At 70.7% G+C, this 57,671-nt stretch carries 50 protein-coding genes (1 of these 50 cut by a window edge); 21 read left to right on the top strand and 29 right to left on the bottom strand.

Features of this window, described 5'->3' with window-relative positions:
- Nucleotides 1-1,432, bottom strand: the 5' portion of a protein-coding gene (locus tag BCD49_RS10200; RefSeq protein ID WP_071041423.1) for a thiolase C-terminal domain-containing protein. 281 nt of this gene lie to the left of the window's left edge; only the first 1,432 of its 1,713 coding nucleotides appear in the window; it begins with the start codon at nt 1,430-1,432; its stop codon lies off the left edge, out of view.
- 66 nt (nt 1,433-1,498) lie between these two features.
- Between BCD49_RS10200 and BCD49_RS10195 the strand changes: the two genes are divergently transcribed.
- The 3 genes from BCD49_RS10195 to BCD49_RS10185 are packed head-to-tail and all read left to right on the top strand — an operon-like array spanning nt 1,499 to nt 4,642.
- Nucleotides 1,499-2,839, top strand: coding sequence for an acyl-CoA dehydrogenase family protein (locus tag BCD49_RS10195; protein WP_071041422.1), 1,341 nt, complete (start codon nt 1,499-1,501; stop codon nt 2,837-2,839).
- A gap of 53 nt (nt 2,840-2,892) precedes the next feature.
- Nucleotides 2,893-3,879 (top strand): phosphotransferase family protein, encoded by a 987-nt coding sequence (locus BCD49_RS10190; RefSeq protein WP_198536182.1) that lies wholly within the window; start codon nt 2,893-2,895, stop codon nt 3,877-3,879.
- Between the two features lie 58 nt (nt 3,880-3,937).
- The gene (locus BCD49_RS10185) at nt 3,938-4,642 is read left to right on the top strand and encodes a GntR family transcriptional regulator (RefSeq protein WP_007509839.1); all 705 of its coding nucleotides are present in this window, start codon (nt 3,938-3,940) and stop codon (nt 4,640-4,642) included.
- A gap of 44 nt (nt 4,643-4,686) precedes the next feature.
- Here BCD49_RS10185 and BCD49_RS10180 read toward each other — a convergent pair whose 3' ends face one another.
- A complete protein-coding gene (locus tag BCD49_RS10180) occupies nt 4,687-6,210 on the bottom strand; it encodes a class I adenylate-forming enzyme family protein (protein ID WP_071041421.1) in 1,524 nt (507 codons plus the stop codon).
- Between the two features lie 575 nt (nt 6,211-6,785).
- Between BCD49_RS10180 and BCD49_RS10175 the strand changes: the two genes are divergently transcribed.
- Entirely contained in the window at nt 6,786-7,004 is a 219-nt protein-coding gene (locus tag BCD49_RS10175) for a hypothetical protein (RefSeq protein ID WP_007509845.1), read from the top strand.
- Nucleotides 7,005-7,045: 41 nt separating this feature from the next.
- Nucleotides 7,046-7,426 carry a PIN domain-containing protein gene (locus BCD49_RS10170; protein WP_157845277.1) on the top strand — a complete coding sequence of 127 codons (381 nt, stop codon included), beginning with the start codon at nt 7,046-7,048 and terminating at the stop codon, nt 7,424-7,426.
- A 111-nt stretch (nt 7,427-7,537) separates the two neighbouring features.
- Here BCD49_RS10170 and BCD49_RS10165 read toward each other — a convergent pair whose 3' ends face one another.
- The 3 genes from BCD49_RS10165 to BCD49_RS10155 all read right to left on the bottom strand — a co-directional run bounded on the left by BCD49_RS10165 (nt 7,538) and on the right by BCD49_RS10155 (nt 11,610).
- Nucleotides 7,538-8,725, bottom strand: coding sequence for a cytochrome P450 (locus BCD49_RS10165; RefSeq protein ID WP_007509850.1), 1,188 nt, complete (start codon nt 8,723-8,725; stop codon nt 7,538-7,540).
- 484 nt (nt 8,726-9,209) lie between these two features.
- Nucleotides 9,210-10,319: a phosphotransferase family protein gene (locus BCD49_RS10160; protein WP_007509852.1), complete on the bottom strand. Its 1,110-nt coding sequence runs from the start codon at nt 10,317-10,319 to the stop codon at nt 9,210-9,212.
- Entirely contained in the window at nt 10,312-11,610 is a 1,299-nt protein-coding gene (locus BCD49_RS10155; RefSeq protein ID WP_007509854.1) for an acyl-CoA dehydrogenase family protein, read from the bottom strand. Before BCD49_RS10155 ends, BCD49_RS10160 begins: the two co-directional genes overlap by 8 nt.
- Before the next feature lie 173 nt (nt 11,611-11,783).
- Here BCD49_RS10155 and BCD49_RS10150 point away from each other — a divergent pair, with 173 nt between their 5' ends.
- A complete protein-coding gene (locus BCD49_RS10150) occupies nt 11,784-13,190 on the top strand; it encodes an aldehyde dehydrogenase family protein (protein ID WP_007509856.1) in 1,407 nt (468 codons plus the stop codon).
- Nucleotides 13,191-13,515: 325 nt separating this feature from the next.
- On the opposite strand, the gene BCD49_RS10145 is transcribed toward BCD49_RS10150, so the two are convergent.
- The 6 genes from BCD49_RS10145 to BCD49_RS10120 form a co-directional block, all read right to left on the bottom strand.
- Nucleotides 13,516-14,937, bottom strand: a complete 1,422-nt coding sequence (locus BCD49_RS10145; RefSeq protein WP_007509857.1) for a carboxylesterase/lipase family protein — start codon at nt 14,935-14,937, stop codon at nt 13,516-13,518.
- A 166-nt stretch (nt 14,938-15,103) separates the two neighbouring features.
- Complete coding sequence (locus tag BCD49_RS10140) at nt 15,104-15,859, bottom strand: SDR family NAD(P)-dependent oxidoreductase (RefSeq protein WP_007509863.1); 756 nt, start codon at nt 15,857-15,859, stop codon at nt 15,104-15,106.
- 127 nt (nt 15,860-15,986) lie between these two features.
- On the bottom strand, nt 15,987-16,823 hold the full coding sequence (locus tag BCD49_RS10135; RefSeq protein WP_007509865.1) for a TauD/TfdA dioxygenase family protein: 837 nt from the start codon (nt 16,821-16,823) through the stop codon (nt 15,987-15,989).
- 22 nt (nt 16,824-16,845) lie between these two features.
- Nucleotides 16,846-17,187, bottom strand: coding sequence for a hypothetical protein (locus tag BCD49_RS10130; RefSeq protein ID WP_007509867.1), 342 nt, complete (start codon nt 17,185-17,187; stop codon nt 16,846-16,848).
- A 14-nt stretch (nt 17,188-17,201) separates the two neighbouring features.
- Nucleotides 17,202-18,497: an aromatic ring-hydroxylating oxygenase subunit alpha gene (locus BCD49_RS10125; protein WP_071041420.1), complete on the bottom strand. Its 1,296-nt coding sequence runs from the start codon at nt 18,495-18,497 to the stop codon at nt 17,202-17,204.
- A gap of 176 nt (nt 18,498-18,673) precedes the next feature.
- Nucleotides 18,674-19,864 carry a CaiB/BaiF CoA transferase family protein gene (locus tag BCD49_RS10120; RefSeq protein ID WP_071041419.1) on the bottom strand — a complete coding sequence of 397 codons (1,191 nt, stop codon included), beginning with the start codon at nt 19,862-19,864 and terminating at the stop codon, nt 18,674-18,676.
- Nucleotides 19,865-20,176: 312 nt separating this feature from the next.
- Here BCD49_RS10120 and BCD49_RS10115 point away from each other — a divergent pair, with 312 nt between their 5' ends.
- From BCD49_RS10115 to BCD49_RS10095, 5 genes are all read left to right on the top strand, one after another.
- Complete coding sequence (locus BCD49_RS10115; protein WP_027141084.1) at nt 20,177-21,145, top strand: TIGR03621 family F420-dependent LLM class oxidoreductase; 969 nt, start codon at nt 20,177-20,179, stop codon at nt 21,143-21,145.
- Between the two features lie 58 nt (nt 21,146-21,203).
- Entirely contained in the window at nt 21,204-22,124 is a 921-nt protein-coding gene (locus tag BCD49_RS10110) for an HpcH/HpaI aldolase/citrate lyase family protein (protein ID WP_007509876.1), read from the top strand.
- Nucleotides 22,125-22,284: 160 nt separating this feature from the next.
- Complete coding sequence (locus BCD49_RS10105; protein WP_007509878.1) at nt 22,285-23,736, top strand: aldehyde dehydrogenase; 1,452 nt, start codon at nt 22,285-22,287, stop codon at nt 23,734-23,736.
- A gap of 237 nt (nt 23,737-23,973) precedes the next feature.
- Nucleotides 23,974-25,269, top strand: a complete 1,296-nt coding sequence (locus tag BCD49_RS10100) for a cytochrome P450 (protein WP_071041418.1) — start codon at nt 23,974-23,976, stop codon at nt 25,267-25,269.
- Complete coding sequence (locus BCD49_RS10095) at nt 25,266-25,457, top strand: ferredoxin (protein WP_007509882.1); 192 nt, start codon at nt 25,266-25,268, stop codon at nt 25,455-25,457. Before BCD49_RS10100 ends, BCD49_RS10095 begins: the two co-directional genes overlap by 4 nt.
- A 173-nt stretch (nt 25,458-25,630) precedes the next feature.
- Here BCD49_RS10095 and BCD49_RS10090 read toward each other — a convergent pair whose 3' ends face one another.
- From BCD49_RS10090 to BCD49_RS10080, 3 genes are all read right to left on the bottom strand, one after another.
- Nucleotides 25,631-25,921: a DUF1330 domain-containing protein gene (locus tag BCD49_RS10090; protein ID WP_007509884.1), complete on the bottom strand. Its 291-nt coding sequence runs from the start codon at nt 25,919-25,921 to the stop codon at nt 25,631-25,633.
- Nucleotides 25,922-26,025: 104 nt separating this feature from the next.
- Entirely contained in the window at nt 26,026-26,931 is a 906-nt protein-coding gene (locus tag BCD49_RS10085; RefSeq protein ID WP_007509886.1) for an LLM class F420-dependent oxidoreductase, read from the bottom strand.
- Nucleotides 26,932-26,940: 9 nt separating this feature from the next.
- Nucleotides 26,941-28,155 (bottom strand): cytochrome P450, encoded by a 1,215-nt coding sequence (locus tag BCD49_RS10080; protein WP_071041417.1) that lies wholly within the window; start codon nt 28,153-28,155, stop codon nt 26,941-26,943.
- Between the two features lie 294 nt (nt 28,156-28,449).
- On the opposite strand from BCD49_RS10080, the gene BCD49_RS10075 reads away from it, so the two are divergent.
- Both BCD49_RS10075 and BCD49_RS10065 read left to right on the top strand, forming a co-directional pair.
- Nucleotides 28,450-30,936, top strand: coding sequence for a CoA transferase (locus BCD49_RS10075; protein WP_007509890.1), 2,487 nt, complete (start codon nt 28,450-28,452; stop codon nt 30,934-30,936).
- A gap of 262 nt (nt 30,937-31,198) precedes the next feature.
- A complete protein-coding gene (locus BCD49_RS10065) occupies nt 31,199-32,584 on the top strand; it encodes a TetR/AcrR family transcriptional regulator (protein ID WP_007509892.1) in 1,386 nt (461 codons plus the stop codon).
- A gap of 246 nt (nt 32,585-32,830) precedes the next feature.
- On the opposite strand, the gene BCD49_RS10060 is transcribed toward BCD49_RS10065, so the two are convergent.
- Both BCD49_RS10060 and BCD49_RS10055 read right to left on the bottom strand, forming a co-directional pair.
- Nucleotides 32,831-34,039, bottom strand: coding sequence for an amidohydrolase family protein (locus tag BCD49_RS10060; RefSeq protein WP_071041416.1), 1,209 nt, complete (start codon nt 34,037-34,039; stop codon nt 32,831-32,833).
- Nucleotides 34,040-34,207: 168 nt separating this feature from the next.
- Nucleotides 34,208-34,741 (bottom strand): nuclear transport factor 2 family protein, encoded by a 534-nt coding sequence (locus tag BCD49_RS10055; RefSeq protein ID WP_007509896.1) that lies wholly within the window; start codon nt 34,739-34,741, stop codon nt 34,208-34,210.
- A 147-nt stretch (nt 34,742-34,888) separates the two neighbouring features.
- Here BCD49_RS10055 and BCD49_RS10050 point away from each other — a divergent pair, with 147 nt between their 5' ends.
- The gene (locus BCD49_RS10050) at nt 34,889-35,776 is read left to right on the top strand and encodes an LLM class F420-dependent oxidoreductase (protein ID WP_007509898.1); all 888 of its coding nucleotides are present in this window, start codon (nt 34,889-34,891) and stop codon (nt 35,774-35,776) included.
- Nucleotides 35,777-35,942: 166 nt separating this feature from the next.
- Here BCD49_RS10050 and BCD49_RS10045 read toward each other — a convergent pair whose 3' ends face one another.
- The gene (locus BCD49_RS10045) at nt 35,943-36,974 is read right to left on the bottom strand and encodes an SDR family NAD(P)-dependent oxidoreductase (protein WP_027141088.1); all 1,032 of its coding nucleotides are present in this window, start codon (nt 36,972-36,974) and stop codon (nt 35,943-35,945) included.
- A gap of 101 nt (nt 36,975-37,075) precedes the next feature.
- Between BCD49_RS10045 and BCD49_RS10040 the strand changes: the two genes are divergently transcribed.
- Nucleotides 37,076-37,468 carry a nuclear transport factor 2 family protein gene (locus BCD49_RS10040; RefSeq protein WP_007509901.1) on the top strand — a complete coding sequence of 131 codons (393 nt, stop codon included), beginning with the start codon at nt 37,076-37,078 and terminating at the stop codon, nt 37,466-37,468.
- Nucleotides 37,469-37,548: 80 nt separating this feature from the next.
- Here the strand turns inward: BCD49_RS10040 and BCD49_RS10035 are convergent, their stop codons facing one another.
- The gene (locus tag BCD49_RS10035; RefSeq protein WP_027141089.1) at nt 37,549-39,132 is read right to left on the bottom strand and encodes a flavin-containing monooxygenase; all 1,584 of its coding nucleotides are present in this window, start codon (nt 39,130-39,132) and stop codon (nt 37,549-37,551) included.
- A 347-nt stretch (nt 39,133-39,479) separates the two neighbouring features.
- On the opposite strand from BCD49_RS10035, the gene BCD49_RS10030 reads away from it, so the two are divergent.
- The 3 genes from BCD49_RS10030 to BCD49_RS10020 all read left to right on the top strand — a co-directional run bounded on the left by BCD49_RS10030 (nt 39,480) and on the right by BCD49_RS10020 (nt 42,848).
- The gene (locus BCD49_RS10030; protein ID WP_007509905.1) at nt 39,480-41,006 is read left to right on the top strand and encodes an acyl-CoA synthetase; all 1,527 of its coding nucleotides are present in this window, start codon (nt 39,480-39,482) and stop codon (nt 41,004-41,006) included.
- 148 nt (nt 41,007-41,154) lie between these two features.
- Nucleotides 41,155-41,655: a DinB family protein gene (locus tag BCD49_RS10025; protein WP_007509907.1), complete on the top strand. Its 501-nt coding sequence runs from the start codon at nt 41,155-41,157 to the stop codon at nt 41,653-41,655.
- 410 nt (nt 41,656-42,065) lie between these two features.
- A complete protein-coding gene (locus BCD49_RS10020; protein ID WP_131803431.1) occupies nt 42,066-42,848 on the top strand; it encodes a hypothetical protein in 783 nt (260 codons plus the stop codon).
- A gap of 953 nt (nt 42,849-43,801) precedes the next feature.
- Here the strand turns inward: BCD49_RS10020 and BCD49_RS10015 are convergent.
- The 3 genes from BCD49_RS10015 to BCD49_RS40500 form a co-directional block, all read right to left on the bottom strand.
- Entirely contained in the window at nt 43,802-44,404 is a 603-nt protein-coding gene (locus BCD49_RS10015) for a DUF3885 domain-containing protein (protein WP_007509911.1), read from the bottom strand.
- Nucleotides 44,404-44,967, bottom strand: a complete 564-nt coding sequence (locus BCD49_RS10010; RefSeq protein ID WP_007509913.1) for a hypothetical protein — start codon at nt 44,965-44,967, stop codon at nt 44,404-44,406. The genes BCD49_RS10015 and BCD49_RS10010 overlap by 1 nt, the downstream gene beginning before the upstream one ends.
- Nucleotides 44,968-45,080: 113 nt before the next feature.
- Nucleotides 45,081-45,341: a tetratricopeptide repeat protein gene (locus BCD49_RS40500; RefSeq protein ID WP_232794202.1), complete on the bottom strand. Its 261-nt coding sequence runs from the start codon at nt 45,339-45,341 to the stop codon at nt 45,081-45,083.
- A 105-nt stretch (nt 45,342-45,446) separates the two neighbouring features.
- On the opposite strand from BCD49_RS40500, the gene BCD49_RS10005 reads away from it, so the two are divergent.
- Complete coding sequence (locus tag BCD49_RS10005) at nt 45,447-46,070, top strand: SigE family RNA polymerase sigma factor (protein ID WP_007509914.1); 624 nt, start codon at nt 45,447-45,449, stop codon at nt 46,068-46,070.
- Nucleotides 46,067-47,230: a hypothetical protein gene (locus BCD49_RS10000; RefSeq protein WP_007509916.1), complete on the top strand. Its 1,164-nt coding sequence runs from the start codon at nt 46,067-46,069 to the stop codon at nt 47,228-47,230. Before BCD49_RS10005 ends, BCD49_RS10000 begins: the two co-directional genes overlap by 4 nt.
- Here BCD49_RS10000 and BCD49_RS09995 read toward each other — a convergent pair.
- Nucleotides 47,205-48,593: an HNH endonuclease signature motif containing protein gene (locus tag BCD49_RS09995; protein ID WP_232794332.1), complete on the bottom strand. Its 1,389-nt coding sequence runs from the start codon at nt 48,591-48,593 to the stop codon at nt 47,205-47,207. The two genes, BCD49_RS10000 and BCD49_RS09995, sit on opposite strands and share 26 nt — an antisense overlap.
- 897 nt (nt 48,594-49,490) lie before the next feature.
- The gene (locus tag BCD49_RS09990) at nt 49,491-50,540 is read right to left on the bottom strand and encodes a cyclase family protein (protein WP_007509919.1); all 1,050 of its coding nucleotides are present in this window, start codon (nt 50,538-50,540) and stop codon (nt 49,491-49,493) included.
- 251 nt (nt 50,541-50,791) lie between these two features.
- On the opposite strand from BCD49_RS09990, the gene BCD49_RS09985 reads away from it, so the two are divergent.
- Nucleotides 50,792-51,505 (top strand): TetR/AcrR family transcriptional regulator, encoded by a 714-nt coding sequence (locus BCD49_RS09985; RefSeq protein WP_007509921.1) that lies wholly within the window; start codon nt 50,792-50,794, stop codon nt 51,503-51,505.
- A 48-nt stretch (nt 51,506-51,553) separates the two neighbouring features.
- On the opposite strand, the gene BCD49_RS09980 is transcribed toward BCD49_RS09985, so the two are convergent.
- The 6 genes from BCD49_RS09980 to BCD49_RS09955 all read right to left on the bottom strand — a co-directional run bounded on the left by BCD49_RS09980 (nt 51,554) and on the right by BCD49_RS09955 (nt 57,597).
- Complete coding sequence (locus BCD49_RS09980) at nt 51,554-52,327, bottom strand: SDR family NAD(P)-dependent oxidoreductase (protein ID WP_007509923.1); 774 nt, start codon at nt 52,325-52,327, stop codon at nt 51,554-51,556.
- A gap of 13 nt (nt 52,328-52,340) precedes the next feature.
- Entirely contained in the window at nt 52,341-53,120 is a 780-nt protein-coding gene (locus tag BCD49_RS09975; protein WP_071041443.1) for an SDR family NAD(P)-dependent oxidoreductase, read from the bottom strand.
- Nucleotides 53,117-53,974, bottom strand: a complete 858-nt coding sequence (locus BCD49_RS09970; RefSeq protein ID WP_083401369.1) for an enoyl-CoA hydratase-related protein — start codon at nt 53,972-53,974, stop codon at nt 53,117-53,119. The genes BCD49_RS09975 and BCD49_RS09970 overlap by 4 nt, the downstream gene beginning before the upstream one ends.
- Nucleotides 53,967-54,161, bottom strand: coding sequence for a ferredoxin (locus BCD49_RS09965; protein ID WP_007509929.1), 195 nt, complete (start codon nt 54,159-54,161; stop codon nt 53,967-53,969). The genes BCD49_RS09970 and BCD49_RS09965 overlap by 8 nt, the downstream gene beginning before the upstream one ends.
- Before the next feature lie 39 nt (nt 54,162-54,200).
- Complete coding sequence (locus BCD49_RS09960; RefSeq protein ID WP_071041415.1) at nt 54,201-55,487, bottom strand: cytochrome P450; 1,287 nt, start codon at nt 55,485-55,487, stop codon at nt 54,201-54,203.
- A gap of 157 nt (nt 55,488-55,644) precedes the next feature.
- The gene (locus tag BCD49_RS09955) at nt 55,645-57,597 is read right to left on the bottom strand and encodes a dehydrogenase E1 component subunit alpha/beta (protein ID WP_106410556.1); all 1,953 of its coding nucleotides are present in this window, start codon (nt 57,595-57,597) and stop codon (nt 55,645-55,647) included.
- Between the last annotated feature and the right edge of the window lie 74 nt (nt 57,598-57,671).

The following is a 57,671-nucleotide window of genomic DNA, read 5'->3' as shown; positions in this document are numbered from 1 at the left end:
AGTTGAAGGTGAACCCGTCGTACAGCTCGGCCACCTGGACGTCGGCCGGCCGCAGCGACGTTCGGGACCACAGGTGCGCGGACGGCCCGAGGGTCTGCGGCTCGTGGCTGGTCGTGCTCTGGTGCCACAGGAAGCGCTCGGTGATCTGGGTGCCGACCGCCTCGACCAGGACGGGCGGCTTGGGGCGGTCCTGGGCCGTCTCCACCGCGGAGACGATGACGGCGAGGCTCGCGTCCATCGGCACGTCACAGTCGTAGAGCCCGAACGGAGTCGTGATCATCCGGGCGCTCAGGTAGTCGTCCATCGTCATGGGCTCGCGGTAGACGGCGTCGGGATTGAGCGCCGCGTTCGCCCGCTGGTTGATCGCGATCCAGCCCAGCGCCTCGCGCGTCGCGCCGTAKCGGTGGAAGTAGTTCGAGGCGATCATCGCGAGGTTGAGGGCGACCGAACCGACCCCGTAGGGGGCGACGTACCCCTGCGGTCCCGCGACCCGACCGGTCCTGCCGATGCCGTACGGGCTGCCGCCTCCGGGGTTGGCCGCCCGCTGCTGGGCGGCGTAGGTGGCCTGCCACACCGTCCGGAAGCACAGCACGTGGCGGGCCAGGCCACTCGCGACGGCGAGCATCGCGGCGACGACGGCGCCGCCGGGGCCGAAGGTCTCCGAGCCGCCGTTGTACCAGGTCGGCCGGATGYCGAGGGCGTCCGCGACCACCATCACGCCGCCCTCGGTGAAACCGCCAATCAGCTCGCCGCCCGGATAGGTCGACAGCCCGTCGATGTCGGACAGCTCGAGACCCGCGTCGGCGACGGCGGCCTTGGCCGCCGCGACCGCGAGCGTGAGCGGCGGCAGCATGAGCCGCCGGCCGACCGGGGACATGCCGATCCCCGTGATCGCCACCCGGTCCTCGAACTTGTCGGCCCGCGCCATCGGCCGCACGTACCGGGCGTGCTCACCCGGCGCGATCGGGTCGTCCGGGAGGTCTCCGAACGCCTCGCCATCACCATCGCCGGGCCGGACCGGCGCGAACACCGGTAGCCACACGTCCTCGGCGGGCTCGAACCGGACGCGCACGCGCTGCCCCACCGCCGCCCCGCCCGGCGGCACGTCCACCAGGTTCGTGACCAGCCGGGCCCTGGGGTCGTCGTCGAGGGCGACCGAGCCGACGACGAACGGCGGCGGGAAGGCCGGCTCCCACGGCTGGTGGTTGACGGTGACGCCGACCACGGTGCCGAGCCCGCTCACCTCGGCGGCGCCGAGGCGCTCGGAGTGGCAGTAGCAGCAGACCGGCTGGGGCGGGTGCACCAGCGACGCGCAGTCCTGGCACCGCTGGATCCGCAGGACGCCGTCACGGCCCGCGGTCCAGTAGAAGCCGTTGAGATCGTCGAGGGCCGGGAATGGCCGGGCGGGCGGAGGGCTCGCGTCGGACGTCATGGCCAGATAATATATTTGCTACTTGCTACTTGAGAAAGTGGCTGGGCCATCCTCGGGAGGTACGCAGTGTGGGATTTCGAGACCGAGCCCGAGTTCCAGGAGAAGCTGGACTGGGCGGAGCAGTTCGTGYGCGAGGAGGTCGAGCCCCTCGACGCGCTGTGGCGGCACAAGGTGTTCGAGCGTCCGGTCGACCCGACGCTGGCCCGCATCGTCGGACCGCTCAAGCAGCAGGTACGTGACCATGGGCTCTGGGCCTGCCACCTTGGCCCCGAGCTCGGTGGCCCGGGCTACGGACAGGTGAAGCTCGCTCTCCTGAACGAGCTCATCGGGCGCGCCGCCTGGGGCCCGGTCATCTTCGGCACCGCCGCGCCCGACACCGGCAACGCCGAGATCCTCGCCCACTACGGCACCGACGAGCAGAAGCGCCTCTACCTGCAGCCGCTGCTGGACGGCGACATCGTCTCGTGCTTCGCCATGACCGAGCCCCAGGGCGGCTCCGACCCGAGGGTCTTCACCACCACCGCCGTCCGCGAGGGCGACGAATGGGTGATCAACGGTCTGAAGTTCATGGCCTCGCACGCCAAGTGGGCCGCGTTCTACATCGTCATGACCGTGACGAACCACGACGTCGACATCCACCGCGGCGCGTCGATGTTCATCGTGCCGGCCGACACGCCTGGCATCGAGATCGAGCGCAACATGGCGCTGTTCGGCCACGAGCCGGTCGGTGAGGGCACGCACGGCCTGGTCCGCTTCACCGACGTCCGGGTGCCGGCCGAGAACATCCTCGGCGGCGAGGGGCAGGCCTTCGCCATCAGCCAGACCCGGCTCGGCGGCGGGCGCATCCACCACGCGATGCGCACCGTGAGCCAGGCCCGCCGGGCGCTGGACATGATGGTCGAGCGGGCGCTGAGCCGCGAGACCCGCGGCAGCGTGCTCGCCAAGAAGCAGTCGGTGCAGAACTACATCGCCGACTCCTACGCCGAGCTCATGCAGTTCCGCCTCTTCGTGCTGTACGTGGCCTGGCGGATCGACAAGCTCAAGGACTACCAGGCCGTGCGGCACGACATCGCCGCGGTGAAGGTGCTCACCCCGCAGGTGATGCACAACATCACCCAGCGGTCGCTGCAGGTGCACGGCGCCCTGGGGACGACGAGCGACCTGCCGCTGAACGAGTGGTTCTCCGGGTCGATGATCCTGGGCCTCGCCGACGGGCCCAGCGAGGTGCACCGGCTGACGGTCGCCCGCAAGGTGCTGAGCGAGGGCAAGGCCACCGACGGCCTGTGGCCGACGCAGTGGCTGCCGCTGCGGCAGGAGGCGGCCCGCAAGAAGTTCGCAGAGTTCCTCGAGCCAGCCGAGTTCCTCGAGCCAGCGGAGCTCCTCGAGCCGCAGGACGCGGGCGCGTGAGTGCGGTCGTGAGCAGCGCGTCGACCATCGACGTCGACGCGCTGGGAAGCTGGATGGACTCGCGCGACCTGCCGGGACGGGGCCTGCCGGTCGAGGCTCGGCTGCTGTCCGGCGGGCGGCAGAACGAGATCTTCGAGATCCGGCGGGGCGACTTCGCCGCGGCGCTGCGCAAGCCGCCCGCGGCGGCGCCGGCCGAACGTGACGCCGGGATCCTGCGGGAGTGGCGCCTCATCGAGGCGCTCACCGGGACCGACGTGCCGGTCGCCGACGCCATCGCCGCCTGCGACGACCCGAGCGTGATCGGCCGCCCCTTCTACCTGATGGACGTGGTCGACGGCTGGTCGGTGATGAACACGCCGGGCTGGTGGGCGCCGCCGTTCGACACCGACCTCGCCGCCCGCGGCGAGCTGGCGCACGAGCTGATCAACGGCATCGTGCTGATGGGCGCGGTCGACTGGAAGGCCCGCGGCCTCGGCGACCTCGGGCGGCCGGACGGCTACCACGACCGGCAGGTCGAGCGCTGGACCCGCTTCTACCAGCGGATCCGGGCCCGCGAGGTCCCGGGGCTCGACGAGGCGACGGCGTGGCTCGCCAACCACCGGCCGCTCGACTTCGTGCCGGGCATCATGCACGGCGACTACCAGTTCCCGAACGTCATGTTCCGCCACGGCGCACCCGGGCGGCTCGCGGCGATCCTCGACTGGGAGATGGGCACGGTCGGCGACCCGAAGCTGGACGTCGCCTGGGCGCTGCACAGCTGGCCCGAGGACCCCACCGGACCGTCGGACAACGAGTACCTCGTCGGCATGCCGTCCCGGTCCGCGCTCCTCGCCTTCTACGCCGAACGCTCGGGCCGGCAGGTCGATGACTTCGACTACTACCTGGTACTGGCAAAATGGAAACTCGCGATCGTGCTGGAGCAGGGCTACCAGCGCGCGAACGGCGATCCGAAGCTCGAGGACTTCGGTGGGTACGTGGTCAAGTACATGCGGGAGGCGGCGGAGATCGCCGAGTCCAGCGACTACCCAGCGGTGTCGTGACGGAGGTGGGGACGGTGCCCGTCACATCTGCCGCGTCGGCTGATCGCGGAAGCGGCCTGTGAGCACACGCGACGTCGACCCGAGTGCGATCCGCAGGTTCGCCTCGGGTCGGCGGGCCTACGGCAACCTCAAGGACGAGGCGGCCGACTTCATCCGGGACGCGATCGTCTCCGGCGCGTTGCCGCCGCGCAGCAAGGTCGATCAGGACGAGATCGCGGACACTCTCGGGATCAGCCGCGCCCCGGTCCGCGAGGCCCTCATCGAGCTGGCGCAGAAGGGCTTCGTCGACGCCGTGCCCCGCCGCGGCGCGTTCGTCGCCGACGTCACCGTCGAGGACATCGAGGACCACTACGAGGTGGTGGCGCTGGTCTCGGGGATGACGGCGAAGCGAGCGGTCAAGAGGTTGACGCCGGTGGAGCTCGCCGAGCTCCGCCGGCTGCACCAGCAGATCGCCACGACCGACGACGTGACCCAGGTGCAGGCACTCAACCGCCGGTTCTTCCACGTGATCGCGAATGCCGGGAGATCGCCGCGCCTCGACACGATCCTGCGGTTCCTCGGCGGCGCGCTGCAGGGCAGCTTCTACTTCGACGCGCCCGGGTGGGTGGGCAACGAGGCGACCTACCGGGAGCAGATGCTCGGCGCGATCGAGGCGGGCGACGTGGTGGCGACGGCGCGGATCAGCGAGGAACACGTGCGTTCCTGCGCCGCCGTCACCACCAGCCACCTGCGCACCCGCGGCTACTGGCCCGACACCACGTAGGTCTCCGGCGGCCGCCGGGCCAGCCGCGGGCGACGCGGGCGACGCTACTGCTCGCCGGGGCCGGGATTCTCTCTGAGCTCGGCGAGGGCGCTTCGGTTGATCTTGCCAGTGTCGGCGCGGCCCAGGTCGTCGGCGAGCTCGAAGGTCCTGGGGACCTTGTAGCCCGCGAGATGGCTCTTGCAGTGAGAGCGGAGCGCGTCCGCGAGGCCGTCCCGGCCGGCCTCTGGCCGTGGTTGGACGATGGCGTGCACCCGCCGGCCCCATTCGGCGTCGCGCAGGCCGATCACCACGGCGTCCTCGACGTCCGGGTGCCGCAGCAGGGCGGCCTCGACCTCGGAGACGTAGACGTTGGCCCCGCCGGTGACGACCATGTCGGTTCGGCGGTCGGCGATGTAGAGATAGCCGTCCTCGTCCACCCTGCCGAGGTCCCCGATCGAGACGTAGCCTCCCGGCCGGGTACGCGGCGCCGCGTGGCCGATGTACCGGACGTCCCGCGTTCCCTGGACCGGACGGAAGTAGAGCTCGCCCACCTCCCCCGCCGGCAGTTCCGCTCCGTCCTCGTCGACGACCAGGACCTCGGTTCCCGCCGGGCGCCCGACACTGCCCGGATGCCGCAGCCACTCGTCGCCGCGAATCTGCGCGCTGCAGACTCCCTCCGAGGATCCGTAGCCCATGATGAAGCGTTCCGGGCCGACGATGTCGATCCATTCCCGAACCACCCACTCCGGGCAGGCGCCCGCGCCCTGGATGACTMGGCCGAGACTGGAGAGATCCCTTTCGCGGATGCCCGGGCTACGCAACAACCGGGTCAACATGGTCGGCACGAATGCCGCCATGACGACTCTTTCCTTCTCGATGAGATCCAGTACCTGTTCCACGTCGAACCGGGATACCAGAACGTTCCGGTAACCGTCCACGAGGGTGTGGTGCAGCATGGCGAAGCCCTGCGTGTGGTAAAGCGGCGAGCAGACCAGGTTCACGGGATGACGAGTGCCGGCGGTGTCCCCGAAAAGGGCGGGGCCGACCGCTCGCGCGCCTGAGGGCACGATCGTCGACGTCGAGGAGGCGATCAGTTTCGGCGCCCCGGTCGACCCACCCGACGCTATGAGCCACGCCGGGCTCGACACGACCGACGGGAGTCGCGCCGGCGGGGCCGCGTCGGCGGCGCCCATCAGCTCGTCGGCGGCCACCTCCTGGTCAGCGGCGGGTCGACCGTCCACCACGACCACGGCCGGGCCGGCCAACTCGAGCAGCCGCCGGCGCTCGGGCCCCGGCAGGCCAGGGCGTAACGGCAGCACGGTCGCGCCCAGTCGCCAGGCGCCGAGAGTGCAGACGACGTGCGCGCAGCGATTGGGCAGCTCGACGCAGACGACGTCCCCGGGCTGTATCCCAAATCCGTTCAGCCGGGCGGCCACCAGATTGCCTCGCCGCGCGAGCTCACCCCATGTCAGGGTCTCGCCACCTAAAGCCGTGGTCGTCAGGGCAATGAGTTCTGGATGCGCGGCGGCCAGCTCGTCCATGCGCTCCGGCCAGGTCAGGTGACCCACCGGCGCGGTCATCGCGGTCATGAGCCGATTCTAGGACGCGGTACGCGGACGATCCACGAAACGACGGCCCGCGAGAATGACGGCGCGCGGGAATTCGCCAATTCGGTTTCACCACGACGGCGGACGAGCAGACGTGCCACTCGATGGCGATCATTGTCCCGGACGGAACCCGTCGGCGAGGGATCCGTGACCGGCCCGAAGCCAGGCGCACATGATGACGACCGCCGAGTTCCGCCGCGTCACGCCGGAGCGTGGATGCGCCAGCCGGTCTTCTCTGCCAGGCTCACCGTCTCCGCCAGATCTTCGGGAACCGGCATCGGGAATCCCGAGCCCGCGAACGATCCGATGGCCGGCCGGTGACAGGCTCCGGACCAGTGCGGTGTTCGAGAGGGTGGGCACCCAGGCCGATGTTGACCAGGTTCGAGCGGGTCACTACTGTCGCAGCCAGCAGGGACGCACCCGACAGTCCAGCCGGACATGCGACGACCTATACGCCGACTCRGGCCGCCGAAGGAGAAACGGCGCAGGTGCCGCCTGCCGTCGCCGCGCAGCGAAATGGACGGCCCTGCTATCGCCTTCCAAGTAGGATTGGAGCCGTGCCGGTGACCAAGGTGTCGCTCACGCTCGACTCAGACCTGGTGCAGGAGGCCCGCGAGCGGGTCGGGCCGAGGGAGCTTTCCGCCTACATCAACGCCGCTCTGCGGCAGCGGCTGCAGCACGATCGGCTGGCTGAGTTCCTCGCTGCCTCAGACGAGGAAGCTGGCCCTGTCCCAGAGGAGGACATCGAGGAGGCGCGTCGGTGGTTCCGGCCGTGACGAGGCGGCGTCCACCCAGCGGCCCACTCGGTATCCCGTTCGTGCTCGACACCGGTGCGGTGATCGCGTTGTCCCGGCTCGACAAGACGGCGCGAACGATGCTCGCCGCCGCTCTGCGTGAGCAGTCTCAGGTCTGGGTTCCCGCTCCCGTCATCACCGAGCTCGTCCGCGGCAATCAGCGGCGAGATACCGCCGTCAACCGCGTGTTGAAGTCCGTCAGCGATGTCCATCCGCTCGACGAACCGCTCGCGCGGGAGGCCGGCAGGTTGCTCGCCGGTGGCGGCACGGCAGTGGACGCCATGGTGGTGGCGACCGCGCAACGTGTCGCGGGCGCCGGCTCAGTGGTGATAATGACGAGCGATCCCCGTGACATCACAGCACTTGCCGCGGACGACTCACGGATACGAGTGGCGGCTGCATGACCCCGTCTTCCCGGGTCGTACGCGGCGTTCTCCCCGGCTCTGCCTGCGCCCGTCGTGGCGAGCGTAGGCAGAGCCGGTCGCGCGAGACGGGTGACCACGGCCGTACGGCGTCTACAGGGTGATGGGCAGGTGCTTGTGGCCGCGGACTGTGCTGGTGTGCAGCATCTCGACGCCACCCCGGTCGATCTCCCACTTCGGGAAGCGGCGCAGCGTCTCCTCCAGCGCGACGCGCGTCTCCATCCGGGCAAGCGCCGCGCCGAGGCAGAAGTGGATGCCATGGCCGAGGGAGACGTGGCCGTCGACCTTGCGGCGGATGTCGAACCGGTCTGGGTCGGGGAACCTGCGTTCGTCGCGGCCGGCGGACGCGGTCAGCAGCAGCACCTTGGACTTCGCCGGGATCGTCACGCCGTGCAGCTCGACGTCGCGCAGGGCGGTGCGGCCCTGCACCGCCGACGGCGCGGCGTAGCGCAGCAGCTCCTCGACGGCGTTCGGGATCAGTCCCGGGTCCTCGGCGAGGTCCGCGCGCGCCTCCGGGTTCTCGGCGAGGATGAGGCCGGCCCAGCCGACCAGCCGGGCGACGGTCTCGGTCCCGGTGCTGACGAGCAGGCAGGCGAAGTCCGTCGCCTCCTCGCTGGTCAGCCGGCGGGTGCCGCCGTCCTCGGTGCGCATCTCGGCCTCGACCAGGGCGGTCATCATGTCGTCGCGTGGGTTCGCACGGCGGGACTCGATCGCGTCGCCGAAGTAGTCGTACAGCTTGATCTGGGCGCCGAACGAGATGTCGTTGACGATGCCCTTGTTCTCGTCGATGTGAAACGCCTGGTCGATCGTCCGACGAATCTCCTCGCGGTCGGCCTCCTCGACGCCGAGCAGCTCGGACATGACCCTCGACGGCAGCTGGGCCGAGAACTCCTGGACGTAGTCGAAGCCGGCGGAGCCGAGGTGCGGGTCGAGCAGCTCTGCGGACACCGACCGGATGTAGGGCTCCAGCTCGGCGATGCGCCGCGGGGTGAAGGCCCGGGAGACCAACAGCCGGATCGCGGTGTGCGCCGGCGGGTCCTTGAAGATCATGAATCCGGTGTCCATCGGCTCCGAACTCATGATCTCCAGCACCGTGCCGTAGACGGAGCTGAAGGTCGCCGGGTCGCGGTGGGCGGCGTCGACATCCTCGTGCCGTGACAGCGCGTAGAAGTCGAGCCGGTCGTTGCGGTAAACGGGCGCCTCGTCGCGCAGTCGACGCCAGACCGGATACGGGTCGACGTCGATCGCCTTGTCAAATGGGTCCCAGTACAGATCGCGCACAGCCGAAACCCTCGCCACCGTGATTATAATTGGTATTTACCTCGACCAAATCGGAGCATAGTCGGCGACGGAGATCCCTCCAGGCGGCGGCGGCGAGGCCTGGTGGGTGGTGCGTCACACCGCATTTCTAATCCCGCCGGCCGAACTACGTCACGACAACATTTCAAAGAGGACGTCGCCCCACACGCCCGGCGTCTCACCTCGTGACACATCGCGCCTACCCTCCGCGTGCGGCGCGACGGATGACCTGGGCGATCGCGCKGGCGGCGCCCAAAACTGTCGTCCATCGGCAACGGCCCGGACAGTCCCATTCGCTACGCCCAAGACGCCGCGGGAGGTCTGAACCCCGCGACGCCGGCTCACCAGGACGGACACGGAGTTCGATCCCGCCGGTGGCCCCGCTTTCCGGCCGAGGAGCCCACCTCGGCGTGGATCTCCGCCGTTAGGCCGTACCAATCGCGACGCATCCATCAATGCGGCACCTTCAGGCGGGCCGGTTTTCGGTCAGGATCCGCAGGGCGCGGCGGGCGAGCATTCTGACGGTTTCGCCGCGGGACGCCATACGTTCATCCGTCGACTCGCCGCGGGCATAGCGGGCGTAGAGCTGCTGGCGGATGACGGCGACCCGCCAGCAGGCGAACGCCTCATACCAGGCGACGGCGGCCAGGTCGAGGTCGCTGCGCGCGGCGTAACGGTCGATGACCTCGGCGCGGGTAGGCAGGCCGAGCGTGTCCATGCCCGGGTCGTGGATGGCGTGGTCGTCGTCCGTGTCGGCCGGGTCGGGCCAGTAGTTCAGCAGGGTGCCCAGGTCGACCAGCGGGTCGGCGAGCGTCGCCATGTCCCAGTCGAAGACGGACGCGACCCGCTCGGGGTGCCCGGGCCGGAACTGGCAGTTGTTGACTTTGAAGTCGTTGTGCACGAGCGCCGCGGCCTGGCTGGCCGGCAGGTGGCGGGACAGCAGGTCGGCGGTCCGCGTCATCGCGGCGTCGTGCGCCGGATCGGCCCATGTCGCGACCCGCCCCCAGCGGTCGCGCCAGCCGGCCAGCTGCCGCTCGAGAAAACCGTCCGGACGTCCGAGCCGGTCCAGGTCGCAGCCGGCGGGGTCGACCGCGTGCAGGTCCGCGAGCGCGTCGACGGTCGCGAGCCCCAGTTGGTGCGCCCCGGCGCGCCCACCCAGCTCGGGCGGGATCACGCCCCACACCACGGTGCCGGGACGGTACTCGGAGACAAGAAAGTCGCTGCCGGCGACGTCCGGGTCGTCGCAGAACAGGAATGCGCGCGGCGCGCGGTCGTAGACCCGCCACAGCCGGGAGAGCACCCGGTGCTCCCGGCGCATGTCGTGCGCTCCCGGCGCCAGGACGCCGAACGGCGGGCGCCGCAGGACGAAACGCCGGTCGCCGAACCGGACGAGGTAGGTGAGGTTGGCCGAGCCGTTCGGGAACTGCGCCACCTCCATCGGCTCGTCGACGCCGAGCCGCGGAGCCAGGTAGTCCCGGATCCCGGCCCAGTCCAGCTCCTGGCCGGGGCGGACGGGGGCGACCTCGGGTGGGATCCCGGGCGCGGGCGGGATCCCCGGCGCGGGCGGTTCAGTCACCGTGGACGGCCCGCTCGATCTGCTCGGCGAACCGTTCGCGCGCGGCGGCCCGGCGCGCCGGCAGGTGCCCCGACGGGAAGGGGCCCGCGGCCGGCTCGAACTGCGCCAGCAACGTACGCGCGAGCGCGGTCCGGTGGACCTCCGTCGGGCCGTCGGCGAGCCCCATCTGGAAGCTTTCCAGCACCCAGGCGCCGAACGGCATCTCGTTGGAGATTCCCAGCGAGCCATGGATCTGCACCGCCCGCGCGGCGACGTCGTGCAGGACCTTCGGCATCGCAGCCTTCACCGCGTGAATGTCGGCGCGCACGCGGTCGTAGTCGTCGTAGCGGTCGATCCGCCAGGCGGTGCGCAGCACGAGCAACCGGAACTGCTCGATCTCGATCCACGAGTCGGCGATCATCGCCTGCACGAGCTGCTTGCGGGCGAGCGGCTCCCCCTTGGTGAACCGGCTCAGCGCCCGCTCGCACATCATCGCGAACGCCTCGCGCACCAGCCCGACGGTCCGCATCGCGTGGTGGACGCGGCCGCCGCCGAGCCGGGTCTGCGCGACGGCGAAGCCCTGCCCGCGCTCGCCGAGCAGATGGTCGGCCGGCACCCGCACGTCCTGGTAGCGGATGTACGCGTGCGCCCCTTCCATCTCCTCGTGGCCCGCGACGCCGACGTTGCGCAGGATCGTGACTCCCGCGGTCTCAGCCGGGACGACGAACATCGACTGGCGGCGGTGCGGTGCCGCGTCGGGATCGGTGACCGCGAGCACGATGAGGAACGACGCGTAGCGGGCGTGGCTGGAGAACCACTTCTCGCCGTTGATCACCCACTGGTCACCGTCGAGCTCGGCCCGGGTGACGAACTGGGTCGGGTCGCTGCCGCCGCCCGGCTCGGTCATCGAGAAGGAGGACATGATCTCGCCCGCGACGAGCGGCTCGAGGTAGCGCTTCCTGAGCTCGTCGGTGCCGTAGCGGGCGAGGACCTCCGCGTTGCCCGAGTCGGGCGCCTGGCAGCCGAACACCACCGGCGCGGCGTGCGACCGGCCCAGGATCTCGTGCATGAGCGCCAGCTTGAGCTGCCCGTATCCCGGGCCGCCCAGCGCCGGGCCGAGATGGCAGGCCCAAAGGCCACGTTCGCGTACCTTCTCCTGAAGCGGCGGGATCAGTTCCCGGCGTAGCGGATCACGTAGGTCCCGCGCGTTCGTGACCACCAGATCGACCGGCTGCACCTCCTGGCGCACGAACTCGTCGATCCAGTCGAGCTCCGCCTGGAAATCGGCGTCCGTCTCGAAGTCCCATCCCATGCGCACTCCCTCGCCGTGTCAGACCTCGAGCCCCTCCGAGGAAGCCGAAGCTTGTGCCGGACGCCGGCGGTGCCGCTCGTCGGTTGACGCACGACCAGCGCGCACGTTAGTCAGATTTCAACACAGTTTCAGTGGCACGGGCCGGCGCTCCAGTGCCAGATGCGGAGGAACTCATGTCCGATGTTTCAATGATCATCGGCGGGGAGCGCCGGGCCGCCCCGTCGACCTTCGGCGTCGTCAACCCCGCGACCGGCGCGGTCCACGCCGACGCGCCCGACTGCTCCCGCGAGCAGCTCGACGAGGCGTTCGACGCCGCCGCCAAGGCCTTCCCCGACTGGCGCAAGGACGAGACCGCCCGCCGCACCGCACTGCGGGAGGCCTCGGCACGGCTCGCCGCGGCCGCGGACCGGATCGGCCCGGTCCTCACCGCCGAGCAGGGCAAGCCGCTGAAGGCCGCGAAGATGGAGCCGTTCGCCGCCAGCATGTGGCTGAAGTACTTCGCCGACCTGGAGGTCGGCCGCGAGGTCATCCAGGACGACGCCCGCGCCTACGCCGAGGTCGTCCGCCGCCCCGTCGGCGTCGTCGCCGCGATCACCCCGTGGAACTTCCCGATCGTGCTGTCGGCGTGGAAGATCGGCCCCGCGCTGCTCGCCGGCAACACGATGGTCCTCAAGCCCTCACCGTTCACGCCCCGCAGCACCCTGCTGATGGGCGAGATCCTCGCCGAGGTCCTCCCCCCGGGCGTCCTGAACGTCGTCTCCGGCGGCGACGAACTCGGCAGGTGGATGACCGCCCACCCCACCCCCCGCAAGATCAGCTTCACCGGGTCCGTCGCCACCGGCAAGCACATCGCCACCGCCGCCGCCCCCGACCTCAAAAGGGTCACCCTCGAACTCGGCGGCAACGACGCCGCGATCGTGCTCGACGACGCCGACCCGGCCGTCATCACCGAGAAGCTCTTCCGTGGCGCCTTCGACAACAACGGCCAGGTCTGCTCGGCCATCAAGCGCCTCTACGTCCCCGAGTCCCTGTACGACGACGTCGTCGACGCGCTGGCGGCCCGCGTCGCGCGGGTCAAGGTCGGCGACGGCATGGACCCGGCCTCCGAACTCGGCCCGGTCCAGAACCGACCCCAGTTCGAGCGGGTGTCCGGCCTCGTCGCCGACGCGCTCGCCGGCGGCGCGAAGGCGGCCACCGGCGGCGCACCGATCGACGGCCCCGGCTACTTCTTCGCACCGACCGTCCTGACCGGCGCCGCCGAGGGCACCCGCATCGTCGACGAGGAGCAGTTCGGCCCGGCGCTCCCGGTGATCTCCTACCGCGACGTCGACGAGGTCGTCGCCCGCGCCAACGCCACCATGTACGGCCTCTCAGGCTCGGTCTGGTCGGCCGACCCCGACCGGGCCGCCGGGGTCGCCGAACAACTCGACTGCGGCACCGCCTGGGTCAACACCCACGTCGCCCTCGGCCCGCACCAGCCCTTCGGCGGGTTCAAGTGGAGCGGCCTCGGCGTCGAGAACGGCCCCTGGGGCCTCGCCGGCTTCACCGAGATCCAGGTCCAGTACCGCGCCAAGAAATGACGACAGCCGGACCTGGCTGACGGCCGGGCCAGCCCCACCAACGGGCAGGCTCGGTCGTCGGCCGGGGCGGCGAGCAGGCCGCGCGGACGCCGCCCCGGCCGGTGCGGCGGGCAGATCAGTCAGACGCCACCTCGGCCGGAGTGCCGCGCAGATCAGTCAGACGCCGCGCGGCACCGGCGGCGCGAAACGTCTGACTGATCTTGATTCCGTCGTCGCCGCCCGCCCAGCGGTCGGCTCGGAGGGTCGGCTGGACGGCGAAAAGGAAAAAGATGGTGCGCGGAGATGGCGGGAGCCGGGGCCGCGGGGCGTGGCTTGGTTTAAGGGGTCAGCCGAGGACTGGTTCCCAGATACTGCGGGAGGCCGCTTCTGGGTCGGTGATGAGGGAGGTCGGGACGTCGAAACGGCGGGCGAGGCCGGCCGGGCCGGCGGAGCCGAACTCGGGCCAGCCCGGGTCGCCGTCGGTGGCGAAGGCGACCCAGGCCCTGCGGATCTCCTTCGAGAGCACCACGGCCTCCGCCGGCGTGGGCACGCCGAGCAGCAGGTCGGCCATCCCACCGGCGAGGTTGCCGAAGGTCAGCGGGACGTCCACGGCGTGGCAGGAGCCGAGCACCCCGCCGAACGCCGGCGACGGCCAGGTGAACTCGTAGCCGAACGCGCGGCCGGGGTGGCGGCGGGCGCACCACAGCGACGGCATCCGGAACGTGCGGTCCGACATGATCAGCGTGTGCAGGTCGAGGTCCGAGATGCCGGGGTGGACGGCGCGGTAGTCGGCCACGGCGGTGGCGGGCAGACCGGCGCGTTCGGCGGTCGCGGCCGGATCGGCCTCCTTCAGGCCTTCCAGCAGGGTGAAGAACCGGAACTCGTCGCACGTGAAGCCGACCAGCAGGTCGACCTCGACGCGTAACCGTTCCCACGGCAGGCCCAGCACCAGCTCCCCGTCGAGGATCGGCGCGTACGGCGTGACCTCGCCGGGGACGGCCTGGGCGACGTGGATGGCCTCCGGCGCCACCCCGGCGAGTCCCTCCGCCGTCGCCGGCACGCCCAGCGTCGCGGCGATGCGTTCCGTGACCGCCGTCGCCTCATCCTGGGTCAGCACGACGCCGGCGACGCTCTGCGCGATCGCCCGGCGGAACAGGCCGCGCCCGGCGTCCGCCGCGGTCAGGCAGGCGACCGCCGTGGCGCCGGCCGACTGGCCGAAGATCGTGACGTTGCCCGGGTCGCCGCCGAACCGGGCGACGTTGTCCTGGACCCAGCGCAGCGCGGCCAGCTGGTCGAGAAGCCAGCGGTTGTCCGGCCGGCCGGGCAGCCGGCCGAAGCCCTCGAGGCCGACGCGGTAGTTGAGGCTCACGACGACGGTCCCGGCGCCGGCGAGCGTCGCCCCGTCGTAGCCGGGCTGGGCCGTCGAGCCGATGATGAACGCGCCGCCGTAGAGCCAGACCAGCACCGGCAGGCCGGCGCCGCCCGGGTCGGGCGTCCACACGTTGACGGTGAGGCAGTCGTCGCCGTCGCCGGGCCGCCACAACGGGTCCGGCGCGCCGACGAACGCCGGCTGGGGCACGCCGGGGCCGAAGTGGGTCGCCTCCCGGGTCCCTTCCCAGGGTTCCGGCTCCGCCGGCGCCGCGAACCGGGCCGGGCCGCCGATCGGGGCCGCGTACGGAATCCCCTTGAAGACGTGGATCCCGGTGTCGGTGATGGCGCCGCTGACGGTTCCGTGCGTGGTTAAGACGGTCGGCCCCTTGGTCGGCACAGGCCACCCCCAGTCCCGGGCCGACGGCCGTCCGCCTCTTGACCCGATTCTGCCGTGCTGCGCCGCCGTTTCCGGGCAATGCCGAAATACGCGACCGGTCGGGCATTCCTGGACCGGCCGACCGAGGCCGACGGAGGCTCGCGGCGGCCAGCGGCCGGCCGCCGGCCTAGGTGTTGCGGCCGCCGTTGACGCCGATGATCTGGCCGGTGATGTAGCTGGCCTCGTCGCGGCACAGGAACGAGGTGGCCGCCGCGATGTCCTCCGGCTTACCCGCCCGGCGGACCGGGGTCTTCTCGGCGTGGTCGTCGACGCCCCCGCCCAACATGCCGCGCCGCTCCGACTCGCGCAGCATGGGCGTGTCGACGAAGCCCGGCGGGATCGTGTTGACGGTGATCCCCTCGGGGCCGAACTCCAGCGCGAGCGCCTTCGTCATGCCGATGAGGCCGGCCTTCGAGGCGACGTAGTGCGTCATGTACTGCTGGCCGCCCTGGGCGCTCGACGACGAGATGTTCACGATCCGGCCCCAGTGCGCCGCGATCATGTCGGGCAGCACCGCCTGGGTGAGGTAGAAGGGCCCGGACAGGTTGACCGCGATGGTCTTGTCCCAGGACGCGTCACTGATCTTCAGGAACTCCCGGAAGCCGGTGATGCCCGCGTTGTTCACCAGCGCGAGGACCGGACCCATCGAGGCCCGGATGCTCTCGACGGCCGCGTTCACCTGCTCGCGGCTCGACACGTCGACCCCGCCGAAGGCGACGGCCTCGTTCCCCGCCTCACCGATCTCCTCGGCGACCTTCTTGGCCGCGTCGGCGTTGAGGTCCAGGATGGCGACCGCGAAGCCGTCCGCGGCGAGCCGATGGGCGATGGCCCGCCCGATGCCCGACCCACTGCCGGTCACAAGCGCCGTCCGCTGCTCGGTCACTGTGCCGAACCTCCTTTGGTCCTGAATGTGCCCTGGTCAGCCCGTGAACCGAGTGCCCGCGGGCGACCGGCCGCCGCGCGGCGGCCGGTCGCCCGCGGGCACCCGTCCGGATGTGCGGCGACGGCGACTAGGAGATGGCCTCGTCGCCGGCGATCGACGTGCGGTGCATCAGCCGGCTGGAGGTCTCGCCGTAGGGCAGCGCCCGGTGCAACATCCCCGTGTTGTCCCAGATGACGAGGTCGCCTCGCCGCCACTTGTGGCGTACCACAAACTGGGGCTGTGCCGCCCAGGTGAGCAGCCGGTCGAGCAGCGACTCCCCCTCGTCGGCCGGCCGGCCGACCACCTCGCCGGCGGTCGCGCCGAGCAGCAGCGACCGCCGGCCGCTGCGCCGGTGCCAGACGAGCGGGTGTTCCCGGGACGGGATCCGGTCCCAGGACGCCCGCTCCCGTTCCGAGGGGCTTGGGTAGACGCGCAGCTGCGACGCCGCGAAGCTGTGCACCACCCGCACCCCCGCGAGCCCCGCCTTCTCGTCGTCGGGGAGGGCGTCGTAGGCGGCGTAGACGTTGGCGAACTCGGTGTCGCCGTCGTCGTCATGGGAGATCTCCCGCGCGGTCAGCAGCGTGCACTTGTCCGGCACGGTGTCGGTCGCGCCGTCGAAGTGCCACCAGAACGTCGCCTCGCGGTACGCCGCCATCTTGCTCTTCGACGCGTCACGGGTGATCGCCTGAACCTCCGGGTGCCCCTCGACCGCGCCGCGCGCCGGCGGCACGACGTCGCCGAGCAGGCGGCTGAGCGCCACCAGCTCGTCGTCGGTGACGTTCGCCTCCCGGAAGATCACGACGCCCCGCTCGTCGAGGGCCGCGAGCGTGTCCGCGGCGACCGCCGGATCGAGCAGCGCGCCGCCGGTCAGCCCGACGATCTCGACGCCGGTGGTCGGCGTGATCTGCGTCCTGGTGACACTCATCGCGCGTTCGCCCCTGGCCCGCTCAGATGGCGGGTTCGACGGTGGCGTTGAAGAACGCCGCTCCGGAGTCCGGGATGCGAGGCTGCTTGAAGATGTTCACCGGATACGAGACCATGATCATCGAGTAGAGCAGGTGCAGCAGCCGGGTCTCCGCCTCGGGCAGGTCGTTCACGTCGAACGAGTCGAGGTAGGCGATCGCCTCCTCGGCGAGCGGCGCGATCGCGTCGTAGAACTCGCCCAGCTCGTCGATGGTCTTCGTCAGCCGCTTCGCATACCGCTCGGGCCGCGACGCCAGCGCCCAGTCCTCGACCCAGGGCTCGAGGACGCCGAACTTCTCGGGCAAGGTGCCCGTCGTGGTGCTCATCTCGTGGGCTCCTTCTACTTCTCTTTACCGGCCTGGTAAGCGGCGACGGCTTCCCGGACGACGTGGTGGAACTGGCGAATCATCAGCTCCATGTCGGACAGGTGGAACGTGCCCAGCGCGCGGTTGTTCAGCGCCGACCAGGTCGCCTCCACCGTGTTCGTGTCCTGCATCGCGAACTCGATCGTGCTGTCGACCACCAGTTCCTGGCCGAGCCGCTCGGTGACGTTCTTCGGCTCCGGGAAGTAGATGTCGACCTCGTACGAGTGCGTGCCGACCGACTCCGGGATGTACTGGTAGGTGATGTAGTACCCGCGGTGCCACAGCTGGATCGACAGGTTCGGGAACAGCCAGTACTGGTCGTTGCTCCAGTACTGGACGTTGCCCGGGTTGCGCTCCGGGGTCAGGTAGTCGATGTCCTCCGGCAGGTCGTCCGGGCCGAAGATGCCACCGCGGAACAGCCGGTAGACCCAGTCCTGGTCGCGCTGGGCCGGGCCGACGGACCGCGTCCGCTTCTTCAGCGGCGGCGGGCCGGGCACCGAGGTCAGCATGTGCGGGGCGAACAGGTCGTAGTGGTACGAGTCCATCGGCGGGACGAGCTTCTCCGCCTTCGACATGTCGGCGTTGAGGAACCGCCCGTGAACGTACGCCGGGTGGTACCACTCCAACAGGGCGTCGATCCCGATCTTCCAGTTGCCCTTGATGAGGGTCTTGAAGCCCCAGTGGTTGGTGAACTTCTCGAACGGCCACGCCTCGAGCTCGGTGACCAGCTTCTCGCCGAGGAAGTCCCGCAGCGTCGGGGCGTCCTGGCTGAAGTTCACGAAGATGAACCCGGCCAGCACCTCGCAGCGCAGCTGCGGCATTCCCAGCCCGTCCTCGGGCAGTGAGTCGAAGAACTGGTCGCGCTTCGTGACGTAGCTGCACTTGCCGTCGAGCCCGTAGCGCCAGCCGTGGTACTTGCACTGGAACTGGCGGRCGGAGCCCTTGGACTCCTCGCCCGGGTGCTCCTGCCACACGACCTTGTTGCCGCGGTGCGCGCAGACGTTGTGCAGCGCGTAGATCTCGCCGTCGGTGTGCCGGCTGATCACGATCGAGCCAAGGCCCTTGAACTCGCGGGTGAAGAAGGTGCCGTTGCGCGGCAGCTGCTCGACCCGGCCGACCTTCAGCCAGGTCCGCCTGAAGATCGCCTCATGCTCAGCCTGGTAGAACTCCTCTGAGATCGAGTCCTCGTAGCTGACTGGCCCGGTACCAAGCTCCGGGTAATCCAGCGTGTACTTGGCCCGGCCCGTCGCCAGTTTCTCGATGCTGGACATTTCTCCACCCCCTCCAGGGATGATCTCGGACCGGATGGACTCCGGCACCGATCAGCGGTGCTGCGAGCTGCGATGCTGTGATGATCAGAATGTGGATGTGGATCTGACGGGGACGGCGCGTGAACGACGCGACGCGACGGCGTCAGGTTGAAGCAGCCGAGACGTGGCGGGAGCCATCAGACGACGCCGTCCGCGCGCAGCTGGGCGATCTCGTCGGCCGAGCGGCCGAGGATCTGGCCGAGCACCGCGTCGGTGTGCTCGCCGAGCTCCGGGCCGAGCCAGCGGATCTCGCCCGGGGTCTCGGACAGCGCCGGAATCACTCCCGGCACCGCGAGCGGTCCGATCCGGGACTCCTCCACCGTGATCGTCCCGCGGTGCTGGTACTGCTCGTCGTCGAAGATGTCGGCGATCGAGTAAAGCTTGCCGGCCGGCACCTCGGCCGCCCGGCAGCGGGCCACGACCTCGTCGCACGACAGGGAGCCGACCCAGTCGGTAACCAGCTTGTTGACCACGTCGCGGGCCGCCAGCCGGTTCTGCTTCGGCCCGAAGACGTCGGGGGCGGACAGCTCCGRCCGGCCCATCGCCCGCGCCAGCCTCGCGAACATGTCGTCGTGCGAGCAGGCGATCGCCACGAAGTGGCCGTCGGCGGTCCGGTAGTGGCTGTGCGGCACGACGTTCACCGTGTCAGCGCCCATCCGCTCCCGGACATAGCCGTTCTTCTGGTAGGCCGGCGCCAATTCGTCCAGCGCCCGGAAGATCGTCTCGAACAGCGCGATGTCGACGACCTGGCCGCGCCCGGTGGTCTCCCTGGCTCGCAKCGCCATCAGCACCCCGATGACGCCGTACATGCCAGACATGTAGTCGGCGAGCGAGGTGGAGCCGGGCGTCACCGGGATGCCGTCCGGCTCGCCGGCGAGATAGGCCAGGCCCGAGAACGCGTGCGCGATGCGGGCGAAGCCCGGCAGGTCCCGCAGCGGGCCCGACTGCCCGTAGGCGGACACCCGCAGCAGGATCGCGGCGGGGTTGATCTCCTGGATCGCCGGGAAGTCCAGACCCAGCTTCTCCATGACGCCAGGCCGGAAGTTCTCGATGACGATGTCGGCCCAGGCGATCAGCTCGCGGAGCAGCTCCCGGCCGCGCGGGTCGGCGAAATTGATCGTCACCGACCGCTTGTTGCGTGCCTCCGACAGCCAGACGAGCGTGTCGCCACACTCCGTGTCACTGCCGAACCGGCGCAGGTGGTCGCCGACGCCGGGGCGCTCGACCTTGACGACCTCGGCGCCGAACTCACCCAGCACCGTGGCGCAGAACGGGCCGGCCAGGAAGGTGCCGAGATCGAGGACCTTGACTCCGTCGAGCGCATGCATGCCGTGGACCTTCTGACGAGACGGGCGGGCGAGATCGAAGATCGGGTTACCGGCCGGATCAGGGTGAGGCGCGGGGACRCCCTCCACTCTTCCGGCACCACCCGGGCCGGTCGCGGAGGCGGACCACGGCGCCCGGGCGGGCGCGCCACGAGGGCGGGGCTCCCGTCATCACGCCCTCCAGAAGAACGGTCGTCTCTCAGACGAGAATGATCTGCTCGTCTTGATGAGAACGATCAGCGTACGCTGGCGAGAGCGACGTTACCACAAATCGTAGGGCGTCCTATAGTCCTGCGAGCATCGTATAATCAGGGCATGCCAATGGTCCGTCCGTTCCGCTTCGCCGTCCAGGGCACCAAGGCAGCGTCTGGTACCGCGTGGCGCGACCTGGCCCGGAAGGCGGAGGACCTCGGGTACTCGACGCTCTTCGTGGCCGACCACTACCTGGGCCCCGGCCCCGTGGCGCGGGCGGCGAGCATGCCGCCGCAGCACCTGGCCCCGATCGCCGCGATGACCGCCGCCGCCGCGGTGACCACCTCCCTGCGGGTCGGCTGCCGGGTCTTCTGCGTCGACTACCACGTGCCGGCCGCGCTGGTGAAGGAGGCGGCGACRATCGACCTGCTGTCCGAYGGCCGGCTCGAGTTCGGCATCGGGGCGGGTTGGAACGGGGCCGAGTACGAGGCCATGGGCCTCACCTTCGCCCCGGCGCCGCGGCGCATCGACAAGCTCGTCGAGGTCGTCGCCCTGGCCAAGGCCCACTGGTCCGGCGAGCCGATCGAGATCAAGGGCGACCACGTCAACGTCTCCGGCTACCGCGGCCTGCCGGCGCCCGTGCAGCAGCCGCGCCCGCCGATCATGATCGGCGGCGCCAAGAAGCGTGTGCTCTCGTTCGCCGCCCGCGAGGCGGACATCGTCAGCATCTCCAACGTGCACTTCACCGCCGTCAACGACGCGGGGCTGACCCCGGCCGAGGAGCTCGCCCGCCGGGTCGACTACGTCCGGTCGGCCGCGCCCGAGCGCGTGGGCGAGCTCGACATCGAGGGCTCACCGTATTTCTCCGAGATCACCACGGACAAGGCGGCGGTGTTCGAGAAGCTGGCCGGGTGGATGAAGACCACGCCGGACGTGACCGCCGCGCATCCGAACGTGCTCGTCGGCACCCCCGACGAGGTGGCCGACCAGCTGCTCGCGCGCCGCGAGGCCTTCGGCATCAACTACGTGACCATCCAGTCCGACCAGCTCGAGAGCTTCGCGCCGATCGCCGCCCAGCTCGCCGGTAAGTAGCCTTCAGCGCCGACCGGCGGGCAGCCCGACCCGGCCGGCCAGGATCACAGGAGGACCCGTGCGCGAACCGCGCGCCCGCCGCTCGGAGCTGGCGACGCCGGCCAGCAGCGAGAAGATGTGCATGAAGGCCGGCTCGTCCGGGGCCGACCTGGTCTTCCTCGACCTGGAGGACGCCTGCGCGCCGGCCGCGAAGGCGTCCGCCCGAGGCATCGCCGTCAAGGCGCTCATTGGCCAGGACTGGGGCCACACGGTCCGCGCCGTCCGCGTCAACGGACTGGACACCGAGTGGTGTCACGACGACATCATCGAGATCGTCACCGGTGCCCGCGAGGCCGTCGACGTCCTGATCGTGCCCAAGGCGCGCTCGGCCCGCGACGTCTGGTGGGTCGACGTCCTGCTCACCCAGCTGGAGACCAAGCTCGGCCTGCGCCGGCGGATCGGCCTCGAGGTGCTCATCGAGGAGGCCGAGGGCCTGTCGAACGCGGCCGAGATCGCCAAGGCCAGCCCCCGGCTGGAGGCCATCATCTTCGGCGCCGGTGACCTGTCGGCGTCGCTGCACGCCCGGGTGAACGGCAACTTCGACCCGCTCGGCGACTACCCCGGCGACTTCTGGCACTTCGCCCGCGTGCAGGTGCTCGCGGCGGCCCGTGGCGCCGGCATCGACGCGATCGACGCGCCCTACCCCGCGTACAAGGACCCCGACGGCTACCGCCGGGCCGCGACGCACGCGAGCCTGCTCGGCTACGACGGCAAGTGGGCGATCCACCCGTCCCAGGTGCCCATCGCGAACGAGGTCTTCGCCCCCACGGCGGCGCAGATCGCCGAGGCCCGCGACTCGATCGAGGTCTACCGCGCCTCCGAGCGCGACGGGGTCGGCGCGATCGGGCGCGACGGCCGGCTCGTCGACGCCGCCCACATGCGCCTGGCCGCCAACGTGCTGCACCGGGCGTCGCTCGCCGGACTCGTCGACGAGGTCTAGACCACCGGAACCAACCCGCCCCTCAGCCCAGGGCCGCCAGGCAACCCGACCCGAGCGCAACCGCCGCTTCAGGCCAACCCGACGCACAGTGCAAGAAGGCAGTAGTAAGGCGCCCTACCGCGCGACCGGCAGCAGGAAGCGAAGGGTAACCGGAGGAACCATGCAGGTTCAGGATCGTCTGTTCATCGGCGGCGAGTGGGTCGCGCCGAGTGGCCCGGACACGTTCGACGTCATCTCCCCGGCCACCGAGGAGGTCATCGCCACGATCGCCGAGCCGACCCCGGCCGACGTCGACAAGGCGGTGGCCGCCGCGCGGACGGCGTTCGACGAGGGCCCCTGGCCCCGCCTGGACCCGGCGGAGCGGGTCGCGGCCATCCGCCGGCTCGCGGCGCTCTACAAGCCGGGCCGCGCCGAGCTCGCCAGCCTGATCACCGCCGAGATGGGCGCGCCGATCAGCTTCGCCAAGGTCGGGCACGTCGCCATCCCGATGTTCATGATGAACGCCTTCGCGGGCATCGCCGAGAACCTCGTCTGGGAGGAGACGCGTCCCGGCTTCTACGGCCAGGACATCCTGGTGCGCAAGGAGCCGGTCGGCGTCGTCGGCGCGATCGTCCCGTGGAACATGCCTATGCACCTGACGATCGGCAAGCTGATCCCCGCGCTGCTCGCCGGCTGCTCGGTCGTGCTGAAGCCGTCGCCGGAGACGCCGCTGGACGCGTACTGGCTCGCCGGCCTGCTGGAGCGGGCCGACATCCCGCCGGGTGTCGTGAGCATCCTGCCCGCCGGGCGGGAGATCGGCGAGTACCTGGTCTCGCACCCGGGGATCGACAAGGTCTCGTTCACCGGCTCCACCGCCGCCGGCCGCAAGGTCGCCGCCGCCTGCGGGGCGAACCTCAAGCGGGTCGGCCTGGAGCTGGGCGGCAAGTCCGCCGCCGTCGTGCTCGACGACGCCGACCCGGCGGCGATGGCCAAGGGCGTCGAGGTCGCCGGCCTGATGAACAGCGGCCAGGCCTGCGTCGCCCAGACCCGGGTGCTGGTCCCCCGGTCGCGCTACGCCGAGTACGTCGACGCGCTCGCCACCATGGTCTCCTCGCTGCCCACCGGCGACCCGACCGACCCCGCCACCGCGGTCGGCCCGCTGGTCGCCCAGCGCCAGCAGGAGCGGGTCCGCGGCTACATCGAGCTCGGCCAGAAGGAGGGCGCCCGGCTCGTCGCCGGCGGCGCCGACCTGCCCGCCGGCGTCGACCGTGGCTGGTACATCCGGCCGACCCTGTTCGCCGACGTCGACAACTCCATGCGCATCGCGCAGGAGGAGATCTTCGGCCCGGTCCTGTCCGTCATCCCCTACACCGACGAGGCCGAGGCGGTCCGGATCGCCGACGCGACCGAGTACGGCCTGTCCGGCTCGGTGTGGACGGCGGACGTCGAGCGCGGCCTCGGGGTCGCCCGGCGGGTGCGCAGCGGCACCTTCGGCGTCAACGAGGCCTACAGCATGGACCCGGCGGCGCCGTTCGGCGGCGTGAAGGCCTCCGGCATCGGCCGCGAGCTGGGCAAGGAGGGCATCGAGGGCTTCCTCGACTCCAAGTCGATCTCGGTCGCCGCCAGCCGGTAACCAGCGCGGCGCCAGACCACGGCCGGACGGTGCCAGGCCGGCCGGCCGTGGTCATCTCGGTCCCGGACGCGTCCCCGGACACGCCTGCCGCGCGGGCGTCGTACGGTAGGTTGGGATAGCAGCTTCCGTTAGCCGAGAATGCTGCTCTCAGCACTTTTCAACGCCGTTGCCCCCTCCGACGGCGGAGAAACAGGTCCCGCGCCCGGCCGGCGTCGCGGTGTTGAAGGGAGCCTTCAGGTGGCGAACGACCTCGAGTCGTTGGACTTCTTCCTCGGCAAGGAGCTTGTCGAGGACCCGTACCCGTACTTCGACGAGCTTCGGTCCAAGTGCCCCGTGCACCGGGAGCCGCACCACAACGTCGTGATGGTCACCGGCTACGACGAAGGCATCGAGGTCCTGCAGGACAGCGAGAACTTCTCATCGTGCACCTCGGTGACCGGCCCGTTCCCGGGATTCCCGGTACCAATCGAGGGTCGCGACGACGTCGCCGAGCTGATCGCGCAGCATCGCGACTCGCTCCCGTTCTTCGACCAGCTGCCGACGATGGACCCGCCGCTGCACACCGACCATCGCGCGCTACTGATGAAGATGATCACTCCTAAGCGCCTCCGCGAGAACGAGGAGTGGATGGGTGTCATCACCGACCGGCTCCTCGACAGCCTTCTGGAGGGCGGCAAGGGCGAGTTCATCGGCGACTTCGCCGGGCCACTGGCCCTCCTGGTCATCGCCGACCTGCTCGGTGTCCCGGAGGAGGACCACGCCGAGTTCGTCGACCACCTGAACCGGGCCGCCAGCGGCACCATCGGCGGCACCAGCGGCGAGTCGCTCTCGCACTCCCCGCTGGAGTTCCTCTACGAGAAGTTCAAGGTCTACATCGAGGACCGCCGCAAGGAACCCCGCGGCGACGTGCTCACCGGGCTCGCGCAGGCGACGTTCCCCGACGGGTCGACGCCCGAGGTGATGGACGCCGTGCGGGTCGCGGCGAACCTGTTCTCGGCCGGCCAGGAGACCACCGTCCGCCTCGTCAGCACCGCGGGCAAGCTGATCGCCGAGGACCCCGAGCTGCAGGCCAGGCTGCGCGCCGAGCCCGGCCTGATCTCGAACTTCCTCGAGGAGACGCTGCGGACGGAGAGCCCGATCAAGGGCGACTTCYGGCTCGCCAAGGTGCCGACGACGGTGGGCGGCGTCGACATCCCCGCCGGCGCCACGCTGATGGTGGTCAACGGCGCGGCCAACCGCGACCCGCGGCACTTCGAGGACGCGGACAAGTTCGACATCAACCGGCCGAACTCCCGCCACCACATCGCGTTCGGCCGCGGCATCCACACCTGCCCCGGCGCCCCGCTCGCCCGCGCCGAGGCCCGGGTCGCGATCGAGCGGCTGCTGGCCCGCACCAGCGACATCCGCGTCGACGAGGCCGTCCACGGCCCCGCGGACGCCCGCAAGTACCGGTACCTCCCGACCTTTATCCTGCGCGGCCTCGGGTATCTGAGCCTGGAGTTCACCCCGGCGGAGAACCCGAGCGAGGCATGATGAAGGTCTTCATCGACGAGGACATCTGCCGTGGGCACGGCGTCTGCGCGGCGGAGTGCCCGGCGGTGTTCGGCATCAGCGACGACGGCTACGGCGAGGTCCTGGTGGAAGAGGTGCCGGCGGATCTCGAGGCGGAGGTCCGCAACGTCGCGGGCCACTGCCCCGAGCGCGCCATCACCGTCGAGTAGGACGCCGACGCGTCGACGGGCGGTGGTGGGCTCAGGCCCACCACCGCCCGTTCGTCGTCATCGGCCAGACCACCGAACCACCAGACCGCCGGACCACCAGGGTCGCCCAGCCCGACGCCCAGGGCCGGGCCGCCCGTCGGCGCTCTTCGTCGTCTCAGCGGCGGCTCTACGTCTCAGAACCCGGTGATGATCGCCGCGTTGCAGTCCGCGGCGGCCTGGCGCAGCGGGATCGCCTTGGCATAGGCCTCGGACGTGTACCAGGCCTTGGCCTCCTCGACCGAGTCGAACTCGAGGATGACCGTCTGGTCGCCGTGCCACTCGCCCTCGAGAACCTCGGTGGCCGGTCCGACGGCGAGCGGCCGCGCGGCGACACCCGCGAACGAGGCCCCCGCGAGCTTCCCGTACTCGGCCATCCCATCCGGGTCATTGATCGCCTCGGTGAACACGACATACGCCTTCGGCATGGCTTTCTCCCTGGATGTCAGCGCAAGATGTCCCGCGGCGATGCAACCACAGCGCTCCGCCAGACGCAGCCGCCGTCCGGACGACGCGATGGGGCCGGTCACGGTCAGGACAGGTACGTCCCACCGAAGGATTCGATGAAGTCGAAGGTCTGCTCGCGCGAGGTGGAGTGGCAGGAGATCACCAACCAGGTCACCCCGATCTTCTCCAGCTCCGCCCACTGCTCGCGGTGCCGGTCGGCGTCCGCCGTCGGCGCCTCGGTGAACGTGGCGTCGTTGTAGGAGGACGTGAAGTCGAGCGGGCCGGGGCGCCCCGCCGCGACGGCCGCGTCCTTGACCCCCTGGATCAGGGTGGCGAGCTGCTCCCGCGAGGTGATCGCCATCGTCTGGGCGGTCTGGGCCACCTGGGGGCTGGCCATCATCGGCAGCCAGCCCTGCGCCTTCTCGGCGGCACGGCGCCGGGCACGGCCCGAGTTGCCGCCGACCCAGATCGGGATCGGGTCCTGGACCGGCTTCGGCCGGGCGATGACGTCGCGGGCGTCGAAGTGCAGGCCCTTGTAGCTGAACGGCTCGCCGCGCCAGTGCAGTGGCAGAACGTCGAGCGCCTCGTCGAACAGGGCGGCCCTTTCCGCCAGGTCGACGCCGAGGGCGAAGAACTCGGACTTCTGGTAGCCGGTCCCCATGCCGAGGATCAACCTGCCGCCGGAGAGCTTGTCGACGGTCGCGGCAGCCTTCGCCAGCGTGAAGGGGTTGTGGTAGGGCGCGACGACCAGGTTCGTCATCAGTCGCAGCCGGGTGGTCGCCGCCGCCGCGAAGCCGAGCGCGACGAACGGGTCGAGGCTCTGGTGCCCGCCCGTCTCCAGCCACCTGGCGCCGGGCACCGGATGTTCGGTGAGCGAGATCGCGTCGAAGCCGGCCTTCTCGGCGGCGGCGGCGACCTCGTCCAGCGGCCCGGCGTGGAGCATGTCGCGGCTGGTCCCGTTGGTCTCCGGGTAATGCAGGATGAAGCGCATATAACCCTCCTACACCGTGCGGATCGGCAGACGCATCCAACCGCGCGTCGTGGACGTGTGATCGAGGACCGCGTTGTCGTAGTCGACGTCCCAGTCGGTCCAGCGCCTGAGCACTTCCTCGAGCACGACGCGGCCCTCGGTGCGGGCCAGCGACGAGCCCATGCAGAAGTGGATCCCGCGGCCGAAGGCGAGGTGCCGCTCCGCCTCCCGGCCGATGTCGAACGTATCCGGGTCGGGGAAGCGCCGCTCGTCCCGGTTGGCCGAGGCGTTGAGCAGCAGCATGATGCTGCCTTCCGGCACGGTCTGGCCATGCAGGTCGACGTCACGGGACAGCACCCGCGCCTGTACCGGCGACGGCGACTCGTAGCGCAGGATCTCCTCGATCGCCTGGTCGACGGTGGACGCGCCGGCGACGATCGCCCGGCGCTGGTCCGGGTGGTCGGCCAGCAGCTGCCCCGTCCAGCCGATCAGCCGGCGGGTGGTCTCGTTGCCGGCGCCGGCCAGCAGCGCGATGTAGAGGAGGATCTCGGTGCGGGTCAGCCGGCGGGTCGTCCCCGTCTCGTCGCGGAACTCGACGGTGAGCAGCGTGGTCATCAGGTCGTCCGAGGGGTGGTCGACCCGCCAGTCGACGTACTCCGCGAAGTCCGCCATCGACGCGCCCAGGTCGGACAGCTTCGGGACCTCGCCCTGAGTGATGTGGTGGCGGGCGTTGCTCCGGTCGCGCAGCGCCTCCTGGTCGCTCTCCGGGATGCCTAGCAGCATGCCGATCACCCGCATCGGGACGAGCGCGCCCAGGTCGGCGACGAAGTCGAACCCGCCGGCGCCGACGAACTGGTCCAGCGTGCGCACGGTCAGCTCGCGCACCCGGGGCTCCAGCGCGRCCATCCGCTTCGGCGTGAACACCCGCGACAGCAACGCGCGGTGCAGGTCGTGGAGCGGCGGGTCCTCGGCCAGGACCATGCCCGGCGGTATCGGCGACCCCGATTTGATCATTTCGAGGACCGAGCCCTTGCCGGAGATGTAGGTCCGGTGGTCGACGAGCGCCTCGTCGACGTCATCCCACCGGCTCAGCGCGTAGAAGCCGTGCCTGTCGTTGCGGTAGAGCGGGGCCTCGTCCCGCATCCGCCTCCACACGGGGTAYGGGTCGCTGTCGATCTCCACGTCGTAGGGGTCGTAGTAGATCCCGCGGTCCGCCGTAGCGCCCGCTAAGCCGAGTTCCGCCACGTCTGAACGCCTCCATCCGCCCCGGGGCACCGACCACCGGCCACAGCGGCAGCCAAGCCATATTCGCGGCAGCAGCATGTCACCGATACGAGGGCCGAGGCAACCGCGGTGGACACCTCCGCCGCGCACCGAGCCATCGCCCACGGCCGCCCACGGCCGCTTCCGGTTGCGGGCGCGCAGGCGAAGGGCAGGTCGCCTGTTGCGCGCATGCGTACCGGCCGATGAGTATCTACTCATTAATGATAAATCCGCGGCCTGCCCGGTGCCGGCCGCCGCGAGGCGGAAGGAACGCGGATGACCACCGAGACGACGGGGCAGGGCCCGCTTGCCGGCATACGGGTTGTCGAGGTCGCCTTCGGTACCAGCGTGGTCGGGGCCGGCCTGGCCGGCAGCCTGCCGGGTGCGATGCTGCGCGATTTCGGTGCCCAGGTGACCCGGGTCCGCTCGGCCCGCCGGCCGGCGCTCGACACCGGGGTGGAGTTCGCCCGCGTCTGGGACCGCGGAAAGGAGATCGTCGAGGTCGACGACGACGCGGACCCCGCGGGCGCGGCGGCGACGGCCGCGGCTCTCGCCAGGTCCGCCGACGTCCTGTTCCTCACCGGCGCGGAGGAGGCGATCGAGCGCCGCGGGCTGGGCTATCCGGACCTCGCGCGCGCCAACCCGGCCCTGGTGGTGGTCCGCACCCGCCCCAGCTACTCCGCACGCGGCGCGCTCGCCGACCTGGAGCTGCTGCTCGCCGCCCGCACCGGGCTGCTCACCCAGATCCGGTGCCACCAGCCGGGCCGCCCCGCCTTCGCGGACCTCGCGATCGCGAGCGCGGGCGCGGGGCTCACGGCGACGGTCGGGGCGCTCGCCGGGCTCTACGAGCGGGCCGCGACCGGGCGCGGCGGCTGGGCGGAGACCTCGCTCGCCGACGGCCTGCGCGCCCTGCTCCCCATGATCATCGGCCGGGTCGAGCATCCCTCCCCCACGACGACGCTGCTCTGGAAGGACCAGGGCCCCAAGGAGAGTCTCGCCTACCGGTGCGCCGACGGCGAGTACATCCAGCTCTGGTTCGGCGCCAAGGGCGCGTACGAGGAGTTCCTCGCGTACCTCGGCGAGCCCCCAAGCGAACGCGGCTACAACGCCGACCTGATGAGCGGCGCGATGGTCGAGCGCGGCGCCCGCTGGGCCGCGGCGTTCGCCACCCGTCCCCGCGCCGCCTGGCTCGCCGACCTCGCCGGCCACAACTTCCGCTGCGAGCCGGTGCTGCGCCCCGGTGAGGCGCTCCTGGACGACCACGTGCGCAGCACCGGGCTGGCCGTCGGCCACGACGACCCCGACCGCGGCCGGATCACCGTCCTCGGCCCGATCGCGCGCGTCATCCCAACGGGCCAAGCCGGCCCGCCCAGCACAGCCGGCCCGGCCGGCCCGGCCCGGGCCGCTGGCGCGCCCGCGCCCGGCGGCGCTGGCGAGGCGGGTGCCGGGCGGCTGCTGTCCGGTGTGCGGGTGCTCGACCTGTCCGCCTACCTCGCCGGGCCGGTCGCGACGGCGGTGCTGGCGGAGCTCGGCGCGGACGTCGTCAAGGTCGAGCCGGTGACCGGTGACATTCACCGGAACATGGAGCCCATGTTCGCCGCCGGCCAGCGCGGCAAGCGGGCCGTCGCGCTCGACCTGAAGGCGCCCGGCGCGGCGGGCGTCCTCGCGGCGCTCTTCCGCGACAGCGACGTCGTCCACCACAACGCGCGGGTGGGGCTCGCCGAGCGGCTCGGCTACGACGAGGCCACCGTGCGAGCGGCGAACCCCGACGTCGTCTACTGCCACGCGAGCGGCTTCGGCGCGACCGGCCCGCGCGCGAAGCTGCCGGCCAACGACCACCTCATGCAGGCGCTCTCGGGTGTCGAGGGCTCCCAGGGGGGCGCCGGCCAGCCGCCGACGTTCCTCGTCTGGGGCGCGATCGACTCGGCGAGCGGCTGGGTCGCGGCCTGCGGACTGCTCGCGGGCCTCTACGCGCGCCGCCGTGACGGCGGCGGGCAGTCCGTCAGCACGTCGCTGCTCGGGGCCGGCCTGATGCTGAAGTCCGGCGCGTTCGTCGTCGGCGCCGGCGACCCGGCCGACCCCGGCGCGGGCGGCACAGCCGCCACGGACAGCACAGCCGCCACGGACGGCACAGGCGCCACGGTGATCGCCGGGCCGGCGCTCGACGCCGGCCAGACCGGCTACGGCGCGGCCTACCGGATCTACCAGGCCGGCGACGGCGGCTGGTTCGCCCTCGCGGTCCCGGACGCGAAGACATGGGGACGCCTGCGCGACGCGGTCGCGGCCGGCCTGCCCGCGGGGCGGGGGTCGCTGCTCGCGAACCTGCCCGCGACGCCGCCGCCGCTGCGAGCCTGGCCCGGCGAGCGCCAGCCCGCCGAGGAGATCCTCGAAGCCGCTTTCCATGAGGGCGGCGCGGCGGGCTGGGCGGCCCGGCTGCGCGCCGCCGGCGTGCCGGCCGAGCTGGTCGCCGGGGTGGACCGTTCGGGTTTCGTCGCGAACATCGTCGACGACCCCGTGGACCGCGAGCTGGGCCGCACGGTCGCCTTCGACTGGGGAGCGCGCGGCCTGACCGAGCAGCCCGGGTTCGCCCTGCGCCTGGGGCCCGAGCCCCGCCCCGCCGTCCGGGTCGCGATCCCCGGCCTCGGCGAGCACACCGCCGAGGTCCTCGAGGCCGCCGGCTTCGACGCGGCCGCCCGCGCCACCCTCGCCGCCGCCGGCGCGATCCCCGTCGAGGCGCCGAGCCCCGTCGGCACGTCCGGCTGAGCCTCCCGGCCGTTCCTGGGCGGGTTCGTGGCCGATGGTCGACTTCGGGGACGCCACCATCGCCCACGCTCCAGATTCGCCGGACGAATCGTGGCCGACCATGGTGTCCCTGAACACCACCGTCGACCACGCTCCAGATCTGCCACCTGGGTCGGCGGCGGTCATCGACCATGATCCAGACTTCGGCGTGCTCTGGGTGACCAGTACGGTCCGTGCGTTCCGCGGTCCGTGCGTTCGCTCGGTTTGAGATACTGACAGGATCATGACGAGCGATCCGACCCGCTCGGTGGGCTGGCCAGCGGAGCGGCCAGCGGAGCGGGCGCCCACGGTCGGTGCGGACGTGCCCGCGCCGGAGTCGATCGCCCGGCGCGTCCCGTTCGCCAGCAATCCCGCCGTCGGTCAGCGTGGACGGCTCACCCAGCAGCGCATCGTGGCGGCGGCGCTGCAGGTGTTCGGTGAGGGCGGCTACCACACCGCCAGCGTCGCCGACCTCGCCAAGCGCGCCGGCTGCTCGCGGGTGGCGTTCTACCAGTACTTCTCCAGCAAGGAGGACGTGCTTCGCCAGCTGGCCGGGCAGGTCGCCCGCCAGGTCGGCGCCTCCGTCGAGGCGATGGGGCCACTGACCCCCGACGCGGCGGGCTGGACGACGATCCGCGAGTGGGTGGAACGGTACGCGGACATCTACGAGCACTTCGGCGCGGTGTTCCAGGTCTTCGAGAGCGCGGCGAGGGAGACGTTGAGCCTCAAGGCGCTCAACGTCCACGCGGCGGCGGCGAACATCGCGCTGATCCGGTCCAGGCTCGTCTCGACCACGCTGGCCCCGCACGACGCCGACGCGGTGATCGGACTGCTCCTGGGCGCCACGGCCCGCACCTTCTACTCGGCCGAGATCCTGCGCAATGCCGCCCCGCTGGCGTACCCGCGCACACGGGTCGACGACGCGCTCGCCGACGTCATCCACCGCGCTCTCTTCGGGCTGATTCCCGGCGTGAACGCGCACGGCCGCGGCGCCGACGAGGCGCCGTTCATCGACTTCGACCGCCGGGCGGGCGCGGCGCCGACCCGGCGCTCCGCCCTCACCGACACCGCGCGGGCCACCTACGACGCACTGCTCTCGGCCGGGTACGAGGTCTTCGTCAAGCGCGGGTACCACGGCACCCGCGTCGACGACGTGGCCGCGGCCGCCGGCCTGTCGCACGGCATCTTCTACCGCTACTTCGCCAACAAGGCCGACCTCGCGCGCACGCTCGTGCTGGCCGCGATGACGCCGCTGTCCAGCACGCTCGCCGCGATTCCCACGCCACCCGTGCCCGGGTCGGGAGAGGCCTGGTCGACGGCGGCGCTGCGGGCCTGGCTGCGCACGTACAACGAGACGCAGGTCTCCGAGGCCGGGATCATCAGGATCTGGGTCGACGCGACGCTGCACGAGGCGGCGCTCGGTACCGACGCGGCCGCGGCCCTCGACTGGGGCCGGCGCCAGCTCGCCCACTTCCTGGCGCCGCGCGGCTTCGGCGACGTCGACGCCGAGGCGATCGTGGCGATGGCCCTGCTGGACGTGTTCGGCGGTGGCCACCGCTCGGCGGAGACGCTGGAGGCCGCCGTCCACGTGATCGAGGGCGGCCTGCTCGGCCAGCAGCGCACGTCCTGACCGGCGGGCACGTCCCTGGCCTCATCGCCGAACCAGACTCATCGCCCCCAGCCGGCCGAGCCACTCGCCGCCGGGACCGACCTGCGCCCCATACGGAGACCGCCGGGCCGGCGCCGCGTCATCGACGCGGCGCCAGCCCGGCGCGGTGGTCCCTGTCTTCCGGAGCCAGCTTCCAGCCTCCGGCAGTCGACGTCCGGCTTCCGGAAGCCGGCTTCGGCTTCCGGAAGGCGCGCGGTCCCGCCGCGGTCAGACGCCGGCGGGGCTTTCGAGCCTGGCCGGGTAGCCCAGGAGCTTGGCCATGTTGCCGCCCATGAACTTGGCGACCCGCTCCTCGTCGGGGATGTAGGCCAGCAGGTCCTCGGCGTACTTGGCCGGCTCGGCCAGGCCCTCCGGGTGCGGGTAGTCGGACCCGAACAGGACATGCTCCTCGCCGAGCAGCTCGGCGAGCTCGGCGTAGTTCTCCTCCCAGAAGGGGGAGATGTAGATGCAGCGGCGGATGGCCTCGATCGGGTTCTCCGGGAAGTCCTGCGGCATCTTCTTGTAGAGGTCCTTCATGGCCTTCAGCAACGGCGCCACCCAGGCCGCGCCGTTCTCGATGACCGCGACCTTCAGGTCCGGGAACCGGGTAAGCGCGCCGTGGCAGGCAAGGGCCGCCACGGAGTCCTCGATCGGGCGCCACGCGGACAGCATGCGGAACGCCTGCGGCTGGAACGGCAGGAACTCGCTGTTGTTGCCGTACCAGTCGTTGGTGTACCGCTCATAGCCCGAGTCGGACGAGTGCATGCCGACGACCAGGTTGTTGTCGACGATCTTCTGCCACACCRGGTCGAACTCGGGGAAGCCGAAGGACCGCGAGCCGCGGAAGCCCGGCACKGGCGCGGGCCGGATCAGCACGACCTTGGCKCCGCGYTCGATCACCMAGTCCAGCTCCTCGAGGGCCTTGTCCACGATCGGCAGGGTGATGACCGGCGTGGTGAAGATGCGGTCCTCGTAGTTGAACTGCCACGTCTCGTAGATCCACTCGTTGAGCGAGTGGATCACGGCGTGAATCAGATCCGGGTCGTCGCGCATGCGCTCCTCGACCAGGCTGGCGAGGGTCGGGAACAGCAGCGTGCGGTTGACGCCCTGCTCGTTCATGAGCTCCAGGCGCGCGGCCGGGTCACGGAAGGCGGGAAGTGCCCTGATCGGCGCGCCGAAGATCTCCCGGCGGCTCTTACCGTCCGGATTTCCCTTGCGGTAGTACTCCTCCTGGGCACCGGGGCGCGCGACCACATCGAACGTCGGGTTCGGAATGTAGTTCGAGATCTGCCCCCGCACGACGATCTTCGTGCGGCCGTTCACGTCGACGTAGTCGATGGCGCCCTTGTACCTGTCGGGCAGGTACTTGGTGAGTGCATCGCGCGTCTCGTACAGGTGGTTGTCCGCGTCGAACACAGGGAACCTGGCACTGGTCATGTTCCGACCATAGGCCGTTTCTAACACTCGCGTCAACAGGCCGCTGGCAGCACGGCCGGCGCGGGAATCACGACGCGGTCGGCCGAGCCATGGGCGCGGGCATACCCCTTCGGCGGCAGCCAACACCGCCCGCGCCGGAGCCTCYGACGCGCTCGAACGGGGCTCGGCTCAGGAGTCGGCGCGCAGGCCGCGGAACAGCTCGTAGGAGGGGTCGGCGGTGTCGCGGCTGCCGCCGCCGGGCAGCCGGGCCGACGCCGGGCGGTCCTGCTCGTCGAAGTCCAGGACCCAGACGCGGTGGTCGATCGCCCACCGGCCGCCCCGGCGCGACCAACGGTCCAGGTACCGGCCGACGTAGAGCTCCTCGGTGAAGCCACCGGCCACGGCGGTCCGAAGGCGCACCGTGACGTATGACTCGCTGACCGCGCGGTCGCCCTGGACCTCGATCCCGACGGTCGCGATCTGGTGGGAGTGCGCCGAGCGCCGGAGATGGTTACGCGAGACCTGGTCCACGAAGTCACGGCCCGCGCCCTGGAACACCGACGCGCCGTAGTCCGCTGTGCCGTCCTCGTGCCAGACGGCGTATCCCAGCTCGTCGTCGCGACGGTCCATCGCGCGGCAGTAGTTGTGCAGCTGCTGGCGAATCGCCTCGCGCGCCGCGAGGTCCGCCAGCGCCGCCAGCGTCTGGTCCTCCGTGCCGCTCACCGTCGTGTGACCGCTCTCCGCTCGACGTGGACCATATAGTGCACGGCCAGGTGCATCATATGAACCGTCGACCAGGGTCGCCGGAGCTCGGACACGCCGCCCCGGCGACCGCGACGGGCCCGAGTGAGGACTACGGAGGCTATCCGGATGAGGCTCGGCGTCACCTTCCCGCAGAACGAGCTGGCCGGCGATCCGGACGCGCTCCGGCAGTTCGCGATGGCCGCCGAGCAGCTCGGGTACGACCATCTGCTGCTGTACGACCACGTCGTCGGCGCCGTCCACGGCGTGGACCGGCAGCCACCGTTGCCGGAGCGCTCCTATGACGAGAAGGACCCGTTCCACGACCCGCTGGTCGCCTTCGGCTACCTCGCCGCGGTCACCCGGCGGATCGAGCTCGTCACCGGGATCCTGATCCTCCCGCAGCGCCAGACGGCCCTGGTCGCCCGGCAGGCGGCCGACGTCGATCTGTTCTCCGGCGGGCGGCTGCGACTCGGCGTCGGCATCGGCTACAACCCGGTCGAGTACCACGCGCTCGGAGCGGATTGGTCCACCCGCGGCCGCCGGCTCGACGAGCAGATCCCCTACCTTCGCCGGCTGTGGTCCGGCGAGCCCCATCAGTTCAGCGGCCAGTTCGACCAGATCGACCGCGCCGCCCTGTGTCCACCACCGAACGGGCCGATCCCCATCTGGCTCGGCGGCTCGTCCGAGGCCGCGTTCCGCCGCGCGGCCCGCCTCGCCGACGGGTTCATCTTCGGCTACGGACTACGCGAGGATGCCACCCTCGCCTGGCAGCGGGTCCAGGAGCTGCTGCGCGCGCAGGGCCGCGCTCCGGAGGACTTCCGGGCGTTGTTCAACCTGCTGCCGAGCGAGCCGGGCAGCTGGCTCGGGCAGACGGTGGCGGCCCTCCCGCGGCTGCGCGACGCCGGCGCGACCGACGTCGCCGTGACCAGCGCCCGCAACGGGCTGACCACCCTCGACCAGCACCTCGACTTCATCGCCGAGATGAAGCAGCGAGCCGACGCCGCCCTCGGCTAGTCGACGGCCGCCAGGGTCGCCCCCCACCCATGATCGCTGTGAGCGCGCCCCGGTGGTCGCGGACAGGCCCACATCGTGACCACGGCGGGGCACAAACGGCGATCACGCGCGGGATCGAGCGGGCGAACCCCGGCGGGTCCGGAAGTGCGGGACGTAGTCGACGGCGCTACTCGTAGAAGTGGGCCAGGAAGTGCGTCGACCAGTCCAGGGGATCGCGGGGCACGTAGTAGCCGGTCTCGTCCTGGATGGCCGCCCAGTTGGCGGCGACGTCGTCGACGTCGACCTTGGCCGGGTCGGGGTTGAGGTAGCCCTCCGTGACACCGACGAAGAGCCGCGAGAATCGGCCCCCGCCCGCCAGGTACACCTCACCGCTGACGCCGCACTCCTCGTGCGCCAGGTAGGCGACCATGGGGGCGACGGCGGCCGCGCTCAGGTCCGGGACGGCGCGGAATCCCTCGGTCAGCGGGGCGCTGCCGGGCGGGGCGGCGTCCGCCGGCGCATCGCCCGTCGACGCGGCGCTGGTCGCGGGGGTGTCCGCCGGGGCGCTGTCGGCCGGGGTGCCGTCGGCGGGGGCGCTGGACGCGGGCTTGTTGGCAAGCCGGGTCATCGCGTTCGGGCCGATGACGTTGATCCGGATGTTCTGCTTGCCGGCCGCCGCGGTCATGCTTCGCGCCATGCCGATCATGGATGCCTTCGACGTCGCGTAGCCGAGGTTGTCCGCGAGCCCGAACATGCCGATCGACGTCGTCAGCACGATGCGCCCGTAGCCCTGCTCCACCATGTGCGGCCACGCCGCGCGCACGGTGTTGAACGAGCCCTTCACGTGCACGTCCAGGTGCGCCTCGAGATTGGCGAGGTCGATGTCCGGAAGGCCCGCCCACACCATGTTCCCGGCATTGTTGATCAGGACGTCGATGCGTCCGAACTCGCCGATGGCGGCGTCCACGACCGACTGGCCGCCCTCGACGGTCGACACGTCGCTGAAGTTCGCGATCGCGGTGCCACCGGCGGCACGGATCCCGTCGACGACCCTGTTCGCCGGCGCGGCATTGGCCCCGACGCCCGTCGACGAGCCGCCTAGGTCGTTCACGACCACCTTGGCCCCGAGCTGGGCCAGCAGGACCGCGTAGGCCCGTCCGATGCCACGGCCGGCACCCGTCACCGCCGCGACCCGTCCGTCGAAGGAGATCCTGCTCATCAGGGTGGCACCCTTCCTCTCCACGGCGGGCGCCCGCACCAGGGCGGACGCGACGCTAGGCTTCCTTGTACCGATCGGTCAACTTACTCCGGAGGAGCCGCATGAGCGCCGACTATGCCGATGCCGTCGCACGGATCAGCGACACCATCGCGGCGTACGCGCAGGCCGTGGACGACGCCCGCACCGAGGACGTCGTCGCCACCTTCCTGCCCGACGGGTCGGCGTCCTTCCCCGGCTCGGAGGTGCTGCACGGCCACGACGCGATCCGCGCGACGTACTCCAAGCTGACGCCGGGGGTGCCCCAGCGGCACGTCGTGCTGAACATCCACGTGACCGACTTCGACGGCGAGTCGGCCAGCGCGACGAGCGACCTGCTCTTCCTGGTCAAGGCCGAGAAGGGCTGGAGGGTCCAGCTCGTCGGCCGCTACACCGACCGCCTGCGGGCGAGCGGCGAGGCGTGGCTGTTCGCGAGCCGTGAGCTGGTCTTCGTCTGAGCGGAGAAGCCCGCGCCCGGAGGCACCGTGCGAGGAACAGGCACGGTGCCTCCGGGCGCAGGGCAAGGAAGCCGGCTCGGTCAGCCAAGGAAGCCCGAGTAGCCGCTCTCGACCGTCTTCTCCATCACCCGCAGCAATGCCGGCCGGCCAGCCGGGTTCAGCAGGAAACGCCGTGGCTTGCCCTCCACGTTCGTCCCGTAGTACTGGCCGTGCTCGACGAAGGTGGAGAACGGCAGGGCCTTCGCCATCGTGGCGGCCCATCTCTCCTCGGTCTCGAGCGGGACCTCGATGCGGTCCTGGCCGCGCTCGCGCGCGCGGCAGATCAGGTCGGCGACGAAGTCGACCTGATCACCGCCATAGCGCGGGTTGTTGCCCGCGGCGCCGTGCGGGCCACCCGGGAAGAAGAAGTTCGGGAAGCGGTGGCACATCAGGCCCAGGAAGGTGCGCGGGCCGTCCGCCCAGTACTCGTTCAGGGTCAGTCCGTCCACACCGCGGATGCCCATGCCCAGCATCGCGCCGGTGGCGAAGTCGAACCCGGTCGCCCAGACGATGATGTCGAACTCGCGCAGCCCGTCCGCCGTCTCGATGCCGGCCTCGGTGAGCCGGACGAACGGGTGGCGGCGCGTCGAGACCAGTTCGACGTTCGGCCGGTTGAACATCTCGTAGTAGTCGGTGACGAACGGCGGCCGCAGCGAGCCGTACCCGAGGTCCGGGATGAGCAGATCCGCGACCGCCTGGTCGGCGACGATCCCGCGGATCTTCTCCTCGATGAAGTCGCAGAACTCCTTGTTCGCCTTGGGGTCCAGCATCATGTCTTCGTAGTTGCTGTTCATCTTGGCGAACCCGGGGCTGTTCCAGATCCGCTCGTAGAACTCCCAGCGCTGGTCCTTCGCGTCATCGAAGGTCTTGCGGCCCGACGGCTCGTGCAGGAAGCCCGCGACCGAGACGGCGAGCGTGCTCCTGATCTTCTCGAAGCTCGCCTTGAGCTCGGCCTGCTGCTCGGCGGAGATCGGGTGGTTGTTGAGCGGCGTACACCACGTCGGCGTGCGCTGGTACAGCGTCAGCGACGCCGCCTGCTCGGCGATGACCGGCGCGACCTGCACCCCGGAGGAGCCGGTGCCGACCACGGCCACGCGTTTGCCGGTGAAGTCGACGGCCGTCGCCGGCCACCGGCCGGTGTGGTACTGCTCGCCGGCGAACGTCGCGCGCCCGGGCACGTCCGGGTACTGCGGCACCGAGAGCACACCCGTCGTACTGACCAGGTAGGTGGAGCGGACTACATGCCCGTCCGCGGTCCGCGTCGTCCAGGTCCGCGAGCCCTCGTCCCACTCCGCGGCGTCGACCTTGCTGCCGAATCGGATGAGGCGGCGAAGGTCGAACCGGTCGACCACGTGGTTGATGTAGCGCTCGGTCTCCGGCTGGCCGGCGAACTCCTCGCTCCACTCCCACTCATGCCAGAGCTCCTCCGAGAAGAGGTAGCCGTAGGTGTAGCTCTCGGAGTCGAAGCGGCACCCGGGGTAGCGGTTCCAGTACCAGGTACCGCCCACGCCGTCGCCCTGCTCGAGCAGTTGCACGGAGTACCCGTCACGCTGCGCGCGGTAGAGCTGGTTGATTCCGAGGATGCCCGCGCCCACGATGACGATGTCGACGTCTGCTTTTCCCATGTCTCCCACATCGGTCGCGATCACATCGGTCGCGGCGGTACACCCATAGATCTTTTTGCGCCGAGATTCCCTGCGTCTAGATCTTTTGTACCGACCGGTCCAGAGATTCATGAAGCTAWCCCGACGCCCTCTGGAGCGTCAAGGCGACGAAGTTCCCGGCCGAACGGGCCAGGTGGGCCCCGCCTGGCCCGGGACACCGCGSGCACCCGTTGAACCGGCCGGGAGATCCGGCTACCGTCACGCTGTTTGTACCGGCCGGTCCAGAGGCCAGAGGACGCGCGAAAATGATCTACTTCCGCGTACCCGGAGGCCGCTGTCCCCGAGATCGCTAGGTGGAGGCAGGCTCGATGAGCGCTCCGGACATGAACTGGGTCGGCGTCCTCGCCCACCACGCGGACCGCGCTCCGGAGAAGCCCTTCGCCGTCTATGAGGGCGACACCGTCACCTACCGGCACGCCCTCGAGCGCACGACCGCCGTGGCCGCCGGCCTGCGGGCCCGCGGGATCGGCGCGGGCGACGTCGTCGCCCTGCTCGCCTACAACAGCGTCGACTTCCTGACGACGATCTTCGCGGCGAACTATCTCGGCGCGGCCGTCATGCCGCTCAACTGGCGGCTCGCGGCGGCGGAGCTGGAGTACATCCTCGACCACGCCCAGGCGCGCGCGCTCGTGGTGGACCAGGAGCTGGTCGCGCTCGCGACCGACGCGACCAAGCGGCTGCCCGCCCTGGCGCGCGTCGCCATCGCGGCGGCGGCCCCCGACGGATGGGAACGCTTCGCCGACCTCGCCGACGGCTCGGCGCCGCCGGCCGAGCGCGCCCCGGCAGCCGGCGACGACATCCAGCGGCTCATGTACACCTCGGGCACGACCGGACGCCCCAAGGGCGTGATGATCACCCACGCCAACCTCGCGTGGAAGAACTACGCCCACATCACCGAGTTCGGCTTCACCGCCGCGGACATCGGCCTCGCCTGCGGCCCGCTGTACCACGTCGGCGCCCTCGACCTGGTGACCACGTCGATCATCGCGGCGGGCGGGACGACCCATGTTCACCAGACCTTCGACGCCGCCCGCGTGGTCGACGACATCGAACGGTCACGGATCACCGTCGTGTGGATGGCCCCGGCGATGGTCCGCGCGGTCCTCGACCTGCCGGGCGTCGACGGACGCGACCTGTCGTCGGTCCGCGTGCTGATCGGCGGCGGCGAGAAGATGCCGCTCCCGCTCATCGACCGCATCCAGAAGGTCTTCCCGTCGGCGTGGTTCGCCGACGCCTACGGCCTCACCGAGACGGTCTCCGGCGACACCTTCCTCGACGCCGGCAGCATCCGCGCCAAGCGCGGCAGCGTCGGCCGGGAATGCCTGTACCTGGAGCTCGACATCTGGGACGAGGACGGGCGGAGGCTGCCCGCCGGCGAGGCCGGCGAGATCGTGCTGCGCGGGCCGAAGGTCTTCAAGGGCTACTGGCGGGACCCCGAGGCGACCGACCGCGCCTTCGCCGGCGGCTGGTTCCACACCGGCGACATCGGCGTGCGCGACGAGGACGGCTACGTCTTCATCGTCGACCGCCTCAAGGACATGATCCTCTCCGGCGGGGAGAACATCGCCGGCTCCGAGGTCGAGCGCGTCCTCTACGAGCACCCGGCGGTGCTCGAGGCCGCCGTCGTCGGCCGCCCCGACGAGAAGTGGGGCGAGGTCCCGGTCGCCTTCGTCGCTCCCAGGCCGGGTGTTTCGGTGACCGCGGACGAGCTCGTCGAGCACTGCCGCGGCAGCCTCGCGAAGTTCAAGGTGCCGAAGGCGGTCACCTTCATCGACGCCCTCCCCCGCAACCCCTCGGGCAAAATCCTCAAGCGCGAGCTGCGCGGACAGCTGTAACGGCGGTCGCGGGGAGCCGTCGCATGGCGCGCCGTCGCAGGACGAGCCCGTCGCGCGCTGGTCCTCGGTGTTCCGGCCCGGCGCGATGGCCAGCGGGGCCGCGGGACGACGTGCCGGACCGAGAAACCAGCGGGGTACGGTCCTTGGCATGGAGTCGCTTCCGCGCCCACCGGCCCTGCGGGTGATGCACGCGAACACCGCCGGGGAACGCGAGATCCTGGAGGCGTTCCTGGACTTCTACCGGGACGTCGTCGCGCACAAGGCGCTGGGCGTCGGCGACCAGGAGGCCAGCCGGCGGCTCGTACCGTCGGCCACCACGCTCGCGGGCCTGGTGCGGCACCTGACCACGGTGGAGCGCAACTGGTTCCACCGGCTGACGGGCGAGGACCCGGACCTGCCCGAGAACTCGTGGGAACTTACCGACACCGACCTGCTGGACACGCTGCTGAAGGACTACGACCGGGCCTGCGCCGCGTCCCGCGCGGCGGCGGCCGGGTTCGCGCTGGACGACGTCGTGCCGCACCCGGACGCGGGCGAGGTGTCGGTGCGCTGGATCTACGTCCACATGATCGAGGAGACCGCCCGCCACGCGGGCCACGCCGACATCCTGCGCGAGCTCACCGACGGCACCACCGGCGTCCTCGGCTGACCCGTCGCCCGTCAGCCGACGACGAACGCGACAGGCCGCGTCGGACGCTCACACGCTGATCGCCTGGCCGGCCGGACACCCGCCTTTCTGGGTCGACGACGAGATCACCGAGGTCGACTGCGCCCGGGCGAAACGCACCATCGAGAACACGCCCACCTTCATCTGGTCGTGTCGCCGACCTTGTGGCCGGTCAGGTGGCGGCCCAGCGAAGCCAGCGGTGTGAGGTATCGCCGGGAGCCACCGGGATGAGCAACGGCAGTGAGATCGGCTCCGTCCACAGGACCCTTGCGAGTGTCGGAAGATGTCAAGGTGACCTCAGTGGACGCGCTTGACGAGGTGCTACGAGGCATCGTCCGGGTGCGGGTAACCGAGGGTGGTGTTTCCGGGATCGGGTGCTGGGTGACCGTGTCGTGCTGGACATGGCCGATCCGGCGGCACTGCGCTTGCTCCGTGGTGCCCTGGCTGTAGATCAGACCACCGACGGGTACTGCATGTGTGCCGGGGAGCTTGCTTTCGAGTTCTTCGACGGGAGCGGTTGGCGTATCGCCGTCGTGGGTTTTCATCACGGCGCCTCGCTGCGCTGGCAGGGATGGGATGGCGACGTCCGGCTGCGTGACGGTGGCCGGGTGTTGCACTGGCTCGCCGACCACGGCGTTGTCGATCCGCTGGCGCGGGCGGCGAAGCGGCAACGCGCACGTCAGGAGGCACAACTCGCTCAGGAACGCTGGAAGACCGCGGCGCCCGCCGCCGTACGTGACCTTGTGGATCTGGCGGTGGCCGCCAGTGGCTCCAGTGGAGTCCTTCCACGGAGCGTGTGCAGCCTGGTCGGCCGGCGTCTCGCGGAGGCCATCCCAGACCGGGTCGAACGAGCTGCCGCCCTGCTGATCTGGTACGGCTCAGGGACGGGACGCTGTTCCGGCTACCCGGTACACGAAGCGCTGCCGGCATCCGCTCTCAGCGATACGCCGATCGGTGATCTCGTTGAGGCCCTGCAGCTTTTTCCCACCGACGCTCGAATTGTGGCCGGTGCCGTGCGGCATCTCTGCAGCTGGAAGAGCCGCACCCATCAGGCGCGGGACATCACTCGACTGTCGCCTGAGCTGCGGGCACGACTGCTTGCTGTGGCGTGCGAATCGGGCGACGACGACAAGCATCGCCGCGCAGAGCGGTGGCTGGGTGTTTACGCGGGGTGACAGCCRCGCGGCACAAAGTTAGCCCGCATTTGTTGGCACGACAGAAAATACGCCTGCCACGCGAGTCGGCGCGGCACCACAGGTGACCGAGCATTCTTGTCAGCKGGTAAGACCATAGTTTGGGTGCGACCGACTGTGACCGCGACATGGATCTCCGATGATTTTAGAATGGACACGAATCTCCATCGGTCGACCGCCGTTCACCGTTGACCCTGCGCACGGTCGAGGGCATGTCTGCATAGATGATGGCACCACTATTTCTGTCTTCGGTGGAAAGTAGGCCCTCTTCCTCGTTTGTATTGGTGTCGACCCGATACGTCCGGCCGGCGGGACTCGTCCAGATGAAGACGCCTGATTCTGGCTGGTCCAGCGTCCAGCCACCTCGATGGTCAAGGCCTTCATTTGTGGCGTGGCGCAGAGGACCGGGACGCGCGAGCTCCCGCCTGCGGCCCCCGACGGTGGGGCCCGCGGCTTGATCGCTGTTTGTGCACTCGGGTGGTCGCGATCTGGCCCCGCAGGCAACCACGGCAGGGCACAAACCGAGATCACCGAGCGGCTGGCGCGTCGGGCCGGAGCGTTCGCCGTCACAGAACTGCGGAGTGACTTCTCCGTGTGATCGGCTGGTGGGGAAATCGGAGCAGCGCGCCAACGGCACCCAGGATCCGCCCGATCGCCGGGCCGTTCATGATCTGGTGGGATTTTCGGAGTCCCAGCTCCGAAAATCCCACCAGATCATCGACTGCCATCGGTGGCCACGGCTGGCGGCAGGCTCATCACCGTTCACCGTCAACACCAGCCAACCCGGCGGGGCACATGGATATTCTGCCTAGTTGCTGAGGCCTGGGTCGATCTCCCGACCGCTGGCGGATCAAGCGTCTCTGCTCGGACGCCCTTCCTTACAAAATCGTTCCTGCCCGTCCACCGCCACCCGCGCTCGTCTACCGGTTGAGATTTCAAAGCCCAAGCGAGTGCCTGGATAGCCAGGCTCGGTATTGCACCTTCAGGGCGTCTCGTCGCTCTCGTGTTGGGAGGATGACGTCGGCGCCGCCGTCGTAGGGGTGATACAGCCACCCGAGGTCGATCGGCGCGAGGATCACATTTGCGAGTTCGTCGTTTGCGACAGCCCTCAGCACGGCGTCGATCGCGCCCTGCCGCCAGGGCATCACCTCGGCATAGAGCTGGGTGTAGCTACGCCACTCGGGGGCTTCGTCCGGCTCCTCCAGCACGGTTCGCCAGTGCCACGCCCTCGGGGCGATCTGCGAGCGTGTCGGCCAGACCGGAGAACCGGGTTCCACGTTCTCTGTCCACTCGCTGGTCACGACCAGGAGGTCGGGCCCTGGAGCGAGCGCCGACAGCACGGTGTAGTGCCGGCGAAGCACGATGGCGTACTCGGTCTCGTCGGTGGGGTACCGCTTCGACTCGGGAAGGCTGTGGAACCTCACCCATCGGTCCGGGTATCGGTCGCGCAGCCAGTGCGCGACCGGAGGACACTCGGGCCACCGCCGCTCCCACGACTGCGTCAAGGTCGACGCGGTCAGCACCTGGTTCGCCCCCATCAAGCCGTCATGCCGCGCCTGGAGGGCGCCGTGTTGGCGCCGAATGCCGCATGGAATTGCTCGCGGCACGCCTGCTGAACGACCGCCCGAATTTGATCATCGGCTGGGAGTCGCGGGAACTTCCATTCGTCGGCGAGGAGGTAAAGCCGACCCAGTGGCAGGCTGGTGACTGCCTCATCAGGGTAGGGGTCGACCATCCTGTCGTTATCGGCCATCTCGTGGATCTTGTCGAGGACCCATTGCTCGGTCGCGCGTCCCTGGACGTGTAGTTCGGCGATGGTGGTAAAGGTGGTCATGGCGGTCGCGCATTTCCGGCCGCGCTCCGCGGTGTCGAGATCGGACCGGTCCAAGCCGCAGTCGCCCAGGGCTGCTTCGAGCAGGTCGTGAACGGCGCCAAGGTCGCGTCCGCTGAGCCCCGCGAGCTCGGCAAGGGCTTCGCCGTCGTAGCCAGCGACCAGCCAGTGCGCCGCCCACAGCGGGATCGGCTCCACYGGCACTGTGCCCAGGACCCACCAGGCGGCGACAAGCCGCGGCGACGGAGGTTGGTCCGGCCAGTCATCCACGCCCRCATCATCCCGACGCTCGCCGTGCCCGTCGCGCCCATTACCCACGACGGCGGACCCGCGACCACGGCCCACCTCTGCACGACTGCAGGAAATGACACCCTCGACCCTGGTCAAGGGTCACATTTGTGAAGATCGACATATGACGCTGACCTGCACGTTCTTGCCGGCCTGAGGTCGGGGAGTCCTACTTCTGATCGTTTGCCAGCGCAGCACCGGACGTTGACCTGGGGGTTCGGGTGGTTGTCGCCGAGGATCCGGCGGCGGCGGGTGAGGGTGTCCTCGGCCAGTGCTCGGGCGGCGGCGTGGTTGCCAGCCTCGGCCAACCGGATGGCGAGGGTGTGGGCGCCGGACAGCCGCCCGGCAAACCGCACCCACACTCGCCGGTGCTCATAGTGGGACGGCCTGGGCGCGTTTCGGACGGCGGAATGGGACCCGCGAGCGACGCGAGCCAGGAAACACAGAGACCGGAGGCGAGGGTGCGTGCGGATGACAAACGATCATTCGAGGCGTTCATGGGAGAGGCGGCCGGCCGGCTTCTCCTGACCGCTGTGCTGCTGTCAGGTGGCGACCGGGCCGCTGGTGAGGACCTGCTGCAGTCCGCGTTTGAGAAGGTGCTGCGGCACTGGCCCAGGATCGCCGACGACCAGCCCGAGGCCTACGTCCGCCGAGCCCTGGTCAACGGGGCCACGTCCCGATGGCGACGGCTGCGCGCCCGGGTCACCGAGGTGCCGCTGCTCGTCGACGGCGCGTGGACCGTCGATCCGGCCGAGGCGGGCACGGATCACGCCGACCGGCTAACCGTCCGCGACGGCCTGATCCGCGCCCTGCGCGCCCTCCCGCCGAAGCAACGAGCCGTCATCGTGCTCCGCTACGTCGACGACCTGCCCGAAGGCGACGTCGCCGCCGTGCTCGGCTGCTCGATCGGCACCGTCCGCGCCCAGGCTCACCGCGGCCTGTTGCGGCTCCGCAGCAGCGAGCACCTCGCCGGCCTAGGCCCCTATGCCCCGCGCCCGCAGGCCGTGGCGACGCCGACCGCCGACATCCTGACCAACGGGCGCTCTAAGTCTGTCGCCGTCACTGCCGAGGGGGAGAACTGGTGAACCGGATCGACGACACCGACCTGCTCGCCCACCTGCGTGCCCTGCGCACCGACCCGCCGCCGGGCGGCATCCCGCCGACGTTCGGCCCGGCCGTCCACGCGCGCGCCCGCCGGCACCGCTCCCGTGGCCGGCTCGCCGCGGTCGCCGCCGTCGTTGCTGTGATCGTCGCCGGTTTCGCGATCCCCGTCGGCCTGCGCACCGGCTTCACGATCACCCCCGCCCGGACCGTCGACCCCGCGCGGCCCCCCCTCCCGTGGGCCTACGGCGGCCTGACGACCAACTGGCTACCCGCGGGCAGCGTCCACGTCGGCGATGACCACGGCTTCGCCACCCCGGCGTTCGCCGCTCGGGGGCCGGTCCCGCAGGGCCCGGACGGCTGGATCAGCAACCAGTCCTGGACCTACAACAGCGCGTTCGTGCGCCCCGACGGCGGGCAGACCGCCATGATCACCGTCACCGTCGACTGGCTGCCCGACGCCGACGGCTACACCGTCGACAACCTACGAGCCTACTTCCCCGCTGCGACCGGCACCACGGTCGCCGGCCAGCCCGCCCTCCAGGTCGGCGACGGCGTCACCCCCAGCGATCCGAGAGCCCTGGCCAGCGAGCCCCCGCTGCCCGGCGGCGACGGTACCAACGCCCGCTATCAGGGCGCCCTCTACTGGCAGGCCGGCCCGCACGGCCCGACGCTCGGCGTCATCGTCAGCGACGTCGTCCCCGTCGACTGGGCCGAGGTGCGCGCGATCGCCGCCGGGCTGCGCCCCGGCACCCGGCCCGGCGCGGTCGGCGAGGCCGACACGGCAGCGATCCGCGCCGTCGTCGCGGCCGCGTTCACCCCGACCACCCCGGACGACCAGTGGGTCGCCGCCGTCCAGGACGGGCAGGCACTGCTCGCCACCCGCCGGAAGATCCTCACCGACTATCCCGGCTTCGCCGCGACGCTGAAGATTACCGTCAGCCAGCCGGCAAGCGTCGACGCGACCCACGCCACGATCGAGACCGAACTGACCTTCACCGAGCCGAAGCACCCGATCAGCCCGGGCCGCATATCGGACTACGTGACCGACACCATGGTCCGCACCGGTTCCGGCTGGCAGGTCAGCGGCGCCAGCTTTTGTGCCGCGTTCCGAACCATCAGCCTGCTCGAACAGTGTCCCTGAAGCCGTGACCACACGGCGGCCCACCGGTCTCCCGACCGGTGGGCCGCCTGTCTTTTCCGCGAAGCTGCGCCGGCCCCATGCTGCGCGAGATTCTCCCGCGGCGGCGTCCATCGGGAGTGTCTCGTGATCGGTTCCGCCGTCGTCCTCCGGCGCCCGGTCTAATCTGCCGGCTGGGTTTAGAGAGTCGGGATGCGCTTCGTGACTGGTCGCAGGCCGTGACTGCTCTGGAATCACGCCAGTCGGCCGCAACGGCCGAGACGACCTGCGACCCCCGCCTGCACGAACGCGAGAAATGACACCCCCGACCCTGTTTGGCCGAATGGTGATGGCGACACAACAGGCCAAGGTTGTCGAGTGCGGTTCGACCGCCCGTGGCGTGAGCGACCGTATGATCGATATCGCAGCAGGTAGCGGGCATTCCGCAGCCGGGAAAGACACATCGGGTGTCCCGATGTCGGATGAGCCGGGCAAGCGCCGGGGTCGGAATCCGCCGGTGTCCGAGGTCCAGGACAGTGCCGGTGTCCGGGTCGGTCAGGACACGGCGCCAGTTCGCGTCAGCGGCCAGCATCCGGCCGACCGTGGCCGGGATCGGGCCATGGCCGACGAGTTCGGCGGGGTTGTCGTCCAGCCCAGCGAGGGTGCCGACGGCAGCGATGACCTGAATCTCGACCTTCACCAACTCGCGGCGGTTACCCAACAGCAACGCAGCGAGAACGTCCGCGCGCCGGGCGTCGATCGGCCGCCTGTCGCCGTCGGCACGGGCATCGGCTTTCGCGATCCGGTCGATCCGCTCGAAGATCGCGTGTGCGTCGTGGGCCGCCAACGTCGCCGACAGCAGACCCATGCCGTCTTCAAGAGCCTGTACGGCGACGCCACGCTGAGCGTGCGCTTCCTTGCGCCGCCGCGCGGCGGCGTCCGGATCGATCCGAGCGACCATCCGGTGCAGCTTGCGGCGCCACTGCGACGGCGACTTCAACCGGCCGCCGGCCAGCATCTGCGCCTCGACGGTGGCTCGTTGCCCGTCGGACAGCGCCTGGGTGACGTCGTGCAGCGCGAGCAGCCGAGGGTAGTCCAGCTGGCCCGACGTCAACGCGTCGAGCGCGTCGGGCACCTGATGGGCGATATCCCAGGCCCGCGCGAGCCGGCCGGAAGCGGTGCGGGGCGACTGACCCAGCTCGGCGGCGAGGAACTCCGAATAGGGCCCACCGCTCTCGTCGCCGTCGTCGGAAGGCGCCGGCCGAAGCCTGGCCAGGTGGACCTGCGCCCGGATCGTCAAGCCCTGCAGACGGGAGGCCAGCCGGACAAGCTCCACCACCAGGTCAAACGCCGCTTCCTCGGCGCAGCCCGCCAGCCCGGCCGGCATGGCCTCCAGGGCGGTATCCGCCTGGGCGAGCCACCTCAACGGTCCACCTTCAGGCCCCGCGGCAGAAGACACCGCGTCCAGAGACACCGCGCCCGGCTCTTCCGTCGCGGTGACGGGCATCTGAGCGGCGGCGATCGGGCGGGAGGGGCGCGCCGCTGATCGGGACAACGGCCGCCGTGGCGCCGGYGAACTGAACCCAGACGGTCTGGAACCGGTGGGTCGGAGGGAAGGTCCGGACCAGCTGCCCCTGCGCGGCCCAGCGGTATCCGCGGGACCCGCCTGTGGGTCGGGCGACGACGGAGCATGGCCGCCATGCATATCGAACATGGGTTCATGGTAGCTCGGAGGAGGGGGAAATCAACCGCGCCGGAATTCGGGCCAGGCACGGTCGGCGGCGTCGGACCAGCCATTCCGGCCGCCCTCCCCAGTTTAGATGGAGGGGGCAACCGGACCGCACTAACTGGATTTACCCGGAAGACGCGGTTACCGCTTCCCGCACGTTCGACGACACGGAAAAGGAAACGCAACCGCGACTTTCGTGAATCACAGCTGCAAGCGATCCAACCGGGCCGTCAGTATCACCGTCCGGGCCAGACGACGGAAACCCCTGCCAGACCAGGCGGCGATGCGGACGCCCAGCATCCGCACGCATGGGATCACGAACATGATGGGCATGCCGGATGAAGGATGTTCCCGGCCGCCACCGCCGCCTTACCGAAGAGATGACCGACCACGACGACGGCACGGGCGACCCACCGGTGAGCGTGCGCGCTCACGCGGACCACAGGACAACCGGGCGCCTGGCCTGGTTGCCAGCGCGGGTTAGTCACCTGTGACCGTCGCCGCCGCCGGTCCCCGCGTGAGGAAGGCCCACGCGGGTTCCATCACCGGTTTTGCCTACACCGTCGCTATGGGGGTCAGCGGGCCGCCGGCGGCGCCGGGGAGGCGTAGGGGCGGGGCGGTGAGCAGGAAGCTGGTGCGGTTGTTCTCGCGGAGCCAGGCGGCCAGGTCGTGGAGGTACCAGAGCTCACCGAGCGGGATGCCGAGCTTGAACAGGCACAGCTCGTGGATCGGCAGCAGGGTGTGCGGCTCGCGGCTCGCGGGCGCGAAACCCTCGACGGCGTAGTTGTCGGCGATGAGCGCCGACAGCCCGGAGTCGAGGATCCACTGCAGGATCCCGTCGTCCTGCGCGTCGAGGTAGGGGTACATCGCCTGGATACGAGACTCGTCGGGCTTGCCGTTCCACTCCAGGATCTTGGTGGCATACCCGGTGTGGAGGATCACCATGTCGCCGGGGCGGATCTCCACCTTGTCGGCGTCGATGATCTCGCGCAGCGTCTTCCAGCTGACCCCGGTCCACTCCTCGGTGTTCCCGAGATGGTGAGCGATGTCGATCAGCACGGCGCGACCCTGCACGCCGTGCGCGGCCATGTGCTCCAGGCCGAGGTGCCGGGCGAAGCTGAGGCTGCCGCTGCCGTCGCCCTTGGCGTCCTCCTGCGGCCCGATCACGTCCTCGTCAGGCCGGAAACCGTTGTAGTAGACCGGCTCCTCGACCCCGTCGCCGTCCGCGTCGAAGAGCGCGCCCTGGTGAACCAGCGCGTCCCACTGCGTGGAGTACTGCAACCAGAGCGTCACCAGGTCGTCGGACCAGACGTCGGTGAACGAGTAGTGCAGCCGATCCCGCCCGACCACGTTGTAGAAGACGTCGGGCTTGTGCTTCAGGTCCTCCGTGGGCCGCAGGATCGGCGGGTAGCGGCGCTGGTTGAGCGAGCTGCCACCAGGGAGGTCCAGCGGGAGGCTCAGCGAGAACGAACGGCCGGCGGAGATCTCGCGGACGCCCTCGAGCACCTTCTCCGGCGTGATCATGTTGACGCGGCCGAGCTCGTCGTCGTCGCCCCAGTCGCCCCAGTTCGAGTCCTGYGGACGCTGCTTCCAGCGCTTTGCCACTGTTCCTCCTCAGGACCGGGACGGCCACCCGCCCAGCGAACCTAGCCAGTCTTGTACCGAGCGGTCAACGATTTGACGGCCGCGTATCCTGACCGGCGGGGAGACGTACGCAGCGGCACGGGACACGGCCTCCGGCGGCACAGGCCAGCGCCTGACCAGAACTCCTGACCTCAAACGGCACCGGCCCGCACCTGACCGCCAACGACACAGCCAACGACACAGCTGAGCCGAACGGAGCGACCGCGAAGGCCATGACGGAGGTCATTGTTCGGCGCAGCGCCAAGTGGGAGCTGCGCCGCCAGGCGATCATCGACACGTCCGCGCACGTCTTCGCCCAGCGGGGGTTCCACGGCACCAGCACGGCCGAACTCTGCGAAGCCAACCAGGTCGGCAAGGGCGCGCTTTACTACTACATCGGCTCCAAGGAGCAGCTGCTCGTCGCGATCCACGACCGGGTGATGGACGAGGTGATGGTCGGCGCCGACAGGGCGGCGAGCTCGGAGGGCACTCCGCCCGAGCAGCTCGCCCAGCTCGGCGCCGAACTCCTCGACGTCATCCACCGCTATCCCGACCACGTCTGGGTCTTCCTGCACGAGTTCCCCGCGCTCACCGGTGAGAACGCCGAGACGTTCCGGCAGCGGCGCCGGGAATACGAGATGCGCGTCGAGGACATCTTCGAGGCGGGCCAGCGCACCGGCCACTTTCGCGACATCGACCCGCCGATGGCGGCGAAGGCGTGGCTGGGCATGCACAACTACACCTACCTGTGGCTGCGCCCGGGCGGGCGCGTCGGCGTGCTCGACCTCGCCGCACAGTACGCCGACATCTTCGTCCGCGGCATCTCCGCCGCACCGCCGTCCGCCGGCACCGTCACCAGGCCGCCGACGGACGTGGCCGGTACGCCGGCGCCGGCGGTCCCCTCGGCGCGGACGGGCGCGAAGAAGCGGCGTCAGGGCACCGCGTAGCCCAGTAGGCGGCTACGGCTCGGGGAGCCGGCTACGGGCGGGAGCCGGCTACGGCGCGGCGTAACCGCCGTCGACGACGATCGCCGACCCTGTGGTCCACCGTGACGCGTCGCTCGCCAGGTAGGAGTAGGCACCGACCAGGTCGTCGGCCGCGCCGAGGCCGAGCGGGTGCTTCGCCGCGATCGCGTCGATCGCGTTCTGGGGCAGCTCCGTGTGCATTCCGGAGAGGAACGTGCCGGGGCAGACCGCGTTCACCCGGATGCCGTCGCGGGCGTACTCGACGGCGGCGACCTTGGCGAGGTGGATCACGCCGGCCTTGGTGACGCAGTACGGCGCCGAGTGCGACCACGCGGTGATGCCCGCCACCGACGCCGTCAGGATGATCGACCCGCTGCCCTGCTTACGCATGGGTCCCACGGCGGCATGGATGGCGTTGACGGCGCCCAGCACGTTGACCCGGAACGACCGGTCCCAGTCCGCGGTCGTCAGGTTGTGGATGCGCCCGTTCTGCGCGAGCACGCCGGCGTTGCTGATGAGGACGTCGAGCCGGCCGAAACGTTCCACCGCCAGGCGCACGACGGCCTCGACCTGTGCCAGGTCGCTGACGTCGGCGACGGCGGTCTCCGGCTTCGCGTCGCCACCCTCGATGCCCTCCGCCGTCGCTGCCAGCGCCGCCTCGCTGACATCGGCCAGGACGAGGTCGGTGCCGGGCTCGGCCGCGAACGTGCGCGCCAGGGCTGAACCGAGGGTGCCGCCCGCGCCGAGCAGCACCACCACGCGTCGCCCGGAAGGGCTTGGTCGACCGGACTGCTGATCGGACATCTGACCTGACCTTTTACTTGAGTAGGTAGCCGCCATCGACAGTGAGGACGGCTCCGGTGAGGAAATCGGCGGYGGCGGAGGCCAGGAACAGGTAGGCCCCGGCCAGCTCGCCGGGCCGGCCCCAGCGTTGCAACGCCGTGTGGTCCAGGATGGACCGCTCGAGGCGGTCGTTGCTCTTCCAACCGGCGGCGAGCGGTGAGTCGAACCAGCCGGGGGCGACCACGTTCGCGGTAATTCCCCTCGATGCGAGGTCCAGCGCCAGCGCCTTCGCCATGCCCACCAGCCCGGCCTTGGACGCGCTGTAGGCCGCCAGGCCGCGCGCCGGCCGCTCCCCCAGCACGGACCCGGTGAAGATCAGGCGTCCACCCGTGGTCATCACCCGCGCGGCGGCGCGGGCGCCCAGGAAGGCCCCCGTGAGATTGACGTCGAGGACGTCGCGCCACACGTCCGGGTCGGTCTTCAACGGACCGGCGACGACCGGGGAGATGCCGGCGTTGCAGATCCAGGCGTCGACGCCGCCCCAGGCCGCCACCGTGCCGTCGGCCACCGCCTCGTTGAACGCGGCGTCGCGCACGTCACCGTCGAACAGCAGGACCGGGCCGGGCAGGGTGTCGGCGACCGTCTTCAGGTCGCGTTCGGTGCGCGCGACCAGGGCGACGCTCGCGCCGGCCCGGGAGAACGCGTGCGCGAGCAGCTCCCCAAGCCCCCGGCCGGCGCCGGTCAGCACCACGCGTTTACCGCGGACGTCGCCGACGGTCGGAAACGTCGGCGGGATCTCGATCCGGTCACTCATCGCCCACTCCACCGCGGCGAGCGCTTCTCGATGAACGCCGCCAATCCTTCCTTCGTGTCCTCGGAATCGAGCAGCCGCCTGAACTCCTGGTCGGACATCGCTCGCAGCGTGTCATCGTCAGTGGTCGCGGCGGCGCGCACGATGCGGCGGCTGGCCCGCACCGCCAGCGGCGCGGCCGCGGCGATCTGTTCGGCCAGCCGCAGCGCCTCCGTGAGCGCCTCGCCGGGCTCGACGAGCCGGCTGACCAGGCCCAGCGCGAACGCACGCGTCGCCTCGATCGGCTCGCCGGTGAGGATCGCGTCCAGGGCGGCTGCCTGGCCGATCGCCCGCGGCAGCCGGAACAGGCCTCCGGAGGAGGCGACGAGGTTGCGCTTCACCTCGGCGAGCCCGAAGRCCGAGCGGGTGCTGGCCACGACCAGGTCGGCGGCCAGGACGATTTCCAGCCCCCCGGCGGTGGCCAGGCCGTCGACCGCGACGACCACCGGTTTGGCGCGCTCGCGGAACACGAAACCCGCGAACCCGCCGCGGGCGGTCATGAGCGTGTCGAGCTGCCCGGCCTCGATCGCCTTGAGGTCCGCGCCGGCGCAGAACACCGGGCGCGCCTGCCCAGCGGAGTTGGCGCACAGCACGCCCACCCAGACGTCCGGGTCGTTCTCCAGGGCGTCGATCGCCGATTCCAGCCCGACCGCGACGTCGTGGTTGACGGCGTTGCGCGCCGCGGGCCGGTTCAGGGTGATCACCGCGACGTGGTCGGAGACCTCGTAGCGGACAGCCTCGGAAACGGCGCCAGACTCGGACCCGGCGCCAGAGACAGCGCCAGAGGCGGCGCCAGGCGAGGCGTCAGCGTCAGACATCGACGACCGAGATCGCCTGCGTCGGGCAGCCGGTGACAGCGCTGACGAGCTCAGCCGCCGTGTTGCCGTCGGGGTCGACGACGATCGCGATCGCGTCGTCGTCCTGGGCGAAGGTACTCGGCGCGTAGATCAGGCACTGACCGGACCCCATGCACAGGTCACGATCAATCCGTATCTCATGAGCCACGTTGGCTCCTCCACTCGCAGCATCTCGGGCTCACTGGTCTCACGCGACGGGAGTCAGCTCCACGTGCAGGCTCATCAGGCCGTGGAACAGGTAGGTGGGCATGTACTCGTAACGCCGCGCGTCAGCCGGGCCGTGGAACTCCTCGGAAATCTTGATCGCGGACGTGCGGTCGAAGAGCCGCTCCAGGACGACGCGCACCTCGGACCGGGCCAGCGGAGCGCCGGGGCAGGTGTGCACGCCGTGCCCGAACGCCAGGTGCCGGCGCGCGTTCGGGCGCTCCAGCCACAGCGCGTCCGGGTTCTCGAACTGGCGCGGGTCCCGGCCGGTCGCGCCGCCGACCAGCGACACGACGGTCCCCGCGGGCAGGTCCACGCCGCCGAGGGTGGTCGACTTGCGCACCAGCCGGAACATGCTCTTGATCGGCCCCTGGAGGCGCAGCGCCTCCTCGACGAAGCGCGGGATGAGGGAACGGTCCTCCCGAAGCTGCCGCTGCAGGTCCGGGCTGTCCCCGAGCAGCTGCAGGCACGCGCCGAGCAGCCGGACCGTGGTCTCCTGGCCAGCGGCGAACAGGTTGGCCCCGATCCGGGCGACGTCGATCAGGTCCGGGGTGGTCCCGTCCGGGAAGGTCGCCTGCGCCATGCCGGTGAGGACGTCGCCCTGGGGGCTGCTCCGGCGGGCCCCGATGYGGTCGATGAAGTAGTCGTAGAGCGGGTCCAGGGTGTGGTGCCCCATCGACTGCTTCTCATCGGTGCCACCGGGCAGGACGCCGATCCCGGTCTTCTCCAGCAGCATCTGGTGGTCCTCTTCGGGGACCCCCAGCAGGTCGGCGATGACCAGCAGCGTGTAGGGCTGGGCGAAGTCCTCGATGAACTCGCAGGTGCCCATCGCGAGGATCGTGTCCAGCTGGCGGTCGGCCAGCCGCCACATGAACTCCTCGTTCTCCTTGAGGCGCTTGGGCGTGATCAGCCCCATCAGGATGGAACGGTGAGCGGTGTGCTTCGGCGGGTCGAAGGTGACGAGCTGGTCGCTCTGCGGCAGCACGTCCCGGTGCGCCTCGATCAGCTCGGAGATGTCGTCGCCCTGCCCCTTGATCTCGACGGGGAAGGCCGGCCGCGGCCCGGCGATGAGGTTGCACGAGGAGAACGTGTCGGGGTCGCGGAAGACCGCCAGCGCCTCCTCCCAGCCGGCGACCATGGCGACGCCGTACTTCGGCTCGATCCAGACCGGACGGTCGGCCAGCAGGAAGTTGAAGTACGCCCACGGGTCGACCGCGATCTCCTGGTCGCGGAAGAAGTTCGCCGTGCTGAGGTCGGTCAGTTCCGTCATCTGGCTGCTCCGGTTCGGTCGCGCCTGGCGCCGGGTCGCGCTCGGCGTTCGGCAGTGCTCGGCGTTGGGTCCTGCTCGACGTTCGGGTGCGCGCGGGCCGCGCGGCGCGCACGCGTCACGCTGCGCGTCGGTTCGGCGGGCGGCTCGCTCATACGGTCTACGCGCTGGCCGACTCGCGCACCGCGGCGGCGATCCGCTCGACGTCCGGCAGCCAGGCGCGTTCGAGCGACGGCGCGTACGGCGCCGGGGTCGGCTCCGCGCCCACCCGGATCACCGGGGCGTCCAGCGTCCAGAAGCCCTCGCGCACCGCCGCCGCGGCCAGCTCCGCGCCCACGCCGAACGGCGTCACCGCCTCGTGCGCGATGACGAGCCGGTTGGTCTTCGCCAGCGACCCGAGGACCGTCTCGTAGTCCAGCGGCGCGATCGTGCGCAGGTCGATGACCTCGACGCTGATCCCCTCGCCGGCCAGCTGCTCGGCGGCGGTGAGGCAGTTGTGCACCATCTTCGAGTAGGACACCAGCGTGACGTCCGTGCCCTCGCGGCGGATGGCGGCCTTGCCAAGCGGTATCAGCGCGTCGGACGCGGGGCGCGGCCCCTTGCGCCCATAGAGCAGCCGGTGCTCGATGAAGACCACGGGGTTGGGGTCACGGATCGCGCTGCGCAGCAGGCCGTAGGTGTCCGCCGGCGTGGACGGCATGACGACCGTGAGCCCCGGGATGTGCGCGAGCAGGGCCTCGAGGCTCTGCGAGTGCTGTGCGCCGGACGAGCGCCCCGCCCCGAACTGGGTGCGGACGACCAGCGGCAGACTCGCCGCGCCGCCCGTCATGAAGCGCATCTTCGCGGCCTGGTTCATGATCTGGTCGAGGCAGACGCCGATGAAGTCGAGGTACATGACCTCGACCACCGGCCGCAGGCCGGCCATGGCCGCGCCGACGGCGACGCCGATGACCGCGCTCTCGGAGATCGGCGTGTCGCGCACCCGGCCGGGGTACTTCGCCGCCAGCCCCCGGGTCAGGCCGAAGACGTTGCCGCCGGCGCCGACGTCGATGCCGGCGACGAACACGTCGGGGTCGCTGCCCAGCTCGAGGTCCAGCGCGTCGTGCACCGCGTCCATCGTCCGGAAGATCTCGCCGGTCGGCTCGGGCGGCTCCGCGACGGCCTCGCGCGGGCTGGTGACGTAGTGGTACAGCGTCGCCGGGTCGGGCTCGGGCGCGGCGGACGCCGTCGCCACCGCCTTCTCGATCAGCTCGTCGACGTCCCGGTCGATCGTCGCGACCTGCTCCGGCTCCATCCGCCGCGCGAGCACGAGCAGCGGATCGCCGATCTTGGCGGTGTCGACCTCGGTGGCGTCCCGGTATCGCTCCGGGTCGCCCTCGTAGTGACCGTGCCAGCGGTAGGTCTCGGCCTCCAGCAGAACCGGCCCTGCGCCGGCCCGAAGGTCACGGACCAGCCGCGACGTCGTCTGCGCCACCGCGAGGACGTCGTTGCCGTCGACGTGCGCGTAGCCGATGCCATAGCCGCGGGCCCGGTCGGCCAGCGACGCGCGGTGCTGGTCGGCCTCGGGCGAGAACTCGGCGTAGTGGTTGTTCTCGCACAGGAAGATCACCGGCAGGTCCCAGACGGCGGCCAGGTTCACGGCCTCGTGGAACATGCCCTGCCCCACCGCGCCGTCCCCGAAGAAGGCGACGACGACGCCGCCGGCCGAACCGCCAGCGCCAGCGCCAGCCGAACCGTCACCCGCGCCGCCGGCCGCGCGCAGCCGCGCGGCGATGGCGGCGCCGGCGGCGATCGGCAGCCCCGCCGCGACGATGCCGTTCGCGCCGAAGATGCCCTTGCGCGGGTCGGCGATGTGCATCGAGCCGCCGCGGCCGCGGTTCGTCCCCGTCTCGCGCCCCATCAGCTCGGCGAACATCTCGGTGACGTCGAGGCCTTTGGCGATGCAGTGGCCGTGGCCGCGGTGCGTGGACGTGATCACGTCCCGGTCGTCGAGCGGCCAGCAGGCCCCGACCGCGGTCGCCTCCTGGCCGATGGACAGGTGCAGGAAGCCGGGGATCTGGCTGTCGCGATAGAGCACCGACGCCCGTTCCTCGAAGCGCCGGATCAGGCGCATCCGCCGGTAAAGCTCACCCAGCGTCGCCGCATCGGTGCCGATCTCTTCCACGTCGGTGGACGTCAACGCCTGCA

Source organism: Pseudofrankia sp. EUN1h, from assembly GCF_001854645.1.
GTDB classification, from domain to species: Bacteria; Actinomycetota; Actinomycetes; order Frankiales; family Frankiaceae; genus Pseudofrankia; species Pseudofrankia saprophytica.
Note: the sequence above shows the minus strand (reverse complement) of the source record. Positions and strands in the feature narration are given on the sequence as shown.

Coding starts and splice junctions, on each gene's coding strand:
- BCD49_RS10190 (WP_198536182.1), top strand. CDS start 2,893: ATGGACTCGCGCGACCTGCCGGGACGGGGCCTGCCGGTCGAGGCTCGG.
- BCD49_RS10155 (WP_007509854.1), bottom strand. CDS start 11,610: ATGGGATGGGACTTCGAGACGGACGCCGATTTCCAGGCGGAGCTCGAC.
- BCD49_RS10150 (WP_007509856.1), top strand. CDS start 11,784: ATGTCCGATGTTTCAATGATCATCGGCGGGGAGCGCCGGGCCGCCCCG.
- BCD49_RS10135 (WP_007509865.1), bottom strand. CDS start 16,823: ATGAGTGTCACCAGGACGCAGATCACGCCGACCACCGGCGTCGAGATC.
- BCD49_RS10130 (WP_007509867.1), bottom strand. CDS start 17,187: ATGAGCACCACGACGGGCACCTTGCCCGAGAAGTTCGGCGTCCTCGAG.
- BCD49_RS10105 (WP_007509878.1), top strand. CDS start 22,285: ATGCAGGTTCAGGATCGTCTGTTCATCGGCGGCGAGTGGGTCGCGCCG.
- BCD49_RS10095 (WP_007509882.1), top strand. CDS start 25,266: ATGATGAAGGTCTTCATCGACGAGGACATCTGCCGTGGGCACGGCGTC.
- BCD49_RS10090 (WP_007509884.1), bottom strand. CDS start 25,921: ATGCCGAAGGCGTATGTCGTGTTCACCGAGGCGATCAATGACCCGGAT.
- BCD49_RS10085 (WP_007509886.1), bottom strand. CDS start 26,931: ATGCGCTTCATCCTGCATTACCCGGAGACCAACGGGACCAGCCGCGAC.
- BCD49_RS10075 (WP_007509890.1), top strand. CDS start 28,450: ATGACCACCGAGACGACGGGGCAGGGCCCGCTTGCCGGCATACGGGTT.
- BCD49_RS10065 (WP_007509892.1), top strand. CDS start 31,199: ATGACGAGCGATCCGACCCGCTCGGTGGGCTGGCCAGCGGAGCGGCCA.
- BCD49_RS10050 (WP_007509898.1), top strand. CDS start 34,889: ATGAGGCTCGGCGTCACCTTCCCGCAGAACGAGCTGGCCGGCGATCCG.
- BCD49_RS10045 (WP_027141088.1), bottom strand. CDS start 36,974: ATGAGCAGGATCTCCTTCGACGGACGGGTCGCGGCGGTGACGGGTGCC.
- BCD49_RS10040 (WP_007509901.1), top strand. CDS start 37,076: ATGAGCGCCGACTATGCCGATGCCGTCGCACGGATCAGCGACACCATC.
- BCD49_RS10035 (WP_027141089.1), bottom strand. CDS start 39,132: ATGGGAAAAGCAGACGTCGACATCGTCATCGTGGGCGCGGGCATCCTC.
- BCD49_RS10030 (WP_007509905.1), top strand. CDS start 39,480: ATGAGCGCTCCGGACATGAACTGGGTCGGCGTCCTCGCCCACCACGCG.
- BCD49_RS10025 (WP_007509907.1), top strand. CDS start 41,155: ATGGAGTCGCTTCCGCGCCCACCGGCCCTGCGGGTGATGCACGCGAAC.
- BCD49_RS10015 (WP_007509911.1), bottom strand. CDS start 44,404: ATGGGGGCGAACCAGGTGCTGACCGCGTCGACCTTGACGCAGTCGTGG.
- BCD49_RS09995 (WP_232794332.1), bottom strand. CDS start 48,593: ATGCCGGCCGGGCTGGCGGGCTGCGCCGAGGAAGCGGCGTTTGACCTG.
- BCD49_RS09985 (WP_007509921.1), top strand. CDS start 50,792: ATGACGGAGGTCATTGTTCGGCGCAGCGCCAAGTGGGAGCTGCGCCGC.
- BCD49_RS09980 (WP_007509923.1), bottom strand. CDS start 52,327: ATGTCCGATCAGCAGTCCGGTCGACCAAGCCCTTCCGGGCGACGCGTG.
- BCD49_RS09955 (WP_106410556.1), bottom strand. CDS start 57,597: ATGCGCCTGATCCGGCGCTTCGAGGAACGGGCGTCGGTGCTCTATCGC.